This is a genomic window from Alcanivorax sp. P2S70, from assembly GCF_000475295.1.
GTDB classification, from domain to species: domain Bacteria; phylum Pseudomonadota; class Gammaproteobacteria; order Pseudomonadales; family Alcanivoracaceae; genus Alcanivorax; species Alcanivorax profundi.
Genome location: NZ_AXBZ01000025.1, coordinates 115344 through 171785 on the forward strand (window position 1 = coordinate 115344; position 56442 = coordinate 171785).

A 56442-nucleotide genomic window follows, 5' to 3' on the forward strand; every position below is an offset into this window, starting at 1 on the left:
TCAGTACATACCTAACGAACCCGTATATCTCTGATCGCCCTCTGCCGATTCCGTGCTTCGCACGGTTCGTTTCTCAAGCGGAACTCCTACAATAATCGTTTGAGCGGCACTCACGATTCTGGCACTAAAAAAGCCCCGCAAATGCAGGGCTTTTTAGTTTTGCATGATCCGTGGTGCGTGAAGCGTGTTGCGTCTCACGTATTGCCGCTGCGAAGCAGCGCTACACGCCCCACTTGAAGAAACCGCGTTTCTCTTTCAGATAGAAACGGGACAGCACCATCTTGTGCACCTCGCTGGCGCCGTCTACCAAACGGGCCTGACGGGCATAGCGGTAGATCCACTCCAGCAGGGTATCCTTGGAGTAACCGCGAGCACCGCACAGCTGAATGGCGGTATCCGCGGCCTTGTGCAGAGTATCGGCCACGTGGATCTTGGCCATGGAAATTTCTTTCTTGGCGAAGTCACCCTGATCCAGCATCCAGGCAGCCTGCATGGTCAGCAGACGGCCCACTTCGATTTCCTTGGCCACATCACCGAGCATCCACTGCACGCCTTCGTGCTCGGCCAGCGTGGTGCCGAAGCTCATGCGGTTTTCCACATAGCCTGCCGCTTCTTCCATGCAGCGCTTGGCCAGACCCAGCCAACGCATGCAGTGGGTAAGACGGGCCGTGCCCAGACGGATCTGGGTAACCTTGAGACCGTCGCCCACTTCCAGCAGGCGGTTTTCGTCCGGAATCACCAGCCCATCGAATTTCAGTTCACAGTGACCACCGTGCTCTTCCGGACCCATGATCGGGATACGACGTACCACTTCCCAACCGGGCTGGTCGGCATCGAACAGGAACGCCGTCAAACCCTTGCGCGGATCGTCGCTGGTCTTGGCGATCAGGATAAAGGTCTGCGCCCCTTCGGCACCGGTAATAAACCATTTGCGGCCATTGATAACCCAGTTGTCACCGTCTTTGGTGGCGGTGGTATAGGTCAGTGACGGGTCAGAACCGCAACCGCCATCGGGCTCGGTCATGGCAAATGCGGAACGCACCTTGCCGTCGATCAACGGCTGCAACCAACGCGCTTTTTGTTCGTCATTGAGAATCTTGTTGAGCAGAATCATGGTGCCGTCATCCGGCGGCGCGCAGTTGAACACCACCGGGCCAAACGGACTGCGTGCCGCTTCTTCATACAGCACGGCCATGCCGGCCACACCCACGTCCTGACCACCACGTTCCTTGGGCAACTGGAAACCCCACAGGCCCTGGGCCTTGGCTTTGTCGCGCAGTGCGTCGACCACGCTTTCCTTGAAGTTTTCGTGCTCGTCGTAGTTCGCCTTGTCGCTTTCCAGCGGCATGATTTCCGCTTCAACAAACGCCGCCACTTTCTGACGCAGGTTTTCGATTTCCGGGCTCAGGGAGAAATCCATGATCTGTCCTCGGTGAATTCAGTGAAACGCTGTTTACAGCGTATTGCAGAGGTGCCCGCCATCCACGGCGATGATGGCACCCGTCATGTAGGAAGACGCATCCGATGCCAGCAACAGCAGCGGGCCGACCAGTTCATCGATTTGTCCGAGACGGCGATAGGGGATGCGCTTGAGCATTTTTTCTGCCTGCGGGCTATCGAAGAAATCCTTGTTGATATCGGTTTCGACATAGCCGGGGCAAATGGCGTTACAACGAATGTTGTAGCGGGCAAAATCCAGTGCCAGGGATTTGGTCAGCTGCACCACCGCCGCCTTCGATGCGGTGTATGCCGCAACACGGCCACCCACACGCAACCCCAGAATCGAGGCAATGTTGACCAGACTGCCAGGACGCTGATCCTGCTTCCATTTCTGGATCGCAAACTTGGAGACCGCCCAGACCCCTTTCAGGTTGGTGTCCACTACCGCATCCCACTCTTCTTCGGTGAGACTGTCAGTGGGGCCTTCGTGGGAAATGCCCGCGTTATTCACCACCACATCCACTGGCGGCATGCTGTCGAAGGCGGCACCCACACTGGCGTGATCACTCACGTCCATGGCCACCACCGTGGCCTCACGGCCAAGCTTGCGCACCGCCTCTGCGGTCTGCTCGAGCTTTTCCACTCGACGGGCCGCCAGCACCACATCCGCCCCTTCCTCTGCCAGGGCAACGGCAAAGCGGGCACCAAAACCACTGGAGGCACCGGTAATCAAAATTCGTTTGCCGGCCACACTGAATCGCTGGGTCATAACGCTCTCAACTCTTTCCTGCTAGAGGGGGAAACGCTACCCAGCGGCACCGTGGATCACAAGGACGAAAACGCTCAGAAGGTCGATGACAACAGCAAGGAAAGGGCATGGCGGGTATCCGGCGTTGCCTCCGGCAGGGCCAGTGCCTGACTGGCTGACATCCACTTCACGTCAACCACTTCGTCACTCAGGGACACCGCCTGCTGACAGACCGTTACCGACGCCAGCGCACCCCAGACCTGATGGTGCGGATTGGCGAACCAGAACCATTGCCAACGGGAAAATTGGCGGCGCACACCCAGCTCTTCATGCAATTCCCGGCTGAGCCCGCGGGCCACGGATTCATCCGGACGCATCACCCCACCCGCAGCAAGATCCCAGCCGCCTGGGTAAAAGTGCTTGTCTGCCGACCGTTGCTGCACACAGATGCGCCCGGCCAGATCCTGCACCACCACATAAGAGGCACGATGCATCAACCGCTGACGCTGCATGCGCCCGCGCTGGCAACTGCCAATGGGATGATTGTGTCGGGAGACCAGCAGGACGGGTTCGTGATTGCTCATGGTCGTTGTTATTCACGAGGGTGGACGGGCCACACTAGCGTTATGGGCGAGTGATTGCCAGATGAGACTCTCTGCGCGTCAACCACCGTGGCAGCGGTCGTTCGACCGCGATACCCACACATTGGAAAAGATCGCGGTGGGGCCACCGCTCCCACAGGACAAAACGGCCCACAAAGGAAAACGGTTTTCCACAGCCGTCTCTGTGTAGTGCGTGGAGATACGAATCAGGGCTGGAAATGGCTCGGCGGATGACCGGTCCACTTACGGAAGGCTCGGGCGAAGTTGCTGGGGTCGGCATAGCCCAACCGCATGGCCACCTGTTGCACGGTGATGTTGGCCTGCAGGTAGCCCATGGCCTTGGTCATGCGGACTTCTTCCAGCAGCGAGCGATAACTGACACCCAGGGCGTTCAGGTACCGGCGCAGGGTCCGGGAGGTCACATGGAAGTTACTGGCCAGCTGTTCCAGGCTGGGCAGCATGCCTTCGGCCTGCATCAGACGGGCGCGCACCCGGCTGGCCCAATCCTGGTCTGCCTCCAGGCGCTGCAGCTCTTCTTCGCACTTCTGCGCGGCCATCTGCCGGGAGGCCGGATCCGACAGGGTGAAGGGCTCGTCCAGCAAGCGCGACGGCAGACGCAGCGCGGCGACGTCGGCATCGAACTCCACGGGCATGTCCAGAAGCTGGTGATACCGCTCCGCATGGGCCGGCGCCGGATACGGCAGCTCCAGTACCGCGCCCCGGAACCGGTCGCCCAGCAGGTAGCGAATCCCGCCAACCACGGCGGCCACCACCACTTCCAGATACGTCTCACGGATGTCGCCCAGCGGTACGCTTTCGATCAGGCAGAAACGCACCCCGGCATCCGTGGGCTCAATACGCGGGACACACAAACGGGTGCGGGTGCGGAAATAGCGCTCCAGCAAGCGCAGGGCATCGCCCAGATCCGCACTGCTGATCGCCGCATAGCCCAGCAGGCCGTGCGCCGTCAGTGTCAGCTGCTGGCCCAGAGTCAGGCCCAGCGCCGGGTTGCCGGTCATCTCGCGGGCGCCCACCATCACCCGGCGGAACTGCTCAAAGCGCAGTGCCGGCTCCGGGTTGTACACCTCGGCTTCGTTCAGGCCAACGCGATTGAGCAGGCGGCGGGTGTCCACACCCACGTCCGCAATCAGCTCCACCAGGTTCCGTACGTAGTTGACGGGAACCGGTGAACGGCCAGTGCCGGGGTCCAGTTGTATGAAGCGTTCGCGACTCATGCCCTCTACTATACGCTACTTCTACCCCTGTCCGAAAATGACCGAATACTGTCCAGCCCTGCACTTCGCCTGAATACGACTGTTCACCAAAATGCGCAGCATCAAGATTCCCTGCCGGTGCTCGCACCAAGGACCGAAGATGAACAGCAACCAAGCCAGCTACAGCCGCCAGTTTGGCGCCGACGACGCCCGCGCTATCCGTGATGCCGTGAAAAAGGATCTGGGGCCGGACACCTTCCGCGCCCGCCCCCGTCGCGCCCTGTGGTTCATCCCCATGACCAGCATCATCGTGGCCAGTCTGACCGCCATCCTGATGCTCGACCTGCCCTGGTGGGGCAATCTGCTGCTGAGTCTGTTGGCGGGGCACACCCTGGCCTGCCAGGCCCTGCTGGCCCATGAAGTGCTGCACGGCGCGCTGGGCATGAGCCGCAAGATGCAGGACCTGCTGGGCTGGATCGGCTTCGGGCCGGCGCTGGTGCCGCCGGAATTCTGGCGCCGCTGGCACAACGTGGCCCACCACGCGCACACCAATCTGGGCGACAAGGACCCGGATTCGTTCGGCACCCTGGTGCGCTACGAAAAGCACCCCGGCACCGCCAACTTCACCAAGCTCGCCCCCGGTGGACGTACCTGGTACAGCTACCTGTTCCTGTTCTATTCCTTCATGTTCCATGCCCAGCTGGTGCTGCGCATGCAGACCCGCAAGCGTGAGGAGTTCAAGGGATTCAACCGCACCAAGGCCATTCGCCAGTCGTACCTGTGCATGGCGGCGTGGATTGCCCTGGCCATCCTGTCCGGCCCGCTGGCGGTCTTTACCGTGCTGATTCCCATGGCGATCATCAACTTCATCGGGCAAAGCTACATTCTCACCAACCACATGCTGCGCCCACAGATGGACAACAACCACCCGGTGGATAACTCCATGAGCGTGCGCGCCTGGCGCTGGATCGACCCGTTGCACTTCCACTTCAGCCACCATGTGGAGCATCACCTGTTCCCGAAAATGGGCTCGGACCAGGCACCGAAAGTGCGCGCCTGGCTGCAACAGGAAATGCCGGACCGTTATGTCTGCCCCAGCCATGTGAAAGCGGTGGCGATGCTCTACAAAACCCCGCGCGTTTATAAAGATGCCAAAACCCTGATCGACCCGCTCAACCCGGAGCGCACCGTCGACGTGATGGAGCTGCAGGGACAGCTGGGGTAAAACGCACTTTCTGCAGGAGCTGGCTTGCAAGCAAGCTCCTGCAGTGAGAAACAGCGATCAGCCCATCACACGCCAGCGATCTCTTCCTCGGTGAGCTGACGGTACTCACCGGGGGCCAAGGCGGCGTCGAGAGCGATCTCGCCGATCTGTTCGCGATGCAGCCCGATCACCTTGTTGCCCCGGGCCGCCAGCATCCGCTTCACCTGGTGGTAACGCCCCTCGGTAATCGTCAACAACAGCTCCCGTTCGCTCACCCGCACTGCCGTGGCCGGCAAGGTAGGCTTGTCTTCGCCGCGCAACAGAACGCCGTCACGCAGTGACTGCAGGTCTTGCTCACTCAGGGGATCTGCACAGCGCACCCGGTAGCGTTTGGCGCAGGCATGATTGGGGGACGTCAATCGATGGGACCAGTCGCCGTCGCTGGTGAGCAGCACCAGCCCGGTGGTGTCCCTGTCCAGTCGCCCGGCGGGGTGCACATCACGGCGCAGCTCCCCCGGCAGCAGATCCAGCACCGTACGATGCTCCGGATCATCCGTGGAACACACCACCCCGGCAGGCTTGTGCAGCATCAGATAGCGCGCCCCCGGCAACGTCACCGGCTCGCCGCGCAACCATACCCCTTGCCCGCTGATCAGCGGGGTATTTGCTTTGGGCCGGGGCTCGCCCTCCACCTGCACCTCGCCACGGCCGATCAGCACCTTGACCTGCTTGCGACTGAGGCCAGTACTGTGGGCAAGAAAATAATCCAGGCGCATGGTGGGTCCGTTCACGACAAGTGGGCGATCAACTGACATCCGGTATCTGGAGTGCAGCCACGACGCTGGTATCATACCCGCCTTTGCCCCACTCCCGAACCGGACTGCACCCCATGAGCAAACTCAATCCCCGCCAACAGGAAGCCGTGCACTACGCCGATGGCCCCTTGCTGGTGCTGGCCGGGGCCGGTTCCGGAAAGACCAGCGTGATCACCCGCAAGATCGCCTGGCTGATCCAGGAGCGGGGCATGTCGGCGCGGCACATCGCGGCGGTGACCTTTACCAACAAAGCCGCCCGTGAAATGAAAGAACGGGTGCAGTCCCTGGTGAGTCGCGACCTGACCCGGGGCCTGATCGTCTCCACTTTCCACAATCTGGGTCTGCGCATTCTCAAGTCCGAGCTGAAAGCCTGCGGCCTGCGCAATGGCTTTTCCATTCTCGATGGCGCCGATAGCAAGGAGATCCTCAAGGAAATTCTTCGCCAGGGTGACTCCGAGCGGGACCTGGACGCGGTGGACGTGATCCACAAGCACATCTCCGACTGGAAGAACGCACTGGTATTGCCGGAGGAAGCGGTGAGCACCGCCGACTCCGACGAGACCCTGCGGGCCGCCATGGCCTACGGGGGTTACGACCGCATGCTGCGGGTGTGCAACGCGGTGGACTTTGATGACCTGATTTTGATGCCGGCACGCATGTTCAAGGAGCAGCCGCGCATTCTGGAAAAGTGGCGTAACCGTATCCAGTATCTGCTCGTGGATGAGTACCAGGACACCAATGGCGCCCAGTACGAGCTGGTAAAAATGCTGACCCTGCCAGAGGGCAAGTTCACCGTGGTGGGCGATGACGATCAGTCCATTTATGCCTGGCGCGGAGCCCGCCCGGAAAACCTGGCACAGCTGCAGGAAGACTGGCCCGCACTGAAAGTCGTCAAGCTGGAACAGAATTACCGCTCTACCGGCCGCATTCTGAAGGCCGCCAATACCGTCATCGACAATAACCCTCACGTATTCGAAAAAACCCTGTGGTCCGATTACGGCTACGGCGAACCGATTCGCTTTTCTGCCCTGCGCGATGAAGATGCCGAAACCGAATGGATCGCCAGCGACATCTTCCACCGCCGATTACAGCACGGCCTCAAGTGGAAAGACTTTGCCATTCTTTATCGCGGCAATTTCCAGTCACGCATTCTGGAAATGAAACTGCAGAGCCTGTCGATCCCGTACAAGGTATCCGGCGGCACCAGCTTCTTCTCGCGCAGCGAGATCAAGGACCTGATGTGCTACCTGCGGCTGCTGGTCAATCCGGATGACGACAATGCTTTCCTGCGCATCATCAATACGCCACGCCGCGAAATCGGCCCGACCACACTGGAAAAGCTGGCCACCTGGGCGCTCAAACGTGAGCAAGGCCTCTACCATGTCTGCGATGATTTTGCGCTCAGCGAGGTGATGGCACCCAAGTCCGCCGAGAAGCTGCAGAAATTCAAGGCATGGCTGGATGCCAAGCGCGAGTTCTGCTTTGGCCAGAACAGTTTGCAGGCCGTTAACGAACTGATTTCCGACATCGACTACGAAGGCTGGCTGATGCAGAACGCCTCCAGCCCGCGCATTGGTGAAAAGCGCATCGAAAACGTCTGGCAGCTGGTTCGCAGCATTGAACGTATGCTGGAAAAGCAGGAAGAGGAAGACGACGGCGCCAGCGACCTGGAGGCCGTGATCAAGAAACTGGTGCTGCTGGACATGCTCGAGCAACAGGAAGAAGAAGACGATTCCGACCGGGTGCAACTGATGACCCTGCACGCCTCCAAAGGGCTGGAATTTCCCCACGTTTACATGATGGGCGTAGAAGAAGAGCTGTTGCCGCATCGCACCAGTATCGAGGAAGACAACATCGTCGAAGAGCGACGCCTGATGTATGTGGGTATTACCCGTGCCCGCGAGACCCTGGCCATGACACAGGCCCTGACCCGCAAACAGTACGGCGAAAAAATCGATACCGCCGCCAGCCGTTTCCTGGAAGAAATTCCCCAGGAAGATATCGACTACCTTGGCATCGGCGTACAGAAAGACGAAGCCAAAGAAGATGCGGTAGCCGAAGCCAGCATCGCCAACCTGCGCGCCCTGCTGGATTGATCACGTTCTGTTTGGTGCGCCGCGGGGTCGTGGCTGAAGCGATTTTCAGGCAAACGACGCCACCAGAAAATCCACAAACTGCCGGACCTTGGGTGACAGGTGACGGTGGCGCGGGTACACCACCCAGACGGCAGTGTGGGTGCACGCATACTGGTCAAGCACACTGACCAGCGCGCCACTTTCCAGATCGGCTTCCACGTAATAATCCGGCAGCTGCACCAGCCCTAACCCCTTTCGCGCCGCATCCAGTAACGCCACCCCGGAGTTGCCCTGCCAGTTCCCCTGCACTTTCAGGTGACGGTGCTGGCCATCCACATCAAAGCTCCACTGGCTGGCGGACCCGCGCAAACAATTATGCCGGCCCAGCTCACCCAGGGTATGGGGGCGGGCATGGCGTTGAAAGTAGCCTGCCGACCCCACCACATACTCCCGACGGGCACACAGCTTGCGCGCAATCAGCGACGAATCAGGCAAGGCGCCCGTGCGAATCGCCACATCGAACCCCTCATCAACGATATCCACCCGGCGGTTGGTGAAATCCAGCTGCACAGACAACTGCGGGTGCCGGTCCAGAAAGTCATTCACCAACGGAGCGATAAAACGCTCGCCGAAGGTCGTCGCACAGGTGAGCTTGAGCACCCCGGTGGGGCTCTGCTGGAAATCACTGATTGCTGCCAGGGCCTCCTGAAAGCCATCGAACAACTGGCCACAGTGCTCAAAGTACACCTGGCCGGCATCCGTGAGCGTCAGGCGGCGCGTGGTCCGGTACAACAACTGGGTGCCCAGCTGGGTTTCCAGTCTCGCCACCAAGCGGCTGACATGGGAACTGGACACGCCCAGATGTCGCGCCGCATGCGCAAAAGAGCCGCGACGCACCACTTCCACAAACGCTTCAATTCGGTCCCAGTGCTGCATAAAGCCCCCGACCCGCTCCTGGACAGGGCGGGTGAATGAGAGATGGAAGGTCGGACATCAGGCAAATTGCTCTGCGTTATTATTGCTCAACAGCAACAATCTATTGCCATATTGTGCCTTATCCCTTCATTCGTGTCTGCGTATAGTGAATCCATCACTCGCCGGCCACGGCAGGGCGGACATCGGCACCGACCGATCGCCACCACCGCCGGCTCTCCCGACCCTCGGTTATTACTGGAGTTACCATGAAGTCACGCGCCGCCGTTGCCTGGGAAGCAGGCAAACCCCTGGTCATTGAAGAAGTCGACGTGGCCGGCCCCAAGGCCGGTGAAGTGCTGGTACAGATCGTTGCCACCGGCGTGTGCCACACCGATGCCTACACCCTGTCCGGCAAGGATCCGGAAGGGATCTTCCCCTCCATCCTCGGCCACGAAGGCGCCGGCATCGTGCAGGAAGTGGGCGAAGGGGTGACCAGCCTCAAGCCGGGCGACCACGTGATCCCGCTCTACACCGCCGAATGCCGCCAGTGTAAATTCTGCCTCAGCGGCAAGACCAACCTGTGCCAGGCGGTGCGTGCCACCCAGGGCCAGGGCTTGATGCCCGACAGCACCAGCCGCTTCTCCATGAATGGCAAGATGCTGCACCACTACATGGGCACCAGCACCTTCTCTGAATACACCGTCGTGCCGGAAATTTCCCTGGCCAAGGTGAGCAAGGAAGCGCCCATGGACAAGATCTGTCTGCTCGGCTGCGGTGTCACCACCGGCATTGGTGCCGTGTTGAATACCGCCAAGGTGGAGCCCGGGTCCACGGTCGCCGTATTCGGCCTGGGCGGTATCGGCCTGTCGGTGATTCAGGGTGCGGTGATGGCCAAGGCCGAGCGCATCATTGCCATCGACGTGAACGACAGCAAGGAAACCATGGCGCGCCAGTTTGGCGCCACCGACTTCATCAACCCCACCCAGTACAGCGACCCGATTCAGGATGTGATCGTGGAGCTGACTGATGGCGGTGTGGACTATTCCTTTGAGTGCATCGGTAACGTCAATGTGATGCGTTCCGCGCTGGAGTGCTGCCACAAGGGCTGGGGCGAATCCGTGATCATTGGCGTGGCCGGTGCCGGCGAAGAAATTGCCACCCGTCCGTTCCAGCTGGTCACCGGCCGGGTCTGGAAAGGCTCCGCTTTCGGTGGCGTTAAAGGCCGTACCGAACTGCCGGGCTATGTGGATCGCTACATGAAAGGCGAAATCAAACTGGATGAATTCGTGACCCACACCATGGGCCTGGAAGACATCAACAAAGCCTTTGATCTGATGCACGAAGGCAAGAGCATCCGCTCTGTCATCTTGTTCTAGAACACCTACACGCAACACGCTTCACGCTAACACGCCCATACGCGTGACAGCGTGAGGCGTGCCAGCGAGGGATTATTCATGTCCGATATCGAACTGGTTTCCGCCACCAAGTCCTTCGGTGGCTGGCTGAAACGCTACAAGCACCGCAGTACCGTACTGAACTGCGACATGATCTTTGCCATTTACCTGCCCCCTGCGGCAGAAGAGCACCCCGTACCACTGCTGTGGTGGCTCTCCGGCCTTACCTGCACGGACGAAAACTTCATGCAGAAAGCGGGCGCACAACGCACGGCGGCAGAACTTGGGTTGGCCATCGTCTGCCCGGATACCAGCCCCCGCGGCAGTGACTTGCCGGGCGAACACGACAGCTATGATTTTGGATCCGGTGCCGGCTTTTATGTGAACGCCACCCAGGCTCCGTGGAACCAGCATTACCGCATGTATGACTACGTCACCAGCGAATTGCCCGCCCTGGTGAGCGCGCACTTTCCGCTGAATGGCAAGCAGGCCATTAGCGGTCATTCCATGGGCGGACATGGTGCTCTGATCTGCGCGCTGAAAAACCCTGGCCGCTACACCTCCGTCTCGGCCTTTGCCCCCATCTGCAATCCGGGCCAATGCCCGTGGGGCGAAAAGGCACTGGGCGGCTACCTGGGAGACAACCGGGAACTGTGGCATGAATGGGACAGCTGTGAACTGATCAAGGCCCAGGGTAGCGACCTGCCGTTACTGGTCGATCAAGGGGACGCTGACAACTTCTACGTGGACGGACAACTGCGCCCCGAGGCCCTGGCCGCCGCCTGCGAAGAGGCCAGCGTGCCATGCACCCTGAGACTGCAGCCGGGCTACGACCATTCCTACTTCTTTATCGCCAGCTTTATTGATGAACATCTGCGCTATCACGCAGAGAAGTTACAGTAGCATTACCCGCGGGCACAACCGTGCCCGCAGCCCGAAGCTCCCGCTTGAGGGGCGAACCTCAAAGCGGGTAACGGGGGTTGTCGATAGCCAGTTTTTCTTCGGCCAGGGGAAGCCAGAGGCTCAGAATTTTCTGCAATGCATCAGGCAACACGCCTTGCGAAAACGCCTCTGCCAACGTGGCAGCATCGCTGTCTTTCAGACCCAGAATGTCCGCGCTTTGCTTGATCACCTCGCGTTCGTTTTTCTGATAGCGCGGCGATAGCGTCGCTTCCCGGGCCAGCAACGCCTCCAGATGGCGAATGATCTTGCCGTAGTAGTCATCGACCCGGGAATCCGCATCCGGCTGCTGACGGTAGGCGGCAATGGCAGCCACCAACTCACTGGCGGTGGGGCGATTAAGGGGCATGGTTCAGCTCCGTGAGATCCTGCAGGCAGACCAGCATGTCGTATTCCGTTTCCGCCACGCGGCGGCCAATGGCGGCGCGCTCCAGGCTGGGCACATGACCGCGCAGGTAACTGTACGCCTGGTACTGACAGATCACCCCCCACTTGAAGGTGCCGAGCAATTCCCAATAACGGGCATGGAGCGGGTCCACGGTGATGCCCGTGGCGGCCTGGTAGGCGAGGTATAAGGCCTCGCGGCTGTCGATACCGGCAACAGGCAGGTGACGACGACCAAAGCGCCAGGCGTTCACGCACAGCCAGCCCAGGTCTTCCATGGGGTCGCCCAGGTGCGTCAGCTCCCAGTCCAGCACGCCCTGCAAACCGTTGTCCGTGATCAGAAAATTTCCCAACCGGAAATCCCCGTGCACGAGCGCCGGGGACGCACATTCCGGGGCATTGGCTTTCAGCCAGCCATAGACCAGGGAAAAAACAGGCAAGGCTTCACCGTAATCCTGATGCATGGCGTACAGTTGCTCTACCTGGGTCAGGGCATCCTGCACCGGCAAGCCGTCCAAGACAGCGGGCGGGGTACGGTGAATGGCCGCCAGCGCCTGTGCCGCCTGCTGGCAAAAACCGTCCCGTGCCGGGCGGTAGCGATCGTCCTTCAACAACACCGGCGGTAGCGATTCACCGGGTAGCGCTTCCATCAGGTAGCCCTCCCCCAGTCCTTCCTGCCCCGACAGAATGGTCACTACCCTGGCCACCGGGCAGCCCGCTTCCCCCGCAGCCTGCTGGGCACGGGCCTCCCAGGTTTTGCCCGGCGCCATGCCAAGATCTTCGGCGCCGGCATCCAGCCGCAGAATCCAGTCCTGTGGCTGCCCGTCCAGTGTAGCCTGCACACGCCAGGTATCGGCCGACGCGCCCGCGGTCAGGCGACGACAACGGCTAATCTCGACCTGCCCTGCCAGCCGTGCCGGCAAGACCTGCCCGATACGCTCTGCGGTAATGGCCATCAGCAGTGGCGGCCTACTGGCACACCCTCGACGATCTGGTCCAGGTACTCCGACATGCCATAGCCGGTGAGCCCATCACAATGAAAGCGGCTCATGGCTTCGGTAATACGGGTATGACGCCACTCGCCGGCATCAGTCTGGCGACGGTTACGCAGGGGAATGAGCGCCAGCGACTTCCCTTCTATCTGATACTCCCTGCCACTGACCGTACGCAGGGACACAGACTGGGCCGTCGCCTGATCGCGGCCATCGAGGGTGGACGACAGTGTTGCGGTTTCCACCAGATCGTACGCCGCCTCACTGCCATCCCGGGTGTCGTACACCATGCCCCAGATATGCCGGCGACCGCTGGCCATCTGCACAATGGACACGTTGACGGCAAAGTCCTCACGGAACACCAGCGGCAACCAGCGATACCAGTACAGGTTTTGCCAGTAGCGCGGCCCCCAGGAATGATCGCGCAGCCCAAACCCGTTCAGGGCGAAGGCTTCGCCATCGATCGTGACCTCACCCTGCCCTTTCATGTGCTGCTCGTAATGGCCGCGGGCAAAGGATTCGTCCGGGTCTTCCTCAATCGGGTTACCGTTATCATCCACCGCTTCGCCACCGTACACCGGCGTCATACCCGTGAAGGTGAGCGATGCACTGACCTTTACCCGCGGGTTATTGGCAAACGCCTGCTTGGGGTCTTCCATTTGCTGGGGATCATCCAGCAGGCAGGCCTCCCCCTGGTAATGCAGCTTCAGGGTTTTGAACGGCTCGACCACCTCGAAGCGCATGCCCCCGGCCTCCAGCGCCTCATTGCTGTCGATGGACACACGCCGGAACATGAAGGCCACGCGCCCGTCAGGAAGATAAAAACAGAACGACATTTCCGCATGGCCTTCATTGGGCCGATTCCCGACACGAAACCAGCCACCGCAGGCCTGATCGTGATCAAACAGATTGATGTACATGCTTTCGTTGAAGTTGCTGGCAGCTTCAATGGGGTGCATGTATTCGTCTTCCGGTTCCAGCCGGATGTGCGCATTCTTGCCGAGATCCATTCCGTGTCTCCTGCGTGATTTTTTTCTTTCCCTCAGGGTGAAAGCTTCCCCTTCCATTTGCACTGACAAGGGCTGACAAACGCCCTTGGCGAATTGGTCATGTCACCACCGGACCGGCCCGCGTAGATTGAAGAAAAAAAGAGGGATCACACCCGATGGAAGAACTTCGCCAGCTACTGCTGCCCTGGTATCTACAAATCAAGTTTGTTCATTTACTTTTCGTGATGATCTGGAGTTTCAGTACGGCGGTGGCCTACACCTGGTACGTGAAATCGGCCTGGCTGGCCTGGCAACGCACCCCGGATGACCCCCACCGGCTGGAACGTCGCAACTGGACCATGGAACAGTTCGACCGGGGCGCATCGCTGGAACACATCGCCTTCCCGATCGTGCTGGCCACCGGCGCACTCATGGTATGGCTTACCGGTTGGGGAATGGACTCCCACTGGCTGATGGTCAAGCTGGCCATCGTCATCGGCATCTTCATCCCGGTGGAAGTGTTTGATTACTGGATTTCGCATTTCGGAGGCAGCAAGAAACAATGGCGCCTGAAAGGCGACATGAAGCGCTATGAAAAGCTGATGCAGTGGCACTGGCTGTTCTTTCGCATCAGCACCCCGCTGGTGATGATTTTTATTCCGATGATTATTTATCTGGCGGTGACCAAGCCGGGGTTTTAGCTGTGAGCTGTGGGCTTTCAACAGCATAATCCGGGAGTGAGAGGTTGGCTCGTTCGTGCGCCCTAACATTTAACAACGGCTATCGTGCCGCCACCGAGCGTAGCGAATAACCGGCGCTCCTACGGAGGGTATGGGAATGTTTCGTGTTGCGTGTTGCGACCGCAAAGCGGGCAAAAAAAAGCCAGGGGAAAACCCCTGGCTGGACTCGGGAGAGCGAGTTTAAAACCGGGAACGTTTAGCCGTCGATGAAACCGGCCAGACGTTGTTTGATGGTGGCATTACACTCGGTAATGATGTCATCAATAATTTCTGCACAGCTCGGGTAGCTGTCGATCAGGCCCTGAACAATACCGGAGGTCCAGATACCACCATCGATTTCGCCAGAGGTCAGCGCGGCCTTGCCTTTCACACCGGCCACCAGGTCAACGATGTATTCGAACTTCATGTCCTGACCTTTCTCACGCTCAATCTCGTTTACCTTGGTGGCAACGGCGTTCTTGAACACGCGAGCGGTATTGTTCAGCGGACGGAAGATCAGCGCGGTGTCCAGCTCGGACGCTTCGGCGATGGCCTTCTTCATGTTCTCGTGAACCGGCGCTTCTGCAGAGGCCAGGAAACGGGTTCCCATATTGATGCCATCCGCACCCAGGGCCAGACAGGCGGCCATCTGGGCACCGGTACCAATACCCCCGGAAGCCAGCATCGGGATCTTCAGCACCTTGGCTGCGGCAGGCAGCAATACCAGGTTGGGAATGTCATCTTCACCGGGGTGGCCGGCACACTCGAAGCCGTCCACTGACACCGCCGCCACACCGACTTTCTCGGCCTTCAGGGCGTGACGTACAGAGGTACACTTATGAACAACCTTGACGCCCGCATCGGCAAACAACGGCATGAAGGGTTCCGGGTTACGGCCAGCGGTTTCGACCACCGGAATGCCGTTTTCACAGATCACGCGCGCGTATTCTTCGTAGGGAACCGGCTTGATGGTGGGCAGGATGGTCAGGTTCACGCCGAAGGGCTTGTCGGTCATTTCCTTGCAGCGCTTGATTTCCTTGTCCAGATCTTCCGGAGTAGGCTGGGTCAGGCCGGTGATGATGCCCAGACCACCGGCGTTGGATACCGCGGCTGCCAATTCGGCGTAGCCCACGTTCTGCATGCCGCCCTGTACGATCGGATACTGGATGCCCAGCAATTCAGTAATACGCGTTTTCATGGGTGTGTTCCCCTGCTGAATTCACAACTGCCCCACAGGGCGTGATGGCAGCAAGGTAAACAAGATGCGTATCAATCAGCAATGACAGGATTGTTCAGGGGCCCGGACAGTTTTGATAGCGGCGTCTCGCCAATCACATTAACTCGCTGTTTTCTCTGACTTTAGGCCCCATTTCCCCTACACATCCTGTGACGCTTTCGTGCTCAACCTTGCAATCCCCGCAGCTGACGGCGGGCCACTGCCGGTGTGCTGCCGGTCCATTGGCGCCAGGCTCGGCTGAACGCGCTGTGCTCGGAAAACCCCAGCAGCAGGGCAATGTCCCCCAGCGTGAGGGACGGGTCGGCCAGGTAGTGGCGTCCCAATTGCTCGCGGGTCCGGTCAAGCAGTGCGCGCCAGGTCAGCTGACGTTCCGCCAATCGACGCTGCAGGGTGCGTACCGACATGTGCAGCGTGGCCGCCAGCCGCGGCAGCGTGACCTTGCCCTCGGGCATCAGCCTCACCATGGCCTGTTGCAGGGCACGATCGAAGCTGTCGGAGTCCGGTAGCGCCAGCAGCATGGCGCTGGCCTGGCGGTCCAGCAGGCTGCGCATGCTGGGGTCGCTATGCGGGAGTGGCAGGGTCAGCAGATGCACCGGGAACACCACCTGGGTCCAGGGTTGCGCAAAACGCACCGGGCAGCCAAAGAACGCCTCATGGGCGGCGCATGCCGCTGCCGACGGGGTCGCGAAGGGAAAATCCACCGCCAGCGGAGCGGGCGGATCGTCCAGCTGGCGACGCAGAAACGCCACCAGGCTGGCGATGGCCACGGTGTCTGCCAACTCACCGGTGGAGTCCTCCCCCGACCAGCGCAGCATCATGGTGTCGCCCTCGGCATGCACCTCGACCAGATTCTGGCCGTAGAACAGGGATTCATAGCGCTGGTACGCCAGCATGGCTTCGCCAAGGGTCCGACAGGTGAGCAACAGGTACCCCAGCACGCCAACATGGCGCGGCTGAATCCGCGCACCGATGGCCAGCCCCGGTGCAGGCCGGCCCGGCCGTAGCGCCACCGCCTGCGCCAGCATGTCTTGCCAGAGTGGAATCGGCACCACATCGGCACTGCTACGGCTATCGAGCAAGGTACGCAGTTCAGGGGCCGGCAGATTCTCCTGGTCCAGCCAATCCGTCAGCAGCTGGATCCAGGCTCCGGTCACCCGCATGGGGGTTGCCATGGGCGATTATCCGTTTGTCGTTTGGCATCGATTGTCAAAAATACGGCATGCATCGTCAATACCTGCCGTCAGCTGCCGCCCATAATGCCTGCATGACAACAACGCATAACGGTGGAGGCCCCATGGTGCTGCTGGAATGGTTCGAGGATGTACTGCGTGAGAGTGGATTGATGCCACTGTGGGAAGCCGTTTCCCCCTGGCTGGCCCTGGACGAGCGGCAGTTGATCTTTGTGGTTGCCACGCCCGTGTTTATCGGCCTGTTCCTGTGGGAGTACCGAAAGATCCGCCATAACCCGGCACTGGCCAATGGCCGCGAGTCCCTGCTCAACTTCCTGCTAGGCGCGGGCTACCAGACCACCGAACTGTTGTTCGCCGGCCTGATCGCGTTCCCGGTCTATGCCTTTGCCTTCCACCACCGGCTCATGGACATCGAATTGAGCTGGGCGACGGCCTTGCTGTTGTGGGTGCTGGTGGATTTCTTCTATTACTGGTTCCATCGCACCTCCCATCGGGTGCGCTGGTTCTGGGCCGCCCACGTCACCCATCATTCTTCCGAGCGCATGAACTTCTCCACCGCCATGCGCCAGAACGCCACCAATATCTTCAATGGTGGCTGGCTGTTCTACGTGCCGCTGGCCTTCGTGGGTTTCAATCCGGTATGGATCGGGGTCTGCTATGCCCTGTCGCTGGTGTACCAGTACTTCATCCACACCACCCTGGTGGACAAGCTTCACCCGGCCATTGAAGCTGTCTTCAATACCCCAAGCCACCACCGTGTTCATCACGGCCGCAACCCGGAATACATCGATCAGAACTACGCCGGTGTCTTCATTGTCTGGGACAAGATGTTCGGCACCTTCGTGGAGGAAAAACAGGATTTGCCGGTGGAATACGGCATCACCCGCCCGGTCTACAGCAACAGTCTGATCGTCAACTGGTGCCACGAATACGCCGACATGTTCAAAGCCATGGCAAAACGCGGCCCCCTCACCCAGCGCCTGAAACACCTGTGGAAACCACCGGAGTGGGAGAGGGAAAGCAGTGAACAGTTAACCGTGAAAAGTGAATAGCTGCGCGAGCAACCTTTTCGGTTTTCAACGCATGAGGCCGCGCCCAACGTCTGGACGCGGCCTCATGCGTTCTAAAACCCCGGGTCGCTTCCGCGACGCTGTTAACTGTTCACGGAAGAAAGCGCCTGTCGATACATCCCCCACGCCATCACACCAGCCATCAGGTTGCCAAAGGCCGCGCCCAGGGCGAGGCCGCCGAAGTCGCCGAGGTGGAAGCCCAGCCATAACAGCGGCAGGTAGCACAGGAACAGACGCAGGAAGGAAATCAACATGGCACGCATGGGCCAGCCGAGGGCATTACTGGCTGAGACCACCAGCATGCAGACACCCAGCAAACCATAGCTGGGAGGCAGCCAGCGAATCAGCACGGTGAGGTAGGCCTGCACCGGGGCCGAGTCTACCAACATCCCGGCCAGCGGCCCGGCCAGGACCGCCAGCAACAGCCCCAGCAGCACCTGCCAACCCACCACCATGGCCGCGCCCACTTTCATCAGCCGTTGCACGGTGTCCCAGTCATTGCTGCCGTAGCAACGCCCCAGCCAGGGCGGCAGTGCCATGGTCATGCCCAGCACCAGAACGATGGAGAAGCTCTCCAGACGACTGGCCATCCCCCAGGCAGCCACCGCCTGGTCCCCACTGCGCGCCACCAGCGCGGTGGCCAGCATGGCCGCCAAGGGGGGCATCAGCTGGCTGATCATCGCTGGCCCGGCAATATGAAAAAACGGCAGGGCCGAGTCGCGCATCTGCTGCAACATGCCCTCACGTTGCACCCAGCCCTTGCCCTTCAGAGACAGCACCAGCAGCACGCCCCCCAGCGCAAACGCCAACAGGGTCGCCAGTGCCGCCCCCGGCAGACCGAAACCCTGCCACTCCCCCACCCCGAAAATCAGCAGCGGGTCGAGCACCAGATTGAGCAGGCTGGTGACCACCATCATCAGACCCGGGAAGCGGGTATTGCCGTGGGCCCGGAACAGGCTGTAGCCAAAATACACCACACCGCCCACCCACATGGCAGGCAATTGCAGGGCCCAATAGGGGCGAATCAACGTCTGGATTTCCGGCGACGCCCCCAACAGGGTGAACACCGGGGTCTGTACCAGCCACAACAGCCCCACCAGCAACCCCTGGAGCACGCCACCGCCGACCAGCACCAGCGCCCCCAGCCGGTTGGCTTCGGTCTGCTTGCCGGCGCCGATGGAGCGTGAAATCAGCGCGGCAATGGCGATGCCCACCCCCACCTGCACCCCGATCACCAGAAACGCCAACGGGAAGGTAAAGGACTGGGCCGCCAGCGGCGCCGTGCCCAACCGCGCCACAAAAATGCTGTCGACCAGATGAAACCCGAGCAACGACATCACCCCCAGCGCCATGGGCCAGGTCTGCTGCCACAACTGGCGGGCAAGCGCGGTATTGGAAAGAGAAGCAGTTGAGTTCAAAGGCACGCTCGGCGGGTGGTAGAGGGTAGGGGGAGACTAGCAGGGGTTCAGTGAACAGTTAACAGTTGCGCGAGCAACCTTTCCGGTTTTTCAACACATGAGGCCGCGCCCAACGTCTGGACGCGGCCTCATGCGTTCAACAACCCCAGGTCGCTTCCGCGACGCTGTTCACTATTCACTGTTAACTGTTCACTACCTTCAACCGCTCTTCCCATTTGCCGGTTTCCACCAGCTCCAGGAATTCATCACCGAGGCGCTCGCTTTCGGCGATGGCGGTTTTCCAGTATTGCTCGCGGCCGGCGTCGTCGCCGAGGTAATGCTTGAAGTCGGTACGGTCTGGTAGCTTGCCGTGGGGCAGGCTGGCCAGGTACTCGGGGGACGGCGAGACCAGCAGCATTCGACGCAAGCGGTGCGGGTCGCCGTTACGCCAACGCAAAGGCTTGTCGAACCAGCCGGGGATGACCCGGTCTGTAAAGTGCGGGTACAGCACAATGCCGTTGCTCTGGTAAGGCAGATCCAGGTGATAGTCGAGCATGCCTCCATCGCGGTACACCCCTTCAGGCGCACCAGGAAACTCGGTGACGCCATCGAGCACCATGGGAATGGCAGCGCTGGCCAGCAAGGCAGCACGCAGGTTATCGGCGGACAGCGGGATACGGTGGGTGGTGAAGTCATTCAGCGGCCCCAGTGGCAACGGCGCGTCGCCACTGCACACCAGCCCCCGCTCCATGAACAGACCGGTGGCACGACGGCTGAACAGATTGGTTCCGATCAGGCCAGCCAGCCCCAGGCCCAGACCCAGCGGCCCCTGATGAGCCATCAAGCCGCGGCTACGGATCACCACAATCACCAGCCGGTAATCGGAATGACGGAGAATATGCTGATCCCGGTCCTGCAACAGTTCGGACAACATGGCCGCGCAGCGGCGGGATACGTCCGTGGCAGTAATGCCCTTGGGGAAACGTTGACGGGTATAAAGCTCCGCCAGGCGGTCCAGCGCCGCTGCCGGGTCCTGACTCATGCTGATGGCGGCGAAACGCCAGCTGCCAATAGACGCACCGATCAGGGTCCGCGGCACACGGGCACGTGTCAGGAAGTCGCCGAACACGGCCTTGTCCAGGCCATTGATGCCCAGCGCCTTGGGACCCCCTGCCGCCCCGGGCAACAGATCCACATCCTCGGGGCGCAAGCCGTGTTCGCGCAGATGGGCAATCGCCTCGCTGCCAGCACGCAGGGTCAGTGAAGGTGCAGAGGAATGAATGGCGGCCACCCCGATCTCCCGTTCAGGCGTTGTCTGTGACGCCCGCATGGTACCGACAATCCGCCAATTTGCGAAACCCGATTCCGTTATTCGTTTAAAAAACGTCCCAGGGCGCGGGTGAACGCCACCGGCTGACTCATCAGTGGCACATGCCCCGCCTTGTCCAGCACCACATGGCGGGCACGGATATGGCGGGCAAACTCAGCCTGCCCGGCTGCAGGGTATAGCGGTGACAACGCTCCCGTGAGCACCGTAGCCGGAACAGGGAAGTTACCGGAGGTGGTGCGATAGTCATGGGTATGGGACAGGTACGCGCGCAGGTAGGCACGCAGATCCGCCACATCGGCCACCGGCAGCAGCCGGGCCCACATCCCGGACCAGCGCCGGGTGGACTGGTAGGCAGAGCGGAGTTCGGGCCGCCCTGCGACCTGGGAAAAGATATCCAGCAACTGCCCCAATACCGCCTCTCTCAGCCCCGTGGCAAGACGGTTGAGAGGGCCTGCGTCAGGGGCACCGTCCAACAAGGCCAACAGCGCTTCCAGCTGGGAAAAAAAACGCACCTGCTGGTCACCAAACAGCCCATAGGCCCAATCACTGCCATTGGCAATGCAGGGCGACTGATCGATGTGCAGGTAACGGCGAACCGGAGTGAAATCGCCATAGCCATGCCAATGGAGGCTGGTGGTGGCACCCAGCGAATACCCCACCAGTGAGAAGTCACTCAGACCGAAATGGCTGACCAGGTCTTCCATATCCTGCATGTGATTATGAAACACATCAGGCTGGTTGAAACGCACCCGGGAAGAGCCACCCGCACCGCGAAAATCTGGCAGAAAGAATTGATAGCGCCGCGTAAACGGCAGTACAAAAGGCAGCCAGTCCCGGCCTTGCATGCCCAAACCATGCAGCATCAGCACAGGCTGACCACGGCCGATAATTCTTACCTGTAGTGATTCACCATCCCTGGCCGGGAAAAACGGCATCCCTTCCCCCCCCTTTGCGCTCTTATTGTGGTGTTGCTTTTTTGGTCGTGCCGTGGCGATCAGCCATACAGGCACAGGTACGCCGTATCTACCGCTACCTTTACCTGAAACTTGCTGTTGGCTTCCACTTCGAAGGTCTCACCGGCAGCAAAGGTCTGCCAATCGGTCGCGCCCGGCAGTTGCACCGTCAGGGCCCCGCTGACCACGGTCATCACTTCGTGCTGGCTGGTGCCGAATTCGTAATCGCCCGGGGCCATTACGCCCACGGTGGCCGGCTTGGTTTCGGTTTGAAAGGCAATGGATGCCACCTTGGCATCGAAGTATTCGTTGACCTTGAACATGGCAAACGCCTCCGTTGAATCAATGGAGGCGCGAGTATGCCAAAAGAGCGTGGCGGGCGCCGCTTATTTCCACTGTGTCGCGACTGCCGTGCCTTGCAGCAAGGTACGGGTTACCGGGGTCCTGGCGGCAATCTCCAGCAAGCGTTCTTGCTGGGCTACCTCCAGCTCACCACTGCAGTGAAGGGTGCGCTCAATATGCTCGCCCCCTTCTTCGTCCCGGTAAAAACGCAGGTCCACGTGGATCTCACCGAGCGACCAGCCCTTTCGCTCGGCATACATGCGTAAAGTGATCGAAGTGCAGGCCCCAAGGCCTGAGAGCAGCAATTCATAAGGGTTCGGCCCCTGGTCATCACCACCCAGCGCAGCACTCTCATCGGCACTCAGCTGATGATGGCGGGCATGGATCGCCTGCTGGTATTTGTGCGTGCTGTGAACGGCGACTGTTGCCATGCTGAGCTCCTGTCTGCGAGAAGATGAGCCACACCCGAGGGGCGGCCTTTGCTTTGCGATCTGTGAGTACCATACTCCTGAAACAGGCTGCCGCGAACACACTGCCCTGGAGGTCACCATGAGCAATACCGGTCACGACGGTGAAGTGGTGGAATGCCCCAACCTCACCACCACCCTGACACTCAATGCTGTTGCCTCACGCCGGAGCATTCTCGGTAATGGCCTGCCCATCATTCGCCACCTGCCCAGTCGCACTCAACGATTGATCGGCCCCTGGTGCTTTCTTGATCACATCGGCCCCACCTCCCTCAATCCGGATAACGCGGTGGATGTGGGCACCCACCCCCATACCGGCCTGCAAACTGTCACCTGGCTATTCGAAGGCGCATTGCTGCACAAGGACAGCCTGGGGTATGAGCAAATCATTGAGCCCGGCGAACTCAACCTGATGACCGCCGGCTACGGCATCTGCCACTCCGAAGAAAGCCCGCCGGGGTTTAGCGGCCCCATGCATGGCCTGCAATTCTGGATTGCCCTGCCTGCCGAGCACGAAGACACCGCTCCGGCCTTTTCCCATCACCGTGACCTGCCCCAATGGGAACAGGACTGCGCCCAGCTTACTCTGGTTGTCGGCGAGCTGAACGGCCACCGATCCCCGGCCCAGGTCTTTTCACCGCTGGTGGGGGCGGACATCGTCGCTCGCGAAGGCGGCGAGTTGTCGCTGGCCGTGCCTGAGCACTTTGAGCTGGGATTGTGCATCAACGCAGGGGGGGCGACTCTGGAGGGATCCACACTGGAAACCGGCGAGCTCTACTATCTGGGGCAGGGACGGGATCGACTACGGCTGTCGCTGGATCCCGGCAGCCGGCTCATGCTGCTCGGCGGTGAGCCCCTGAGCCAGCCGGTATTGCTGTGGTGGAATTTTGTGGGCCGCGACCAGACCCGGCTGGAAAACGCCCTCAAGGACTGGCAACAGTGGCCAAACACACGTTTTGGTGATGTACCCGCCTACCAGGGCGGGCCCCTAAAGGCCCCCGCCCTGGACCCGACGGTGAGACTGAAAGGATGATCAGCCCGCATCCACTTCCTGACAGTACAGGGCGACACCCGTACTGTCCGGGGCGGGATGGGCAATGATCGCATCGTAGCTTCTGCCCAGCTGAATCGAACAGCTGCGATCCACCGCACTGGCTGCGCCCACCTGCAATGTCACGGTCAGCGTGGAGGATGATTCAGGCGCGCCGGTCTGGTAGCTACTGACCGCGCCGTAGTCCAACCCGGAGGCCAGGGTCGAGGCACCCACCGAAACGTCGATGTTCTGGTCTGCCTTGTCGGCCAGGGCATGAACAAAACGAACCCGAACCTGACCGGCGTCAACAGAGGCGGGGATCTGCTCATATGCCTTGAGCTTCGGCACTTGATCGCCACTGCCGGCCAGTAACCCCATCAGCACCAGGGTATAGTTTTCCCCGGCGGCAAGGGCAATCCCGGTGTCATCGACCAGAGTGGCAGTGGCGTTATTGATATCGAAAAGCACGGTTTCCGTATCCGACTCCAGCTTGAATGCCATGCCGTCTTGCTCGGTAGTCGAGTACTCACGGGCTTCAAACAGGGGCCCGGAAAGATCATTGCGAATAATCACATCGACAGTGGTGTCTTGCTGCTCATTGCCACTGCCACTCTGGTCGCCCAGTTGATTGTGGAAATAGATCCCGGTGCGCTCACGGAGAAACGATTCCACATCGTCATCACTATCACCGCCACACCCTGACAGCACCACCGTTCCGGCCAGTGCAAGCCAACCCCATTTCTGCATACTTCCTCCCAAATACTCGCGTTCTGAAGCGGCCATCGAGCTAACGATGAACCGAATTCGTTATTGTCGCAGGTAGGAAACAGAAATACGAAGAAAGTTCCAGCTAACCTGATTCAGCTATAGGGCTGGCAGTAAATCGAAATCTGATCATCGTCACTGTCAAAACGCGTATAGGCGATGATGGCATCGTAGCTTCGGCCACTGCTGACATTACAGCTGACCTGGTCAATCAGGATACCCTGGGTCTGGTTGTTGACGTCCACTTGCAGGGTGCCACCCGCAGAGAGAGTGGTGTAACTGCTGGCGCTGCCATACTCCAGATCTGATGCAAGCTGCTGGGTGCCGCCGGGCAAGGTCACACTGAGGTCATCACCGGACAAGCGGGAAAGGGTATTGATAAAACGCACCCGAATCTGGCCACTGGCCACATCTACATCCTGGTAACGAAAACTTCTTAATTGGCGATTGTCGAGTGTCGTGTCCCCCATCATGACCACCGTATAGCGGTCACCGGCTACCAGCGTCTGGTTGATCGGCCCATTGATCAGTGTTGTCCCTGAACTACGGCCACGAACATCAAACTGGAGGTTTTCGTTGTCGTCATCCAGCTCGATCTGGTTGCTGCTGACATTACCCGATTCGGTATAGCCACGATCCTCGCTGAGGGGGGTATTCATGTCGTCCACATAAAAATCCACCACCACATCATCACTACTGCCGCCAGAGCTCTGGGTTAGCTGGTTGTGGAAATACAGGCGGGTGCTGTCGCCAAAGATATCCTCGTCTTCATCACAGCCGAAGGCAGACAAACCGGCGATGGAAGCCGCCAGCACCATGCGCAGAAAAATCACGGTCATTCACTCCCGGAGCGGTCTGACTGCTGTTCCAACAACGCAGCAGCAGGTTCGCCCTCATTGAATTCACGAATAAAGATACCCCAGAACGCCACAAACAACGCAGCCAGAAGGGGACCAAGAGCGAACCCGGTAATCCCGAACATGGCCAGCCCGCCCAGGGTGGAAAACAGCACCACGTAATCCGGCAACTTGGTATCCCGCCCCACCAGGATCGGACGCAAGATATTATCGACCAGACCGATCACGAAGATACCGTAAAGCAACAACACGGTAGCACTGATCACGTCACCCACGGCATACAGATACACCGCCACCGGCAACCAGATAAGGCCAGCACCTACCGCAGGGATCAATGACAGCACCGCCATCACTACCCCCCACAAAAACGCACCCGGAATTCCGAGCCACCAGAAGATCAACCCACCCAGGGCCCCCTGGGTAATGGCCACCACCAGATTGCCCTTGATGGTGGCACGGGTGACTTCGGCAAACTTGGCGAAAAGCAGCTTCTCGCGTTCATCACCCAATGGCAGGGCACGAATCAGCATGGCCACCATGGCGTCGCCATCACGCAACAGGAAAAACGCCAGATACAACATCAGGGCCAGGTTGAGGAAAAACTGGAAAGTATTCTGCCCCACGGCCAGTGCCCGTTTGGCAAGAAACTGTCCGGCGCCGGTAAAGGCCTGGACCGCCTGTTGTTTGATGCGCTCCAGATCAATATCAAAGCGCTCGGCCAACGCTTGTATCCCGGGAAACGCCTGCTTGATCTTGTCGACGTAGTCGGCCAGGTTGACCTCGCCACTCTGGACTTTCTGGAACAACCCGACCCCTTCTGTGACAAAAGACGTTGCCACGAACAACACCGGAATAATCACCAGCACCACGCACAGGGTGAGCGTTAACAAGGCCACCAGGTTGCGCCGATTGGGCCAGCGCGCCAGCACACGCTTCTGGAACGGATAGAAGATCACGCTGATGGCACAGGCCCAGAAAATGGGCGCAAAGAAGGGCTGCATCATCAGGGCAAATACCAGACTTACCCCAATCAATGAAAACAGAAATGCGCGGCGTTCCAGCTTGTCAGACGTCCCTGCCATGATTGAATCCTTGTTATGCAGCGGTCACCAGCAGACTGGTCCCCAGATAGGCCATATAGGCCACATACACCACCAGCAAACCGACCCCGTTGCTGCGGGTGATTTGCCCCTTGCGGCCCCACAGGCCAAAGCCCATCACAAACAACGCCAGCGTCAGCGCCATCATCAGGCCCCAGTCCCGCTGCAGCACACCGGGCTCCACCGCCATCGGGCTAATGGCACCGGCAATACCGACCACGCCGAGGGTATTGAACAGGTTCGAGCCTAGCACGTTGCCGAAGGCGATATCGTGTTCGTTCTTTTTCACCGCCGCGATACTGGACGCCAGCTCCGGCAGCGAGGTGCCAATGGCCACGATGGTCAGGCCGATGATCAGATCACTGACCCCAAGGCTCTGGGCAATGAACACCGCTCCCCACACCAGCAGCCGCGAGCTGGCCACCAGCAGGATCAGCCCTACCACCAGCCAGAACAGCGCTTTTTTCAAAGGTAACGGATGGTCGGCCAGATCTGTTTCCACCTCGCCACCGAGCACATCCCCCTTGCCGCTCATGGCCGCGTAGATCGACCACCCCATCAGCACCGCCAGCAGCGCAATCAGAATCCAGGCATCGGTGCGGGTGATATTGCCGTCGATGAGCTGGTAACCGGCAATCAGGGTAATCACGGCCAGAATCGGCAGCTCTTTCTTGAGGATCGCGGAGTTCACCGCAATGGGGCTGATTACCGCCACCACCCCCAGAATCAGGGCGATATTGGAAATATTGGAACCGTAGGCGTTACCCAGTGCCAGGGAAGGATTGCCTTCGAGGGCGGCCAGCGCCGATACCACCATCTCCGGCGCCGAGGTACCGAAACCGACAATCAGCATGCCGATCAGCAACGGCGGCATACCCGCATGGGCCGCCGTGCCCGCAGCCCCTTCCACAAATTTGTCGGCACTCCACACCAGCAGAATCAGCCCGCCAATCACGGCGGCAATGGCCAGCAACATCGGTACTCCTTGGGGTCATGTAGTCGTCAGGCTGGCACATTGTGGCAGAGAGCCGGGACAGAGGCACCCTTGAGACGCAAGTTTCGACAGGCCGAGCCGGCACGCTTGCCGGCCAGCGATACGGCCCTGTTAACCCGGCATCGCTGGCAGGCAAGCTGCCCCCGAAATCAGCATCCCTGCCCCGGGGCCGTCACGACTCACACATGCTGATCCTTACCCGGCTTGATGCCATAGGCGAGGGTATACAGCACCGGGATCACGATCAGGGTCAGCACGGTGGCAAAGCCCAGACCAAACATGATTACCACGGCCATGGACTCGAAGAAGGCGTCGAACAGCAACGGCACCATGCCAAGGATGGTGGTAATTGCCGCCATGCAGACCGGCCGCACCCGGGAAATGGACGCCAGCACCACTGCCTCGAACGGCTCGCGACTCTCCATTTCGAGCTTGATCTGCTCCACCAGCACAATGCCGTTCTTGACCAGCATCCCGGACAGACTGAGGAAGCCCAACAGCGCCATGAAACCGAACGGCGCATTAAGCAGCAACAAGCCCAGGGTCACCCCGATAATCGCCAGCGGCACCGTGGCCCAGATCACCAGCGGCTGGCGCAGCGAGTCAAACAGCAACATGGTGATGATGAACATGAACAGATAGCCCATGGGCAGGCTGCCAAACACCGCCGCCTGGGCATCACTGGAGGCTTCATATTCGCCCCCCCAGGTGAGGGAATACCCCGGTGGCAGCTCCAGCGCTGCAATCGCCGGGCGAATCCGTCGCAATACCTGGTCTGCGGTTTCCTCACCCAGCACATCGGGCTCCGCCTGTACCGTCAGGGTACGCTTGCGATCGCGACGCATGATCAACGCGTTTTCCCATTCGGTCTCGAAGTCACCCACCACCTGACTAATCGGAATATAGGTGGAATAGACCGGCGACCAGACCTGCACATCGTTGAGGTTATTGGCGCTTAACCGTTCATCATCCGGCGGCCGCGCCACAATCGGCAGCAACTTGCTGCCATCACGGTACAGGCCCACCGTGCGGCCGCTGAAGTTCAGCGCCAGGGTATTATCCAGATCCTCACGGCTGATCCCCGCCCGCCGGGCCTGGGCTTCCAGAAACTGCGGACGAATCACCTTTTCCTGCTGACGCCAGTCGTGGCGAATACTTTCCAGCGCGCCATCGTCGGCCATGATGGCCTGCGCTTTCAGGCCCAGCTCGCGCAACACCGTGGGGTCCGGGCCACTGAAACGCGCCTCGATAGAGGCCGCCGGGCTGGGCCCGATCATCAGCCGCTTCACCTTGGCAAACGCCTGCAGATGTTCACTGCGGATCAAGTCACGGGTCGCGGCCAGGGCCGGATCAATGCTGTCGCGGTCTTTCACTTCCACAATCAACTGGGCGTAACTGGGGTAACTTTTTTCCGGCGCGTAAGGCAGCATGAAACGGGCCGCCCCCTGACCAATGGTGGTGGTCACCTGGGTGACACTGTCCATCTCCAGTAACGAACGCTCCAGACGCTCGGATGCCTCACGGGTAGCGCGAATATCACTGCCCTGGGGCAGCCAGTAATCCACCAGGAACATGGGCGTGTTGGACGGCGGAAAGAACGCCTGCTTGACGAAACCGAAGCCCAGCACCGCCAGCACCAGCAACACCCCCATGCCGGACAGCGTCAGCACCCGGTGATGGATGGCCCGGTCCAGCAAGCGCCGGTACAAGACAAACACCCGGCCCTTGTAGGGATCCTCGGCTTCTCCATCTGCACCGCCCACATCCTTGTCACTGAAGAACTGTTCGGCGAAAAACGGCACCAGGGTAATCGCGGTAATCCAGCTTAACAGCAGGGAAATCAGCAACACCCAGAACAGGCTGTTGGTGTACTCGCCGGTGGCATCATCAGACAACCCAATCGGAGCAAAGGCCATAATGGCAATCACTGTGGCGCCCAGCAGCGGCCAGACGGTCTGCTTGACCACCTCGCTGGCGGCCTGCAATTTGGACAGCCCGCGCTTCATGCCCACCAGAATTCCTTCGGTCACCACGATGGCATTATCCACCAGCATCCCCAGCGCAATAATCAGCGCCCCCAGGGAGATTCGCTGCAGATCAATGGCCAGCACTTTCATCACGATGAACGTGCCCAGGATGGTCAGCAGCAGCACACCTCCCATCAGCACCCCGGAACGCAAGCCCATGAACACCAGCAAGACCGCGATCACGATGGCCACGGCTTCGCCGAGATTCAGCATGAAGGCGCTGACCGACTTGTCCACTTCGTTGGGCTGGTTATAGACGGTGGCCAGCTCCATGCCGGCTGGGCGCTGGTATTCCAGTTCCGCCAAACGCTGGTCCACTCTTGCCCCCACGTCCACCACATTGACCCCTGAAGCGAACGAAATGCCCAGCGTCAGCGACGGCCCTCCATTAAAGCGATACAGGTGTCCCGGCACTTCCGCATAGCCGCGCTCGATGGTGGCCACATCCCGCAGGTACACCAGCTCGTCGGCCCCCGGGTCGGAGATAAGCAAATTCCCCATGGCCTGAACCGTGGGGAATTCACCAGTGGGGTAGATGCGGATGTATTCGTCACCCACCCGCACCTTGCCCGCCGGATTCACCGTATTCTGGGTCTGCAGCAGGCCGAAAATACGGTCAGGGCTGATGCCCAGTGAAGCCAGTCGGGTCCGGGAGATTTCCACCAGCACCTGCTCTTCACGCTGACCGCCAACCACCACCTTGCCGACCCCTTCCACCAGCACCAACTCGCGGGTCAGGTAGTCCGCGTAATCCTGCATGTCTTGATAGCGGTACCCTTCGCCGGTAATGGCCAGCAGAATGCCGTACACATCGCCAAAATCATCTATTACCTGAATGGTGCCTGCGCCCGGGGGTAGCTGGCCCTGCAGGTCGGTCATCTTGTGACGCAACTCATCCCAGATCTGCTTGAGCTGACTGGCCCGATAGCGCGGTTTCATTTCCACCTGCACCTGGGACAGGCCATTGCTGGAAATGGAGGTGACGTTCTTCACGTAGGGCAAGCTCTGGATGGCACGCTCCACCGGCAGCGTCACCTCCTCTTCGACCTGGCGAGGCGAAGCCCCCGCATACTGGGTGATCACCATGGCAATCTTGAGCGTGAACTCCGGGTCTTCCAGCTGCCCCAGGCGGGTGAAACTGATGGCCCCGCCGACCAACAGAATCAGGGTGAACAGCCAGCTGACCACCTTGTGGCGGATGCTGTACTCGGCGATGTTCATCACTTACAGGCCCCGCTCTTTCACCAGTTCACGGACCGCCTGTCCATCCTTGAGATGGTGCACCCCGGCGCTGACAATACGGTCACCGGCGGCCAGACCGTCAGTGATTTCGACACCGTCACCCACGACCTGTCCCAGCGTCACGCCAACGGCAGAAACCGTTCCGGCGTCCGCATCAAACAACCAGACAAAGGCGCCGTCTTCACCGTCCTTGTTGAACACCGCCTCCACCGGCACCTGGGGCCAGGTGGTGGACTCACGCATGATCTGGCTGAGGTCGATCGCCACATCCACACTCATGCCTGGCAGCACCATGATGCCGTCCGGGTTGGGCATGGTCAGGGTGATGATGTAAGTCTGGGTGCGATCGTCGGCGCTGGCCTCATGTTCCTTGTAGCTGGCCTTGAACACCTTGTCCGGTGCGCCCTCAAAGCGCAGGTCCGGCTGGTAATCATCTCCATCCTTTTTAAGGTTGGTAAAGAACCGCTCCGACACCGCAAATTCGATATCGATGTTCTTGTTGCCTTGCAGGTACAGGATCGGCTCCTTGGCCTGCACAAACTGGTAATTTTCCACGTGGGTGCGGGCAACCGTGCCGGCATAGGGCGCTCTCAGCCGGGTATAGTTCACGTTGTCCCGGGCCAGACTCAGTGCCGCTTCCGCCTGACGTCGCTTGGCCTGGATTTCATCGAACTGGGCCTCGGAAATCACCCCACGCTCATGCAGGCTGATGCTGCGCTGGTACTGACTGTTGGCCAGATCATACTGGGCCTGACGGTCGGCCAGCTGGTTACGGAAGTCCGCCGGATCCAGCGCCGCCAGCAACTGCCCTTTCTTGACCTCTTCACCGGCGCGGACCGGAAACTTCACCAGCTGCCCGGACACCCGAAACGCCAGCTCAGAGCCTTCGGTGGCCACAACCTTGCCCGGGTAATGGCGCAATTGCCCTTCTGCGGTACTGTCCACCGTAAAGAGTTTCACCGGCTGGGGCTGTGTAGCCACTGTTTCCGGCTCATCCGCACATCCCCACAGCGCCAGGGTCAGACCCAGCAATGCCCAGACACGTTGCATGTTGCTCTCCCGAATCCTTGTTTGGTACTTGTGAGTACCATTATCACACAGCTTGTTGGTCATCCGTGAACAAACTTCAACTCAGGCTAACCATTGTGGCCCGTGATGAATGTGATGTCTTTGTTGACTCGAGTGACTCGGGACGCGCAGACACCTGGGCAGGCTGGGTGGCGTACCAGAAAAAAGAAGGCCGGCAGATGCCGGCCAAGGGGGGAAGAGGGTTGGCCCTGTACCACCACATCCAGTAGCGGCCTTGGGCCGGACGGTGAGCGCATCACGCGTCATTGGGTTGCCTCGATAGGCAATGACTACATGATAGCCACCGGCTATTCAGAAAACCATTTGATTACCACTATCCCGGCAATCAGATCTGACTATCAGCCCAAATGGGCAGATAGCATCCACGCAGCCTTCTCGTGGATCTCGATACGGTCACTGGCGACTGCACCCGAGCCCTCATCTTCATGCTCTGCTGCCAGCTTCAACACCCTGTTGGCCCGTTCTGCCACAGTGCGATGATCCGCCGCCAGCTCCTTGATCATGTCACTGGCTGCCGGGTCTCCATCGGCATCGTTCACGGTGGACAGCTTCGCAAATTCGCCATAGCTGCCCGGCGCCTTCCAGCCCAGGGCGCGAATGCGTTCAGCGATGGTGTCCACGGCTTCGGCCAGCTCCACGTACTGCTCTTCGAACAGCAAATGCAGGCTATGGAACATGGGGCCGGTCACATTCCAGTGATACTTGTGGGTCTTCAGGTACAAGGTGTAGCTCTCGGCCAACAGCTTGCTCAACTCTTCTGCCACTTGCTTGTTGTGCTCGATCATCCTGTCCTCCATCTGCTTGATCAGAATCTGGTTGGGCCAGGCTGGCCCGTACCCAAGCCTTGATGTCAGCAACCCCTCTTTTCAACCTGGCATGAAAAGGGTTTTACGATGACTTTACGAAAGGCTGTCCGAAATGGCGCTTTACAGGGGGTTTTGCCTCTCGGCATCATGCAGACTCTTTTCCTGAAACGTTTCACCGATCACCGCCAGAGGGCCTCAATGGCTGCCACCCCGACCCCGGAACCGCCCTACTCGATCCTTGAAGAATGGTTGAATGGACTGACCCACGGCATTGGGGTGGCGCTGAGCATCGCCGGTACCGTGGTCTTGATCGTCGCCGCCAGCATGATGGGCGATCCCTGGAAAATCGTCGGGTTCAGCATTTTTGGCGCCAGCCTGATTTTGCTCTACAGCGCCAGCACCCTGTACCACAGCCTGCGCAGCCCAAAACTGCGCGCGGCCTTCAAGATGCTCGACCACTGCGCCATTTACGGGCTGATTGCCGGCACCTACACCCCCTTCCTGCTGGTGAACCTGCGCGGCCAGACGGGCTGGATTCTGTTTGCAGTGATCTGGGCGCTGGCGCTCACCGGCATTGGACTCAAGGCCCTGTACGGCCACCGCTTCAAGATGCTGCGCGTCGGCATTTACCTGGCCATGGGCTGGCTGATCCTGTTTGCCTCCAACGATCTGACCACCAAGCTCAACGACACTGGCTTCTGGCTGGTTCTGGCGGGCGGTATCACTTATACGGTAGGCGTGGTCTTCTACCTGGCGGACCGCATCATCCCCTTCAACCATGCTATCTGGCACCTGTTTGTCGTCGGCGGCAGCGTCTGCCATTTCTTTGCCATGTACTACGGCGTACTGCCATTCGAGCCTGCCGCGACATGAACCGCTTCGTCCCCAGTGCCTTGTCTCCGACACACCAAATAATATATATTATTTGATAATGTATTATGTTTAGTACCGAAAGGACTGTCATGCAACCCGATCCCGCCCTGCTGCGCACCAACGCCTGCGCCGCCAGCCAGATGCTCAAGGCCCTGTCTCACCCCGACAGATTGATGCTGCTCTGCCAACTGGCCGATGGCGAGGAACGCAGTGTCAGTGAACTGGAAACGCTGACGGCGCTTTACCAGCCCTCGCTATCCCAACAACTGGGAGTATTACGACGGGAAGGATTGATTGCCCCCCGCCGTGAAGGCAAGCAGATGTTTTACCGGGTCGCCGATACCCGCGCACTGGCCATTTTGCACACCCTGTACCAACAGTTCTGTGCGGAAACGGAGACAACGCCATGACCATTGACTGGCAGGCCTTTACCCCCTGGAGCGCCCTGGGTGGTGGCGCCCTGATCGGGCTCTCCGCTGCCTGGCTATTACATGCCAATGGCCGCATCGCAGGCATCAGCGGTATTGTCGGCGGACTGCTGCAACGGCCCGCCGGTGACCACGGCTGGCGGCTGGCCTTCATTGCTGGCCTGTTGACCGCCCCGCTGGTCTGGAAGCTGTTTGCACCACTGCCCGCGCTGGTGATCGACGCAGACTGGCCCGTGTTGGTCATCGCCGGGCTGGTGGTCGGTATCAGCACCCGCTACGGCGCCGGCTGCACCAGCGGTCACGGGGTGTGTGGCCTGTCGCGGCTGTCACCACGATCGATGGCCGCCACCGTCGCCTTCATGGCCAGCGGCTTCGTGACCGTCTATGTGATTCGTCACCTGTGGGGAGGCCTGTAATGCGGGGCCATCATTTTGCAGCGTTTATCGCCGGGCTTGCCTTCGGGGTCGGCCTGCTTCTCGCCGGCATGGCCAACCCCGCCAAGGTGCTGGCCTTCCTGGATCTTGCCGGTCACTGGGACCCGTCTCTGGCACTGGTCATGGGCGCCGCCATACCGGTATCAGCCATGGGCGTGTACCTGGCCCGTCAGCGCAGCGCCCCATTCTTCGTGCGGGCATTTCAGCTACCCACCCGCCGCACACTGGACAAACGACTGGTTCTTGGCGCCCTGGGATTTGGTATTGGCTGGGGGCTGGCCGGGTTCTGCCCGGGGCCGGCGCTGGTCGCGTCAGGCACCGGCAGCGCCAAAGCCATGATCTTTGTCGCCGCAATGCTGAGCGGGATGTTGATCTTTGAGGGACTGGAGCGTCGCAAGGCGAGCCCGTAGCGGGGGCAAGGACACTATGTCCAATATGGCAGGCTGAGGGCTTGACCTAGAATCAGCGGGAACGGTGAACATTGATCGGGCAAGGTGCCCGGCTCTGTTCTGCGTCTCCACTGCCTTGAGAGAGCACACACCATGAACTGGGTCCCGATCATTCTGCTCGTGTTCAAGCTGGTCGTATTCGGCGTCGGCATGTTCTTCGCCATCAAGTGGCATTACGACCAGGACAAGAAACTGAAGAAGCAGGCACGCTCCCCTGCCGTTGCGAGAGAGGAGCGCGACGCAAGACGCTGATGCCTACAGCAGCTTCTCGATGTCCTTGCGGATCGCTTCCGGCTTGTCGGTGGGGGCATAGCGCTTGATCACCTTGCCCTCCTTGTTCACCAGGAACTTGGTGAAATTCCACTTGATGCCCTTGCTGCCCAGCACCCCTGGCGCTTCCTGTTTCAGGTAGGTGTACAACGGGTGGGCGTTGTCACCATTCACATCGATCTTGTCGAACATGGTGAAACTGACGCCGTAGTTTTTCTGACAGAAAGCCCCGATTTCATCCGCCGCGCCCGGCTCCTGCTTGCCAAACTGGTTACAGGGAAACCCGAGGATCTCCAGCCCCTTGTCCTTGAGGTCGTCATAAAGGCCTTCCAGCCCTTCAAACTGCGGCGTGAAACCGCATTTGCTGGCGGTATTCACAATCAGCATGACCTTGCCCTGGAAATCAGCCAGGTTTTTCTCATCGCCACTCAAGGTGGTAGCAGAATAATCGTAGATCCCCATCGTTTCTCCGTTTCCCTGTTTTGCCGGATACCGGCGGTTACTCTGAAAGCGCGTTAATGACCGCCCGGGCCACCGCCTCACTGGACTGTGGATTCTGGCCGGTTACCAGCTTGCCATCCGTGATCGCGTGCGCAACAAACTTGTCAGCCAGATCCAGTGTTGCCCCCAACTCTTCCAGTCGGGTGGCCAACAGGAACGGCATCACTTCATCCAGCCCGACCTCACGCTCTTCCTCGTTGGTGAAGCAGGCAACGGTACGGTTCTGTACCAGCGGGGAGCCATCTTCATTACGCAACCCCACCAGCGCCGCCGGGCCATGACACACCGCGCCCAGCAGGCCGCCATCCGCCCAGGTACGCTCCATCACCGCGGCCACCAACGGATTATCCGGCATATCGAACATGGCGCCATGGCCACCCGGGACAAAGACACCGCTAAAACCGTCTTCCCAGACATCTTCCAGCGCACGGGTATCCTGCAGCTGATCGATCGCCTCGCTCCATTGCGTCTTCTGGTCATCATCGGGAACCGAGTTCGGGTCCACCGGGATCTTGCCTCCGCGAGGGCTGGCCACCACCAGCGGCACCTGTTGTTCCCGGAACAGCAGATAAGGGACGGCGAACTCCTCCAGCCACAGCCCTGTTTGCTGCCCCTGCCCCATCTGGGATGCGCTGGTGACCAGCATCAGTAACGGTTTATCCAGACTCATGAAGATCTCCCTTGCCGTATATTCTGTTCATCACAGCACCGCCCGTGGCAACATGCCGTGAGTGATTACCGTGGGACTTTGCCACGCGTTTCTCAAGGGATAACCGAGACTTTTACAATATGGATTGGCACGTACTGTTGAACAAGGCCCGCCTGGGCGGACGAAGCGCCAAGGACGAAAGCGGCCGTACCGCCTTCCTGCGTGACCATGACAAGATCATATTTTCCGGGGCCTTCCGCCGGCTGGCCCGCAAGACCCAGGTGCACCCGCTGGCCACCAACGACCATGTCCACAACCGCCTGACCCATTCCCTGGAAGTGTCGTGCGTTGGCCGCACCCTGGGTATCCGCGCCGGTGAGCGGCTGCATAGCAAGCATTTGCTCCCCGACACCATCAGTGCCACCGACTTCGGCGACATCGTCCAGTCTGCGTGTCTGGCCCACGACATTGGCAACCCGCCGTTTGGGCATACTGGCGAGCGCGCCATTCGCGCCTGGTTCCAGGAACGGGGTCAGCACTTTCTGGACCTGCTACCGACACGCCAGCAAAGCGACCTGACGTTTTTCGAGGGTAATGCCCAGGGGTTTCGCATCCTCACCAAAAGCGAATATCACCAGTATGACGACGGCATGCGTCTCACCTACGCCACGCTCGCCACTTTCCTCAAGTACCCCTGGCTGTCTGCCGATGCCTCGGAGAGTAACAAACCCGGCAAATACAGCGCCTTCGTCTCAGAAGCATCCGCTTTCCAGGAAGTGGCAACGGCAACCGGCCTGCGTGAACTTTCCCCTGGACGCTACTGCCGCCATCCGCTGGCTTACCTGATGGAGGCGGCAGATGATTTCTGCTACGCCATCATTGATCTGGAAGATGGTCTGGAAATGGACCTGCTGCACTGGGATGAAGTCTACGCCTTGCTGCAGCCTGCTCTCCCCGATACCCGTGAGGTCAGCGAACTGATTCATTCCGACCTGCGCGATGGCCGCAAGGCGGCGCTATTGCGCGGCAAGATCATCGAGCGATTTATTGAAGCAGGGGTCGAAGCGTTTGTCGCCAACCATGAACGTCTGTTACTCGGCCGCATGGAGGGGGATCTGATCAGCCATTGCGAACCGGCGGTGCGAGATGTAGTGGAGAACGCCAAACAACTGGCCCGCTCAAAAGTGTTCGAGCATCCCCGCAAGATCGAACTGGAAATTGGAGCCTTCGAAGTCATGGGCGCCCTGCTCGACGGGCTGATCGAAGCCGCCGTATCCCACGCTCGTAACAGTGCCAGAAACTATCGCCATGAACGCATCATCGATTTGATTGGCCGTCACAGCTTCCCCGATAATCTGGAACAATTACCGGAGCAGGAAAGGATCTATCAATGCATCATGCGCGCACTGGATTTTCTGGCGGGCATGACAGACAACTACGCCACTTATCTGGCTAAACAGTTTTCGGGAATGGCGGAGACGCGTTACTAACCCGAAAACGCCCCCTCTACACAAAACGAGACGCTCTACGGCTACTTCCAGGACACAAAAAAGGGGGCAAATGCCCCCTTCCTCGTTCAGTTTCAATGCGGATTATTCCACCACGGGCAAACGCACCCCGATAGCGATTGAATGCTCGTAATCACTATTGGTGCCGTACTCGTCGCTCTCCTGCTCAATAGAAGAACTCGTCAGAATAATCAGCTCTCCATTCATGGAAACCAGGAAATCCTCACTGTCTTCTTCTTCCGGGAACGTCACGGCGAGCACGTTGCCATCCAACGACCAACTACCCTGGTTAGTGAATGTCTCGGGGCCATCAACAAAGTCATCTACACGGTGCTCACAGACAAACGTATCAGGCTGGGTTTCTTCGCAATCATCTTTGTCCAGACCGATTTCCCGACCCGCTTCCTGCCATTGCTCAGACAGGCTGCCATCCTCGTTGAACGTAATCACGCTGGTACCGCCAAAGCCCTCAAGATAGCCAGAACTATGGGGGCTCAAGGCGTCATGATGGGTACCGATAATATTGCCCACAAACATTACCTTGTAAGTGGAGCCCGCAATCTTGTCTTCCAGGGAACCGCCGGTGCCAGCTGCATCCTCCAGCGCGCTAATACGCTCATTATTGTCATTGATCGCAGAAACAAGCGCCGCAAAGTTGCCGTTCACCTCGCTCGCCAACGCCGGGGTGTTGGCGTTGAATTGCGTTACATCCCCTTCAGTCACTTCCGAAGCCATCGCATTGGCGCTCAGCACGGCGGCGGTGAGGCCAGTCAGAATCATCTTTTTCATGTCTCTTACCCTCTAAGGTTATGTCCTTTAACCAATGGCCTCACTGCCAGTTGGCTTGATCCCAGTTAAATTCGTTCCAGAACGCGCCGGTTGGGCCCGAACCGTCTTCCACAAAACTCACCACCACCTCACAGTCCGCAACAATCTCACCGGTGGTATAGGTTGTGCCGTCCACATTCAGGGAGCCGCCACAGCCACTGATGGTATTGACCTCATAGCCTTCACTCGGGGTGACCGTCAGCTCCCTGACATCGCCGTGCCCCACACCCTCCAGGTTCTCGCCGGAAATCATCCCGTTGTCACCCTGTACCGTGGCGGTAACGGTGTAAGTCTTCTCTTCGAAGGTCGCTTCCACTGAACAGGCAGCAGTAATGGTGGATGTGGTAAAGGTGTTGCCCTCAAGCGTCCCCCCACAACCGGTCACACCGGTCAGCTGATAGCCTTCATCTGCGGTCACCGTGAATACCTGGCTATCGCCGTGGTTAACCATGGGGTTGGCTGGCGAGAAGCTGCCATTGGCTGCGATCGTGGTTACCTGGTATTGCAGCGGATCGAAAGTCACTGCCACGGAACAATTGCCTGTGATGCCCGCAGTGGTGTAAGTGCTGCCTTCCAGGCTGCCGCCACAGGTGCCACCAACGGCGCCAATCTGGTGCCCTTCGTCAGGCGTCAGCGTAAAGCTGGCCGAACTACCATGCTCAACCGTTGCACTGGATTGCGAGGCGGTGCCATTGCCCGTGACTTGGGCAGTCACGGTATAGCTCATCAGACTCAGTACCGCTTCTACCTGACAGGCTTCAGTCACCGGGCCAACGGTGTAGCCACCATTCTGGCCGGTAGCAGCAACCTCACAGGTATCCCCAGCCACCGAGTCCACCTGGTAGCCCATCATCGCAGTCAGTGTCAGCGAACCATTCTGGCCATGGCCTACCGTCAGCGAATCAGGATCAAAACTCCCTTCACCCACGACATTGGTCGTTACCGCATATTGTTTCAGGGCAAAGCTCGGGGTGAGAGTACAGGCTGCCGTGATCGCCCCCGTTGTGTAGGTGGTCCCTTCAAGCGAACCCCCACACCCCTCTACGCCCAGCAGGTCATAGCCTTCATCGATACTGATCTCGAACTCGGTGCTGTCACCGTGATCCACCAGCGCCGAACCGGGCAGCACCGCGCCACCCGTCACCGAAGCTGTGCTCACTTCGTATTCATTAATGACAAACGATACAGACAGACTACAGGTGGCCTCGATGGCATCGGTGGTAAAGATCCCGCCCTCCAGGTCCCCGTCACAACCTGTCACCGTATCAATGCTGTAACCGGTGTCCGGTGTAATGGTGAAGTCGACCGTGGCACCGCCCAACACCGACACCGACGCCGGCGACACGCTACCGTTGCTACCGGCTGCAGCGGACAGCGTGTAGCTAGCGACACCAAGCTCTTCATTCTCGGACGCGTAGTCGTTGATCGCATCCACCAGATCACTGCTGCTGGTATCTGGCAGGGTCCCGGCATTGTCACCGATGGTGATATTGCTCCCGTCCTTCTTGCCATCCACGACGCCATCGGAGGCATCCTCAATGAGCGCGATCACGGTTTCAAACGGGTCGGTAGAGCCGCTCAGGGTGTTCGCCTGGGTAGAGAGCCCTCCCAGCACCGCAGCGTACTGCTTGGCGGCGGCATCATCGCCGCTGGTTGCAGGAACGGTAGTCAGCGGATCGAAAGACACCCCCAACACGTCGTCAAGCACATCACGACCTGCGTTGACGCCATCATCCAGGGTTGCTTCCGCGTTGGCCGCCAGGTGCTCACGGGCGGCCCGCACCAGCAATTCGCTCACCGGCGTTACCGCTGCAGTCTCCGCCCCTGCGGGGAGGAACGAGTTCAAACTACCCGCATTGACGGTGGCGCCTGTGGCTTCATCCTCATAGGTGCCTCCTGACGCCTCGATCAACAGTGGGCGAGCCACCGAGTCCGGAATCGTCACGGACCAGCTGCCATCCGCCGCGGTGGTGATCGGACCGGCGACCGCGTCCCCGGTCTTGTTGCCTGTGGCATCCATGCTGTAGAGGTAAAGTGTTGCGCCAGCGACAGGCCCCTTGGTCACGGCACCGTCCACGCTGGACTTTGCAGACGGCGTCGACGAGGCATCGCCACTGCTGCCTCCACCGCCGCCGCATCCGGCGATGGCAATAGCCATCGCCAGGCTGGCGATTCTGAATGTTCCCTTCATGTGTGATATCTCCAATCACCCCGATTGACGTTGCCCAATCATTAGAAGGGAGTCATATACCGTGCGCATCACCCATATGGGGTATGCACTGCAGTACCGGCCTTAAACCGCTAACAGAATCAGGGGGAAGGAGGCAGCGACAGCTGTTCGTCGAGCACATTGAGGAAAAGTTCGAACTGGTAGGGAAAGCGCCAATCATCCTTGCGTAATTGCGCCGGGGAATACCACCCCATGGCGCTTACCTCCAGCCGTGATGACTCCGGCACAGGGAGAGGAGCGTTGACAGTCTGCGCATCTGCGGGATAACAACGATAAAGATGAAAACCGTTCTTCATCACCTGTACACGCGGCCCGACCACCACCTCAATCCCTGTCTCTTCACGGGTTTCCCGATAAGCGGTGCACTGTGCCAGTTCACCGGCCTCCAGCGTCCCGCCCGGCACACCCAGCTTGCCGCCCCAGCGATGTGTAATCAGCAACACCTTGTCGTCCTGAACAATCAGACAACCTGCATTGGCACGGCGATCATCCTCTTCACCCGGCACGCGCGGGCAATCCGCCAGGGCCCCAAACGCGGGCAGCAGAAGCAGGGCAACGATGATCAAACGATTGAGGGTCATGAGGATAGCCTGACGCTTTCAAATGACGCTGTCATGGCATTTTGCTGGCTGTTTGGGGGGCTATCCAGCGCTCTGGAAGAGTGAACAGTTAACAGTGAATAGTGAACAGCGAAAACGACACCCGGTTTTCAGGCGCCGGCACTCGCTTAACCAGTGGTGCGCGGCCTCAGGCCGTTGAGTAAGCCCAATGCGCTAACGCGCAACTATTCACTGTTAACTGATCAGCGGCAGCCGGTGTTCCCGGGTCGCGGCAATCACCTCGTCAGGCACAATGATTTCGGTGGCCAGTGGCAGGTGATCCGAGAGTCGGCAGTCTTCCAGTACCCGTGTGTGCTGGCTCTCCAGACCCGGAGACAAGAGGATATGGTCGATGTGGCGGTCCGGTGCCCAACTGGGATAGGTGTTGAGGTTGTCCGCTTCCACGGTAACCAGTCCCAGCTCTGCCAATGGTGATGCATACAGGTGCTCAAGGCGGCAGTTAAAGTCGCCCATCATCACCACATACTTATAGTCGCGCAGCATCCGTTTCAGGTAAGCCAGCTGGGTATTACGCACCTTCTCTCCCAGCGCCAGATGCGCCACCACCACCACCAACGGCTGGATGGGGTGACCATACTTGATCACGATGGCACCCCGCCCGGGCAAGCCAGGCAAACGGTGATCGGTGACTTCGAAGGGCTGCAAACGGCTCAGAAAGCCGTTGCTGAACTGGCCGAGGCGGCCAAGATTACGATTGAGCTGCTGATGCCAGAACGCAAAATCGCCCATGGAGGCCAGATGCACCAGCTGGTTCATGTTACGCGAACGCAAGCTGCCACCATCCACTTCCTGCAGGCCCACCACGTCAAAGTGGCTAAGCACCCCGGCAATCTGTTCGATGGTCTCGATACTGCGCGGGTGCGCAACAAGATGCTTCCAGCTGCCAGTGATGTAGTCACCGAACTTCTGGCTACCGATGCCGGCCTGAATGTTGAAGCTGAGCAACTTCAGGCGATTATCGGGTAATCGCACTTCACGGGTCTGGCGCGTCTTGCGAGCGCCCTCCCGAACGAAGGAAAAGCCCGCAGGGCGGGCTTTCCAGTCACGGTACGCGGTGCGAGCCTTATCCAGCAGCATGGATCAACCGCCGTTCTTTTCCTTGTTGGCCAGATATTCGATGACCTGGAACAGCTCATTATTGTCTTTCAGGTTCTGGCGCAGGATCAGGTACTTGCCGTTCACCACAAAGTTCGGCACACCAGGAATCTTGTAGGTGCGGGTCAGGGCGTCCGCCTGACGGATCTTGGTGGACACCCCGAACGAGCTGTACAGCTTGTTGAACTGCTCTGGCTCTACACCGTACTTACGGAAAAAGTTGGCCAGTGCTGGCTCGCTGAACAAGGGCTCGCGGTGCTTGTGAATCGCATCAAACAGCGGCGCGTGGATCTGGTCTACCAGCCCCATGGCCTCTTCCACATAATAGGCACGAGCCAGCGGCTCGGCGTTACGCAGGAAAAGAACCGGAGTGCGAACATAGTCGATATAGTCCGGCTTTTCCTCCAACCAGGCATCTACTGCCGGCTCCAGGGAGTAACAGTGGGGGCAGCCGTAGGAGAAAAACTCCCGCACTTCTACCTTGCTGGGGTCATCCACGCTCCCGGGCACATCCAGGATCTTGTAGTGGGTATCCACGGCGAAACGGGCATGATCATCAGCGGCAGAGGCCGCAGTAACCAGTCCCAACGTCAGCAGCAAAGCCGTCACAAAGCGAAGCATTCATCCTCTCCTTTTTGTTAATGTCCGGTAGTGTGACCACCGGCAGGCATTTTTTATCCTGAAACGCACCGTAATAACGCCTTTTCTACCGATCAGGTAAGGCGTTGTTCGGATACGCCCCGGTATCTTTTCACGTTAGCCACAAAAAAGGCAGCCCGAAGGCTGCCTTTTCTACAAACCGTAACCGGATAGCCTTACTTGGACAGCCCGGAAATAAAGCTGGCCACGGCCTTGATCTGGGTATCGCTCATTTCTGCCGCGATAGTCTGCATCATACCCGGCTCTTCGCCGCTAGCATCGTTGGTGCGCTTGATCAGGTTATCACCCAGATCATTACGGCCCGCGGCACGGAACGCCTTGAGCTGGTCTTCCACGTACTGGGCATTCTGACCTGCCAGGTGCGGGTACTGGGCCGCATCAATGCCCTGGCCTGCCGGGCCATGACAGCCGGAACAGGCGGGAAGATTATTGCCTGCGTCACCGCCACGGTAGAGCCGCTCGCCCAGCTCGACCAGGTCCGGATTGGCCTGACCGGCTTCCGCTTCCTGGGCTGCGTAATAGGCCGCGATGTCCTGCATGTCCTGCTCACTCATGCCTGCTACCTGACCCGCCATGATGGCATTGTCACGTGCACCGGACTTGAAATCCTGCAGCTGCTTGACCAGGTAGGCTTCGCCCTGCCCAGCCAGTTTCGGGTACATGGCGATCGTGGCGTTACCGCCCTGACCGTGGCAAGCCGCACACGGGGCCGCTTTGGCTTCACCGGCTTCAGCATCACCGGCCGCCATGGCCGGGGTGGCTACCACAGCAGCAGCCAGCAGCACGAACAGTTTTGCAAACTTCATGGCCTATCCTTAAACAACAGCGTCTTATTTGGCTTTTGACATGTACTCGATCAGAGCACGGTATTCTTCATCGCTACAGTCGTTGCACATGCCTTTGGGCGGCATGGCGTTAAACCCTTCTCTGGCGTGCTTCACCATGGTGTCCATGCCTTTTTCCAGGCGGGGCTTCCAGGCAGCTTCATCGTGGGATTTTGGCGCACCGGCGGCGCCGTTGGAATGACAGAAAGTGCAGCTACTGGCGTAACGTTCCTCAACCGTTGCTGCATGTGCAGCCCCCACGGTCAGAACCATTGCTAAACCTGCTACCCAACCCTTCATATCGTGTCCTCTGCTAAGCTGGCATCACCGCTGGCGAAGTGGGTTTGCCTTTCCGGGCAAACCCTTGTAGAACGTCCGCGGTCTCACCCTGACCGAGACCGGCGCCGGGATTATATACCAGTCTTGCAGGTCCCGTCATATTCCATGTGAATGGTAAGGATAAACAATAGAGGCCCAGAATGGCACAGCACCCCGTGGAAACCCTGCTGCATCAGGCCCGCTTTCTGCAAAGCGCCCAGCGCCTGGATCAGTGCCCGGCGGATGAAGGCCGGGAAGTGGCCTTTGCCGGCCGCTCCAATGCCGGCAAATCCAGCGCCATCAACCGTCTGACCAGCCAGCGCACCCTGGCCAGAACTTCCAAGACCCCGGGCCGTACCCAGCTAATCAACTTCTTTGAGCTGGATGACACCCGCCGGCTGGTTGACCTGCCCGGATACGGCTACGCCAAAGTCGCCAAGACCAAGCGCAACGAGTGGCAACAACACCTGGATCATTACCTGGCTGAACGCCAGGCGCTGATTGGCCTGGTCTTGATGATGGACATCCGCCATCCGCTCAAGGACTTCGATCTGCTGATGCTGGAATGGTCTGCCCAGGCCAACATGCCTCTGCACATTCTCATGACCAAGGCCGACAAGCTGAAATTCGGTGCCGCCAAGAGCACCCTGCTCAAGGTCAAGAGCCAGCTCAAGAACCACCCCGCCCCGTTGAGCCTGCAATTGTTCTCGGCCACCAATGGTACAGGCTGCGAAGACGCCTGGAACAAGCTGGGTGAATGGCTGGAGGTGGAGGGGTTCGGAGCCGATCAGCCTGTGACGCCCGAGGCCTGACGCCAATCCCACAGGAGCGGTCGTTCGACCGCGAAACACCCTCCGCAGCGAATCGCGGTGGAACCACCGGTCCCACAGTGAAATCGGGATTTTGGGGTCTGGGTCTGCGGCGCCTGACTTTTCTCCAGGCAAAAAAAATCCCTGGCAGCAATCTAGGGGGAAGGGAACGACTGTGCTGCCAGGGAGGCTTGCCGCCCCGGTCTTTTTGGGGGAAAAGACCGGGGACATTAGCGACGAACCGGTGAGGGTACTGGGGGATCGGGGGTTCCGGCCCGTCGCTGTAGATAAGATGCCCGCTTTCCCGGAAAGTTCCATCCCCCCGAAAGTATTTTTTGCAGACTTTTTTCCATCCTGTCGATCTGCGTCACAAAACTGGCGAGAAATGGCACCTCGGCCCCCTCTCGGTGCATAAAGGCGCCGGGCAAATACGGCCCGAGGGGGCTAGTTCATTGAATAAAAAGCAATTCTTTCAGGCAGGGAAAAGTGGCACAGCAGTTGCTTAATGATTAACCAAACACGCTTCTCTTGTCTGGCAGCCTAAACGCCAGGCAAAAAAATCCCTGGCAGCAATCTTGGGGGAAGGGAACGACTGCGCTGCCAGGGAGGCTTGCCGCCCTAATCTCTGGGGAGAGATCAGGGAGTCCAAATAAGCTACGAACCGGCTGAGGGTACTGGGGGATCGGGGGGTGCCAATCCGTAGCTATTTCTTATGACCGCCCCGGTTTTTCGAAAGTTCCAACCCGTCCGAGCTTTTACAAATTTTACGATCGAACTCAGCAGCCCGCCGTAGTAGCGTCACTGGCAGCGGGCAGCTCGCAGCTCCCCTACTGCTTCCAGGGCTCACCGCGCGTTCCTTTCATCCGCTTGAGATCCCGATGCATCGCCGCCTTCGCCAACATATGGGCCGATACCGGCGCGGTAATAAACAGGAACAAGGTGATCAATACCTCATGGAGCTGCAGCCCGCGCTCCTGCCATGAGAAAAACAGCAACGACGCCACAATGGCACCGCCCACGCCCAGAGTCGTGGCTTTGGTCGGACCATGCAGCCGGGTGTAGAAGTCCGGCAGCCGTGCCAGGCCAATAGAGCCCACCAGAGCAAACACGCCGCCGATCATCACGAAGGCAGAAACCAGCCACTCAATCAATGTGTCCATCTTGTCTTCTCCTGCAAGCCGCGGCGCGACTCACTCAATAATGTCGCCGCGGGTCACGTACTTGGCCACCGCCACGGTGCTGACAAAACCGATCAGTGCGATCAGCATGGCGGCCTCGAAATAGAGCTTGCTGTCCTGCTGGATACCGTACAGCACAATAAGAGCAATGCTGTTGATATACATGGTATCCAGCGCCAGCACCCGGTCCGGCAACGATGGACCGAAAATCAATCGGCCCAGATTCAGTAGCCAGGCCAGCACAAACAGGCCCATGGCCAGGGAAATGGCTGTCTCTAGCATTCGAAAATCTCCTTCAGCGGGCGCTCGTAGCGCTGCTTGATCTCCGCCACCAGCGCATCGGGGTCATCCACATCCAGGGCATGAATCAACAGGGTCTGACGATCCTGGCTCACATCGGCCGACACGGTGCCCGGCGTCAGGGAAATGGTGCTGGCCAGCAAGGCAATGGCAAAGTCATCGTCCAGATCGACGGGAAACTCCACAAAGCCAGGACGCAACGACTTGAGTGGCCCCAACACCTTGATGGCCACCGACACGTTGGCCACGATGATGTCGTACAGCACCACCACCACAAAACCAAACATACGTGGCAGGTTGCGAATCCGCGGTACATTCGGCCAGAAGGGGCGAGTCGTCAGCGGCAACAGCACCGCCAGCACCGCCCCCAACAGGGCATGCCCTGCCGTAAAGCCGCTGAGCAGCATCCACGCCAGCCACAAGATCAGACTCAGGCTGGGAAACGGCAGAACACGATCCAGCAAACGACTCATTGCGCACCTCCGCCCAGTACTGCCTGCACATACCCATGAGGCTGACGCAACTGGTCGGCAACCGCCTCTGCCCATTGCAGCCCGGCTTCACCCCACAGGGCCATGGCCGGGCTCAGGGCCAGCAACCACAGCACCGCAAACAGGCGCCGGCGTGATGGCCGCAGGCCTGCGCTTTCCCCCGTGGTCCGCCAGAACAAGGTGGACCCGGCACGACTCAGGGCAATCACCCCACATAGCCCGGCCACCAGCAGCAGCACCCAGTAGATCGGTTCCGGTACGGTACGCAGCAAACCCACCTTGCCAATGAAGCCAGACAGGGGTGGCAGACCAATCACCGCGATGGCACCAACAAAAAACAACAGCGACAGCCGGCCACCACCCAGAATAGCCGGGCCCGCCACCAGGCGATCGCCCACCTCACCGCGACCCCGGGCCACCAGCCCGGCCAGCAGGAACAGGGCCCCGCAGATCAGCGTGGAGTGCACCAGGTAATACAGGGCCGGCGCCAGCGCCGCCCCATACCCGGCAGAAAACGCCGCAATCAGGGTGCCCACCGACATCACCACCAGGTACGCCACCGCCGTCCCCAGACGCTTGGCCCCCAACGCTCCCAGGCAAGCCAACCCCAGGGTAATCAAGCCCAGCCACCACAACGCCTGCTGACCAATGGGCGGTATCGGCGCCACGATCAACGCCATCACCCGGACCATGGCGTAGATGCCTACCTTGGTCATGATGGCAAACAGTGCAGCCACCGCAGGGGTGGCATTGGCGTATGTCGCCGGCAACCAGAAATACAAGGGGAACAGCGCAGCCTTGAGACCGAACACCACCCACAGCAATAACAACGCCACCGAGAACAGGGTGGTGTCTCCCACCGGCAGAGACTGGGCTTTTACCGCCACATCCGCCATATTCAGGGTGCCCGTGGTGCCATAAATCAGCCCCAGCGCAATCAGGAACAGGCCAGAGCCCACCAGATTCAGCACCACATAATGCAGGCCTGCCTTCACCCGCGCCGGGCCACGGCCATGCAGCGCCAGCCCATAGGACGCAATCAGCAACACCTCGAAGAACACAAACAGGTTGAAGAGATCGCCGGTGAGAAAGGCACCATTGATGCCCATCAACTGGAACTGAAACAGCCCGTGAAAGTTGGCCCCTTTGCGGTCATCACCGCAGCTCGCATACAGCAAGGCAGGAAAGGCCAGCACCGCAGTGAGCAACACCATCAAGGCACTGAACCGGTCCAGCACCAACACGATGCCGAACGGCGCTTCCCAGTTGCCCAGTTTGTAAACGGTATAAGCGCCGTCCCAGGCCTGATTGACCAGCACCACACCCACGGCCAGCAGGGCCGCACAGGAGAGCAGCCCGGTAAAGCGGCGCAGCCGATGGCGTTCGCGCACCTCCAGCAGCAACAGCAACCCCGCCAGACACGGAATCAGAACCGGGGCGATAATCCAGTGACTCATGCCTCGCCCCCCTCGTCCTTGCGACCGGGCACGTCATCGCGGCCATCCACGTGGTCGGTGTAGTGCTCGCCCTGGCTACGCAAGGCCAGCACCACCAAAAACGCGGTCATGGCAAACCCGATCACGATGGCGGTCAGCACCAGCGCCTGGGGCAGGGGGTCGGTGGGGTTCTCGCTCATGCCCACCACCGCCACTTCATCCATCTTCAAGCCACCCATGGAGAACAGGAACACGTTTACGCCATAGCTGAGCAGTGTCAGGCCCATGACCACCGGGAAGGTCCGTGCCCGCAGACACAAATACACCCCGGAGGTCACCAGCACACCAATAATGATTGCAACCAGCAGTTCCATCAGGCGTCCTCCCTCTTGTCATCCAGCAGCGACAGCTTGCCCAGATTGGCCAGCATCAACAGCGTCGCGCCCACTACCGTGAGGAACACCCCGGTATCGAACAGCATGGCGGTGGCCAGCTCGAACTTGCCCACCACCGGCCAGTAAATGTAAGCAAAATCACTGGTCAGGAACGGATAGCCAAAGGCCCAGCTACCGATCCCGGTCAGCCCTGCCAGCAGCACACCCAACGCCACCACAGGGTGGTAATCCCCCGGCATACGGCTATGCACCCAGGCCACGCCCGAAGCCACATACTGCAGCACCAGCGCCACCGACGTGATCAGGCCTGCCACAAAGCCCCCGCCCGGCAGGTTGTGCCCCCGCAGGAAGATATACACCGCAATCAGCAAGGCCAGCGGTAGCAGCGGCCGTGAGATCGTCACCAGAATCAGTGGGTGGGCATCTTTCGCCCAGGGGCGGCCCAGCGAATCGTACTTGGCCGAACGCAGCTCCAGATCCTTGAGCAGGGCATAAATACCCATGGCCGCAATCCCCAGCACGGTGATTTCCCCGAAGGTATCGAAACCGCGGAAGTCCACCAGGATCACGTTCACCACATTGGTACCGCCGCCTCCGGGCTTGCTGTTGTCCATGAAAAACTGACTGATGGTGCTGGTTTCGCCGGTCATCACCAGGAACGCCATGACCGCCACGCCCACCCCGCAAATCAGGGCCAGCAGCATGTCGCGCAGTACCCGGATGGAAGACGACTCCGCCTTGGTGCGTACCGGCAGGAAGTACATGGCAAGCATCAGCAACAGCATGGTCACCACTTCCACCGACAGCTGGGTCAATGCCAGATCCGGCGCCGAAAAACGCACAAACAGCAGTGACACCATCAGCCCCACCACGCTCAATGACATGATCGAGGTCATACGATGGCGGTGCAGTATGGTGGTCAGCAACGCCCCCGCCACCAGCATGGCCGTGCAGAGGATCGCCACCCCGTCCATGGGCAGCATCGCCACATCCAGGCTCAGGGCCGGCAGCTTGCCAAGCTGGGTCAGCAGCACCACTGCCACCAGAGCAATCAGCCAGGCCACATAACTCTGTAGCGATCCGTTCTGGAAACGCTGGGTAATGGCGGCAGACCAGCGCCCCAGGCGCTGCACCTGACCTTCAAAGACCAGCTTGGCATCGATATCAGGCACACGGGAGCGCAGCGCAAACAGACGGCGCCGCTGGGTGTAAACCAGCACCCCACCCACGGTAGCAACAACGCTCATCAGCAACGGCAGGTTAAAACCGTGCCAGATCGACAGGTGATATTCCGGCAGATTACCGCCCAGCGTCGCCGTGGCCGCCACGGCCAGCAGCCCGGCCACGGTGATCGCCGGGAACACCCCCACCGCCACACACAACGCCACCAGAATTTCCACCGGCACCTTCATGTAGCGCGGCGGCTCATGGGGCGGGTATTTGGGCAGGTTGACCGGCTCGCCGTTAAAGAACACATCGTGAATAAAGCGCGCCGAGTAGGCCACCGAGAACACCCCGCCCAGGGTTGCCCCCACCGGCAGAATCCAGCTCAGGGCCCCCAGCTGGTGGGAATCCAGCGTTTCGGCAAAGAACATCTCCTTCGACAGGAAGCCATTCAGCAACGGCACCCCGGCCATGGCCGCCGAGGCCACCATGGCCAACACCGCCGTGTAGGGCATGTACTTCCACAGGCCATTGATGCGGCGCATGTCGCGGGTGCCGGTTTCGTGATCAATGATCCCCGCTGCCATGAACAGGCTGGCCTTGAAGGTCGCGTGGTTGATGATGTGGAACACCGCCGCCACCGCCGCCATCTCGCTGTTCAGACCAAACAGCAGGGTAATCAGGCCCAGATGGCTAATGGTGGAGTACGCCAGCAACCCCTTGAGATCGTGCTGGAACAGGGCCGCAAAAGCGCCCCACAGCAAGGTCAGCATGCCCGCCAGGGACACCAGCTCAAACCACAGGTCGGTGCCGGCCAGCGCCGGGTACAACCGCGCCATCAGGAACACCCCGGCTTTGACCATGGTGGCCGAGTGTAAGTAGGCGCTCACTGGCGTGGGTGCCGCCATGGCGTGGGGCAGCCAGAAATGGAACGGGAACTGGGCGCTCTTGGTGAACACCCCCAGCAACACCAGGCACAGAATCAACGGGTACCATTCACTAGCGCGAATCAGGTCACCGCTTTCCAGCACCGTTTGCAGGGAGAACGACCCCACCACGCCACCGATCAACAGCACCCCGGCCAGCAACGCCAGGCCGCCCATGCCGGTCACCGTCATGGCCATGCGCGCGCCCTTGCGGGCCCCGGTCTGGTGCCCCCAGAAACCGATCAGCAGAAACGAGCTAAGGCTGGTCAGCTCCCAGAACACCACCAGCAACAGCAGGTTGTCGCTGGTGACCACACCCAGCATGGCACCCATAAAGAGCAGCAGGTAGGCGTAAAAGCGTCCGGCTTTCTCCTTGGCGGAGAGGTAATAGCGGGCATACAGGATCACCAGCAGCCCGATGCCTAATACCAGCAGGGCAAACAGTAATGCCAGGCCATCCAGACGGAAGTCCAGCGACAGATCCAGGCTGGGGATCCAGTTCAGGGTGCTGTGCAGGGTTTCGCCGGCAAACACCTGTCGGGCAGGCGCATAGAGCAGCGCCAGGGCCGTGGCAGGCAACAACGCCGCACCGCAGGCCAACGGGGTTCGGTTCCCCGTGAAACGCTCCACCAATGGCGGCAGAAATGCGCCCAGAAAAGGCAGCATCACCACAAAGGCAAGGTTCATAGATCAATCCGTTGTCATCATCGTAAGGGCGGCAACCCGCCCGCTAGCTTGAACAGGGTAGCTCAGAAAGACAATGACAACGGCGGATCAGGAAAATACGGACGGCGGCCCCGGCGAGGACACTGGGACAGGATGATGCAGCAGGGCTGGACCAGAAACGCGGTCATGGCATCCGTATTGATCGAAAGGAGCGCTGAGTATGCCACGGGTGGGCGGTGGGTGCGATACGACGCACAGCGACAAGCTTCAAGCTGCAAGCGACAACGCGGAGAAACGCCATACCCTGCTGCCAGGCCGTGCCCGCGAACCTGACCGTAGCGCCAAAACCCTTCGTTCGGCAAACTGAATCGCGGGCACAGCCTCCCCGGTTAACTGATGCCCAACCCGCGTTGCAGCTTGAAGCTTGAAGCTTGCCGCCCCCCGCCCTGCCGAAACCCGCCAATTCCGCTACACTCTCCCCCTCAGTCATCAGCAGAAGTCGAACCCCATGTCCGCAGCCGAAAAGCCCATCATCCTGGTCGATGGTTCCTCCTACCTTTACCGCGCCTTTCATGCCCTGCCGCCGCTCACCACCTCCAGTGGCCAGCCCACCGGGGCTGTGCGTGGCGTGGCCGCCATGCTGCGCAAACTGATGAAGGACTACGACCCGGAGTACATGGCGGTAATTTTCGACGCCAAGGGCAAGACCTTCCGCGACGACATGTTCGAAGCCTACAAATCCAATCGCCCGCCCATGCCCGATGACCTGCGCGCCCAGGTCCAGCCCCTGCACGACCTGATCCGTGCCATGGGCCTGCCGCTGATTATTGAAGAAGGCGTCGAAGCCGACGACGTAATCGGCACCTACGCCCGAATCTTCGGCGAGCAGGGCAAACCGGTGCTGATCTCCACCGGCGACAAGGACATGGCCCAGCTGGTCACCGACAAGGTCACCCTGATCAACACCATGAACGACGCCCTTTACGACATCGAAGGCGTGAAGAAAAAGTTCGGCGTGGGGCCCGAGCTGATCATCGACTTCCTCGCCCTCATGGGCGACAAGGTGGACAACATTCCCGGTGTACCCGGGGTGGGGGAAAAGACCGCCCTCGGCCTGCTGCAGGGCCTGGGCTCCCTCGACACCGTCTACGACAACCTGGACAAGGTCGCCGGGCTGAGCTTCCGGGGCGCCAAGACCCTGGGCAAAAAGCTGGAAGAACACAAGGAGATGGCCTTCCTCTCCTACCAGCTGGCCACCATCAAGCTGGACTGCGAGGTCAGCGACGACCTCAACGACCTGAAACTGCAAACCCCGGACGCCGAGAAACTGGCCGAGTACTACCGCAGCCTGGAATTCAAGGGCTGGCTCAGTGAACTGCTGGCCGGCAAAGACCCCGCCGCCGAAGACGCCGGTGGTCAGGTCGAGATGGAGGCCGACGATGATACTCCACCCGCCCCCAGTTTCGGGCGCGACGCCTACGACATCGTCTACACCCCGGCTCAGCTGGACAAGTGGATCGACAAGCTGAAAAGCGCCGGGGAATTTTCCTTCGACACCGAAACCACCAGCCTCAACTACATGAACGCCGAACTGGTGGGCTTCTGCGTGGCCGTGGATGACAAGGCCGCCTACATCCCCTTCGGCCACAACTACCCCGGCGCCCCGGACCAGCTCGACAAGCAAGTCGTCATGGACGCCTTCAAACCCCTGCTGGAAGACGCACAGCTAAAGAAAATCGGCCAGAACCTGAAGTACGACATGAGCGTGCTGGCCGAAGATGTGGGCATCACCCTGCGCGGCGTGGCCTACGACACCATGCTGGAATCCTACGTACTGGATTCCGTGGCCACCCGCCACGACATGGACTCCCTGTCCCTGAAATACCTGGGCCGCAAGACCATCAGCTTCGAAGAGATTGCCGGCAAAGGCGCCAAGCAGCTCACCTTCAACCAGGTAGGCCTTCATGAAGCCAGCCGCTACGCCGCCGAAGACGCCGACGTGACCCTGCGCCTGCACCAGACCCTGTGGCCCAAACTGGAAAAGGAAGGCCGCCTGCCGGACGTGTTCCAGAACATCGAACTGCCGCTGGTCACCGTGCTCAGCCGCATCGAGCGCAACGGCACCTACGTGGACGCCACCCTGCTCAAGCACCAGAGCCAGTACCTGGCCAAGCGCATGGCGGAACTGCAGGAGCAGGCCTTCGAACTGGCCGGGCAGGAATTCAACCTGGCCAGCCCCAAACAACTGGGCGAAATTCTCTACGAAAAGCTGGAAATCCCGGTCATCAAAAAGACGCCGAAAGGCGCGCCCTCCACCGCCGAACCAGTGCTGCAGGAACTGGCCCTGGAATACCCCCTGCCCCAGGTGATCATGGATTACCGTGGCGTGGCCAAACTGAAGAACACCTACACCGACAAACTGCCGGAGCTGATCAACCAACGCACCGGCCGCGTGCACACCTCCTACCACCAGGCGGTGGCCGCCACCGGACGCCTGTCTTCCAGTGATCCGAACCTGCAGAACATTCCGGTGCGCAGTGAAGAAGGCCGCAAGATTCGCCAGGCGTTTCTCGCTCCGAAAGGAAAGAAAATTGTCGCCTGCGATTACTCCCAGATCGAACTGCGCATCATGGCGCACCTGAGTGGCGACAAGGGCCTCACCGACGCCTTCGAAAAAGGCCTGGATATTCACCGCGCCACTGCGGCGGAAGTGTGGGGCAAGACCCTGGACGAGGTGAGCGACAACGACCGCCGTAACGCCAAGGCCATCAACTTCGGCCTGATCTACGGCATGAGCGCCTTCGGCCTGGCCAAGCAACTAGGCCTGCCGCGCAAGGAAGCCCAGGACTACATCGACCTCTACTTCGAACGCTACCCGGGCGTAAAACGCTACATGGAAGAAACCCGCGCCCAGGCCTCAGAGCAAGGCTACGTGGAAACCCTGTTCGGCCGCCGCCTCTACCTGCCGGAAATCCGCAGCAGCAACGGCCAACGCCGCCAGGCCGCCGAACGCACCGCCATCAACGCCCCCATGCAAGGCACCGCCGCGGACATCATCAAGATGGCCATGATCAAGGTCCACGACTGGCTCGACACCACCGACTTCGACGCCAAGATGATCATGCAGGTGCACGATGAACTGGTGTTTGAAGTGGCAGAGGATCAGGTGGAGGATCTAGTTAAGGAAGTGAAGGCTCGTATGGAGTCAGCGGCAGAGTTGAAGGTGCCGTTGATTGTGGATGCGGGGATTGGGGAGAATTGGGATGAGGCGCATTGAGCGCCTCAGACAGCATCCAAATTGAAGAATATAAGCATCTTTGTTGGATATCATCATAAGTCAATTTCTAAACACCCATCCCAATTTTCTGAAGAATCCTTGGGATCTCATCATATTCTTCATACCAAATCACATTAACTCCTAGCTCGCGCATCACTTCCTCATTCAGGCTATGATGACGATCCAGAAAACGCTTCGAGATACTTACTGGAGCTCGAACAACATTTCTCCCAGATTCTTTCTTGAATTTTTCCAACCCAATTCTCTGCATAAATGCATAGTGTCTAGGCCGATCTAATGATTTGGCTGCGATTTCGAGAAGCCTCCGCAAGTTGGGGTCTGACAACGAAAGACCAACCATCAGGCAAGTTGTCTCTTTGAGACTTGCAAGCTGAACAAGGTTGGACCAGTGGTAAGCCTCTCCATAAATCTGATGGTACCCTTCTTCAGAAAAAACCAACGTCGAACGCTCGAGATTGGAATACCTTGATCGATCCTCAGGAAGCAGTTAAATAGGGGGCACGCATCAAACCATATATCATAACCTGTTGATTATAAATATAAATTAGCCAATCCTTCCACCACAGTGCTACCCAGCTCATCCGCCGATAATGCAACCCGAAACGTCACATCGCAGCACAATCTCAATACTGAGAATTGCGCACAAGCCATCAATTGAGTAGCTTATCAATAGGTCAAAAAATGCACAGGAGATTGACGATGGAACGCTTTCTCAAAAATGTACGACCTCTCAAGTCGACGACCGGGGAAAAACCGGGCAAAGGCTCTTACCAATGCAATAACTGCCAGCAGGTTGTTCACCTAGACGACCAGACCGACAGACTCCCGCCCTGCCCGCGCTGCGGCGAAACAGAGTTTTGGCCTTAAAAAAAGATAAGGAGATCTAACAATGGGAATCAAGCCAGGCCCAAAGCCGAAAGCCAAGTCAACAGGCAAGGAAGATCGACGACAACGGGTAACCCCTGAGAACAAACCCAAGCACAAGGGCCTCAAAACCCATAAGCATAAATCCGGGGACTAAGTGCTCTCAATTATAGGTCAGAAATCGATAAAACCAGGCAGGAATAAAGCCAGGAAAAAATGGAGTTATGCGCGATAGCGATGAAGCTATCGCGCTCCAGAAATCAGTGGCAGTGGTAGGGTTTTTTCCCCGCATGGCATCCATTCGCATCAGTACCACCAGAGTGAGCCAAAGCAGTGCCAGAAACCATCATAACAAGCGCAAGTGCAGCCATTACCTTCTTCATAGTTATCACCTTCCCTAGGTTTTGTGGTTCAACCATACTGCATCTCACAGCCATCCAGGGCAATAACTGAACAGAATGTCAGCCTTTAGCCATTGCAATCGAGGGCCAGTATCCACCCTACCGAATATCATACTTCTCCGACCACAACCGCAGATCCTCCAGGATATCCATCGCACTGCGCCCCAGCTCGGTGAGCTCATAGGTCACGGCGATAGGACGGTCGTTGATGACGGTGCGGAGCACCATGCCGCGGGCCTCCAGTTCCTTGAGGCGCTGGTCGATCATCTTCTTGGTGGCGCCGCCGAGCATGCGGTTCAGATCATTGAAGCGTACCGGGCCATCCTTCAGGTGGTAGATCAACGAACCGGTCCACTTGCCGCCGATAATGCGCATCCCCCGCTCGATGGCGCAGGGCTCCATGCAGGCATCGATGACTTTTTTTCGGCCATAACCGTCTGTTTCGATGCGACTTTTCATTTTTTCACCGCCGTTTTC

Annotated in this window: 57 protein-coding genes; 16 read left to right on the top strand and 41 right to left on the bottom strand. The window is 59.5% G+C overall.

Annotation, left to right across the window (positions count from 1 at the left end):
- Positions 1-220: 220 nt before the first annotated feature.
- From Q672_RS26385 to Q672_RS26400, 4 genes are all read right to left on the bottom strand, one after another.
- A complete protein-coding gene (locus tag Q672_RS26385) occupies positions 221-1420 on the bottom strand; it encodes an acyl-CoA dehydrogenase family protein (RefSeq protein WP_022985484.1) in 1200 nt (399 codons plus the stop codon).
- A 33-nt stretch (positions 1421-1453) separates the two neighbouring features.
- On the bottom strand, positions 1454-2209 hold the full coding sequence (locus tag Q672_RS26390; protein ID WP_022985485.1) for an SDR family NAD(P)-dependent oxidoreductase: 756 nt from the start codon (positions 2207-2209) through the stop codon (positions 1454-1456).
- A 74-nt stretch (positions 2210-2283) separates the two neighbouring features.
- Complete coding sequence (locus Q672_RS26395; RefSeq protein ID WP_022985486.1) at positions 2284-2772, bottom strand: NUDIX hydrolase; 489 nt, start codon at positions 2770-2772, stop codon at positions 2284-2286.
- A gap of 224 nt (positions 2773-2996) precedes the next feature.
- Positions 2997-4025, bottom strand: a complete 1029-nt coding sequence (locus Q672_RS26400; RefSeq protein ID WP_022985487.1) for an AraC family transcriptional regulator — start codon at positions 4023-4025, stop codon at positions 2997-2999.
- Between the two features lie 139 nt (positions 4026-4164).
- Here Q672_RS26400 and Q672_RS26405 point away from each other — a divergent pair, with 139 nt between their 5' ends.
- Complete coding sequence (locus Q672_RS26405) at positions 4165-5229, top strand: fatty acid desaturase family protein (RefSeq protein ID WP_022985488.1); 1065 nt, start codon at positions 4165-4167, stop codon at positions 5227-5229.
- Between the two features lie 65 nt (positions 5230-5294).
- Here Q672_RS26405 and Q672_RS26410 read toward each other — a convergent pair whose 3' ends face one another.
- On the bottom strand, positions 5295-5984 hold the full coding sequence (locus Q672_RS26410; protein WP_022985489.1) for a pseudouridine synthase: 690 nt from the start codon (positions 5982-5984) through the stop codon (positions 5295-5297).
- A gap of 113 nt (positions 5985-6097) precedes the next feature.
- Here Q672_RS26410 and rep point away from each other — a divergent pair, with 113 nt between their 5' ends.
- Positions 6098-8119 (top strand): DNA helicase Rep, encoded by a 2022-nt coding sequence (gene rep, locus Q672_RS26415; RefSeq protein ID WP_022985490.1) that lies wholly within the window; start codon positions 6098-6100, stop codon positions 8117-8119.
- 45 nt (positions 8120-8164) lie between these two features.
- On the opposite strand, the gene Q672_RS26420 is transcribed toward rep, so the two are convergent.
- Positions 8165-9034: a LysR family transcriptional regulator gene (locus Q672_RS26420; protein WP_022985491.1), complete on the bottom strand. Its 870-nt coding sequence runs from the start codon at positions 9032-9034 to the stop codon at positions 8165-8167.
- Positions 9035-9279: 245 nt separating this feature from the next.
- On the opposite strand from Q672_RS26420, the gene Q672_RS26425 reads away from it, so the two are divergent.
- Positions 9280-10389, top strand: coding sequence for an S-(hydroxymethyl)glutathione dehydrogenase/class III alcohol dehydrogenase (locus tag Q672_RS26425; protein WP_022985492.1), 1110 nt, complete (start codon positions 9280-9282; stop codon positions 10387-10389).
- 78 nt (positions 10390-10467) lie between these two features.
- On the top strand, positions 10468-11310 hold the full coding sequence (gene fghA, locus Q672_RS26430) for an S-formylglutathione hydrolase (protein ID WP_022985493.1): 843 nt from the start codon (positions 10468-10470) through the stop codon (positions 11308-11310).
- Between the two features lie 58 nt (positions 11311-11368).
- Here the strand turns inward: fghA and Q672_RS26435 are convergent, their stop codons facing one another.
- Genes Q672_RS26435 through Q672_RS26445 form a run of 3 tightly spaced genes read right to left on the bottom strand, consistent with a single transcriptional unit; the run spans position 11369 to position 13753 of the window.
- The gene (locus Q672_RS26435) at positions 11369-11716 is read right to left on the bottom strand and encodes a hypothetical protein (protein WP_022985494.1); all 348 of its coding nucleotides are present in this window, start codon (positions 11714-11716) and stop codon (positions 11369-11371) included.
- The gene (locus Q672_RS26440; RefSeq protein WP_022985495.1) at positions 11706-12707 is read right to left on the bottom strand and encodes a phosphotransferase family protein; all 1002 of its coding nucleotides are present in this window, start codon (positions 12705-12707) and stop codon (positions 11706-11708) included. Before Q672_RS26440 ends, Q672_RS26435 begins: the two co-directional genes overlap by 11 nt.
- Positions 12707-13753 (bottom strand): DUF7064 domain-containing protein, encoded by a 1047-nt coding sequence (locus tag Q672_RS26445; protein ID WP_022985496.1) that lies wholly within the window; start codon positions 13751-13753, stop codon positions 12707-12709. The genes Q672_RS26440 and Q672_RS26445 overlap by 1 nt, the downstream gene beginning before the upstream one ends.
- A 155-nt stretch (positions 13754-13908) precedes the next feature.
- Between Q672_RS26445 and Q672_RS26450 the strand changes: the two genes are divergently transcribed.
- Positions 13909-14433 carry a hypothetical protein gene (locus Q672_RS26450; protein ID WP_022985497.1) on the top strand — a complete coding sequence of 175 codons (525 nt, stop codon included), beginning with the start codon at positions 13909-13911 and terminating at the stop codon, positions 14431-14433.
- A gap of 235 nt (positions 14434-14668) precedes the next feature.
- Here the strand turns inward: Q672_RS26450 and Q672_RS26455 are convergent, their stop codons facing one another.
- The gene (locus Q672_RS26455; RefSeq protein WP_022985498.1) at positions 14669-15649 is read right to left on the bottom strand and encodes an NAD(P)H-dependent flavin oxidoreductase; all 981 of its coding nucleotides are present in this window, start codon (positions 15647-15649) and stop codon (positions 14669-14671) included.
- A gap of 203 nt (positions 15650-15852) precedes the next feature.
- Positions 15853-16860: an AraC family transcriptional regulator gene (locus Q672_RS26460; protein WP_022985499.1), complete on the bottom strand. Its 1008-nt coding sequence runs from the start codon at positions 16858-16860 to the stop codon at positions 15853-15855.
- Positions 16861-16952: 92 nt separating this feature from the next.
- Between Q672_RS26460 and Q672_RS26465 the strand changes: the two genes are divergently transcribed.
- Positions 16953-17930, top strand: a complete 978-nt coding sequence (locus Q672_RS26465; RefSeq protein WP_031226494.1) for a sterol desaturase family protein — start codon at positions 16953-16955, stop codon at positions 17928-17930.
- Positions 17931-18031: 101 nt separating this feature from the next.
- Here Q672_RS26465 and Q672_RS26470 read toward each other — a convergent pair whose 3' ends face one another.
- The 5 genes from Q672_RS26470 to Q672_RS26490 all read right to left on the bottom strand — a co-directional run bounded on the left by Q672_RS26470 (position 18032) and on the right by Q672_RS26490 (position 22401).
- Positions 18032-19366 carry an MATE family efflux transporter gene (locus tag Q672_RS26470; RefSeq protein WP_031226495.1) on the bottom strand — a complete coding sequence of 445 codons (1335 nt, stop codon included), beginning with the start codon at positions 19364-19366 and terminating at the stop codon, positions 18032-18034.
- A 181-nt stretch (positions 19367-19547) separates the two neighbouring features.
- A complete protein-coding gene (locus tag Q672_RS26475) occupies positions 19548-20636 on the bottom strand; it encodes a hypothetical protein (protein WP_022985502.1) in 1089 nt (362 codons plus the stop codon).
- Positions 20637-20713: 77 nt separating this feature from the next.
- Positions 20714-21610, bottom strand: coding sequence for an alpha/beta fold hydrolase (locus Q672_RS26480; protein WP_022985503.1), 897 nt, complete (start codon positions 21608-21610; stop codon positions 20714-20716).
- A gap of 59 nt (positions 21611-21669) precedes the next feature.
- Positions 21670-21951 (bottom strand): pyrimidine/purine nucleoside phosphorylase, encoded by a 282-nt coding sequence (ppnP, locus tag Q672_RS26485; protein WP_022985504.1) that lies wholly within the window; start codon positions 21949-21951, stop codon positions 21670-21672.
- 63 nt (positions 21952-22014) lie between these two features.
- Positions 22015-22401, bottom strand: coding sequence for an OsmC family protein (locus Q672_RS26490; RefSeq protein ID WP_022985505.1), 387 nt, complete (start codon positions 22399-22401; stop codon positions 22015-22017).
- A gap of 118 nt (positions 22402-22519) precedes the next feature.
- Here Q672_RS26490 and Q672_RS26495 point away from each other — a divergent pair, with 118 nt between their 5' ends.
- A complete protein-coding gene (locus Q672_RS26495) occupies positions 22520-23470 on the top strand; it encodes a pirin family protein (RefSeq protein WP_022985506.1) in 951 nt (316 codons plus the stop codon).
- Here Q672_RS26495 and Q672_RS26500 read toward each other — a convergent pair whose 3' ends face one another.
- The 7 genes from Q672_RS26500 to Q672_RS26530 all read right to left on the bottom strand — a co-directional run bounded on the left by Q672_RS26500 (position 23471) and on the right by Q672_RS26530 (position 32329).
- On the bottom strand, positions 23471-24217 hold the full coding sequence (locus Q672_RS26500) for a DUF4397 domain-containing protein (RefSeq protein WP_022985507.1): 747 nt from the start codon (positions 24215-24217) through the stop codon (positions 23471-23473).
- Between the two features lie 113 nt (positions 24218-24330).
- On the bottom strand, positions 24331-25074 hold the full coding sequence (locus tag Q672_RS26505; RefSeq protein WP_022985508.1) for a DUF4397 domain-containing protein: 744 nt from the start codon (positions 25072-25074) through the stop codon (positions 24331-24333).
- Positions 25071-26174, bottom strand: coding sequence for an AI-2E family transporter (locus Q672_RS26510; RefSeq protein WP_022985509.1), 1104 nt, complete (start codon positions 26172-26174; stop codon positions 25071-25073). Before Q672_RS26510 ends, Q672_RS26505 begins: the two co-directional genes overlap by 4 nt.
- Before the next feature lie 13 nt (positions 26175-26187).
- Positions 26188-27168 carry a calcium/sodium antiporter gene (locus Q672_RS26515; protein WP_022985510.1) on the bottom strand — a complete coding sequence of 327 codons (981 nt, stop codon included), beginning with the start codon at positions 27166-27168 and terminating at the stop codon, positions 26188-26190.
- A gap of 197 nt (positions 27169-27365) precedes the next feature.
- Positions 27366-30434, bottom strand: coding sequence for an efflux RND transporter permease subunit (locus Q672_RS26520; protein ID WP_022985511.1), 3069 nt, complete (start codon positions 30432-30434; stop codon positions 27366-27368).
- A 3-nt stretch (positions 30435-30437) separates the two neighbouring features.
- A complete protein-coding gene (locus tag Q672_RS26525) occupies positions 30438-31505 on the bottom strand; it encodes an efflux RND transporter periplasmic adaptor subunit (RefSeq protein WP_022985512.1) in 1068 nt (355 codons plus the stop codon).
- A 377-nt stretch (positions 31506-31882) separates the two neighbouring features.
- Entirely contained in the window at positions 31883-32329 is a 447-nt protein-coding gene (locus Q672_RS26530; RefSeq protein ID WP_022985513.1) for a Dps family protein, read from the bottom strand.
- A 219-nt stretch (positions 32330-32548) separates the two neighbouring features.
- Here Q672_RS26530 and trhA point away from each other — a divergent pair, with 219 nt between their 5' ends.
- The 5 genes from trhA to Q672_RS34275 all read left to right on the top strand — a co-directional run bounded on the left by trhA (position 32549) and on the right by Q672_RS34275 (position 34786).
- The gene (gene trhA, locus Q672_RS26535) at positions 32549-33223 is read left to right on the top strand and encodes a PAQR family membrane homeostasis protein TrhA (RefSeq protein ID WP_031226497.1); all 675 of its coding nucleotides are present in this window, start codon (positions 32549-32551) and stop codon (positions 33221-33223) included.
- 89 nt (positions 33224-33312) lie between these two features.
- A complete protein-coding gene (locus Q672_RS26540; protein ID WP_022985515.1) occupies positions 33313-33633 on the top strand; it encodes an ArsR/SmtB family transcription factor in 321 nt (106 codons plus the stop codon).
- On the top strand, positions 33630-34067 hold the full coding sequence (locus Q672_RS26545; protein WP_022985516.1) for a YeeE/YedE family protein: 438 nt from the start codon (positions 33630-33632) through the stop codon (positions 34065-34067). The genes Q672_RS26540 and Q672_RS26545 overlap by 4 nt, the downstream gene beginning before the upstream one ends.
- Positions 34067-34495, top strand: a complete 429-nt coding sequence (locus tag Q672_RS26550) for a DUF6691 family protein (RefSeq protein WP_022985517.1) — start codon at positions 34067-34069, stop codon at positions 34493-34495. The genes Q672_RS26545 and Q672_RS26550 overlap by 1 nt, the downstream gene beginning before the upstream one ends.
- A gap of 132 nt (positions 34496-34627) precedes the next feature.
- On the top strand, positions 34628-34786 hold the full coding sequence (locus Q672_RS34275) for a hypothetical protein (protein ID WP_022985518.1): 159 nt from the start codon (positions 34628-34630) through the stop codon (positions 34784-34786).
- Between the two features lie 3 nt (positions 34787-34789).
- Here the strand turns inward: Q672_RS34275 and Q672_RS26555 are convergent, their stop codons facing one another.
- Entirely contained in the window at positions 34790-35266 is a 477-nt protein-coding gene (locus Q672_RS26555) for a glutathione peroxidase (RefSeq protein WP_022985519.1), read from the bottom strand.
- Between the two features lie 37 nt (positions 35267-35303).
- On the bottom strand, positions 35304-35975 hold the full coding sequence (locus Q672_RS26560; protein ID WP_022985520.1) for a type 1 glutamine amidotransferase domain-containing protein: 672 nt from the start codon (positions 35973-35975) through the stop codon (positions 35304-35306).
- Between the two features lie 119 nt (positions 35976-36094).
- Here Q672_RS26560 and Q672_RS26565 point away from each other — a divergent pair, with 119 nt between their 5' ends.
- Positions 36095-37444: a deoxyguanosinetriphosphate triphosphohydrolase gene (locus Q672_RS26565; RefSeq protein ID WP_022985521.1), complete on the top strand. Its 1350-nt coding sequence runs from the start codon at positions 36095-36097 to the stop codon at positions 37442-37444.
- A 102-nt stretch (positions 37445-37546) separates the two neighbouring features.
- On the opposite strand, the gene Q672_RS26570 is transcribed toward Q672_RS26565, so the two are convergent.
- From Q672_RS26570 to Q672_RS26595, 7 genes are all read right to left on the bottom strand, one after another.
- Complete coding sequence (locus Q672_RS26570) at positions 37547-38251, bottom strand: hypothetical protein (RefSeq protein WP_022985522.1); 705 nt, start codon at positions 38249-38251, stop codon at positions 37547-37549.
- 40 nt (positions 38252-38291) lie between these two features.
- A complete protein-coding gene (locus Q672_RS26575; protein ID WP_022985523.1) occupies positions 38292-40481 on the bottom strand; it encodes an InlB B-repeat-containing protein in 2190 nt (729 codons plus the stop codon).
- A 119-nt stretch (positions 40482-40600) separates the two neighbouring features.
- Entirely contained in the window at positions 40601-41101 is a 501-nt protein-coding gene (locus tag Q672_RS33805; protein ID WP_022985524.1) for an NUDIX hydrolase, read from the bottom strand.
- A 213-nt stretch (positions 41102-41314) separates the two neighbouring features.
- Positions 41315-42217: an endonuclease/exonuclease/phosphatase family protein gene (locus tag Q672_RS26580; RefSeq protein ID WP_022985525.1), complete on the bottom strand. Its 903-nt coding sequence runs from the start codon at positions 42215-42217 to the stop codon at positions 41315-41317.
- Positions 42218-42220: 3 nt separating this feature from the next.
- Positions 42221-42856, bottom strand: coding sequence for a thiol:disulfide interchange protein DsbA/DsbL (locus Q672_RS26585; RefSeq protein WP_022985526.1), 636 nt, complete (start codon positions 42854-42856; stop codon positions 42221-42223).
- 194 nt (positions 42857-43050) lie between these two features.
- Entirely contained in the window at positions 43051-43701 is a 651-nt protein-coding gene (locus Q672_RS26590; RefSeq protein WP_022985527.1) for a c-type cytochrome, read from the bottom strand.
- A 24-nt stretch (positions 43702-43725) separates the two neighbouring features.
- Entirely contained in the window at positions 43726-43992 is a 267-nt protein-coding gene (locus Q672_RS26595) for a c-type cytochrome (RefSeq protein ID WP_022985528.1), read from the bottom strand.
- A gap of 206 nt (positions 43993-44198) precedes the next feature.
- Here Q672_RS26595 and yihA point away from each other — a divergent pair, with 206 nt between their 5' ends.
- Positions 44199-44849 carry a ribosome biogenesis GTP-binding protein YihA/YsxC gene (gene yihA, locus Q672_RS26600; RefSeq protein ID WP_022985529.1) on the top strand — a complete coding sequence of 217 codons (651 nt, stop codon included), beginning with the start codon at positions 44199-44201 and terminating at the stop codon, positions 44847-44849.
- 824 nt (positions 44850-45673) lie between these two features.
- Here yihA and Q672_RS26605 read toward each other — a convergent pair.
- The 6 genes from Q672_RS26605 to Q672_RS26630 are packed head-to-tail and all read right to left on the bottom strand — an operon-like array spanning position 45674 to position 51423.
- Positions 45674-46006: a Na+/H+ antiporter subunit G gene (locus Q672_RS26605; RefSeq protein ID WP_022985530.1), complete on the bottom strand. Its 333-nt coding sequence runs from the start codon at positions 46004-46006 to the stop codon at positions 45674-45676.
- 30 nt (positions 46007-46036) lie between these two features.
- On the bottom strand, positions 46037-46306 hold the full coding sequence (locus Q672_RS26610) for a K+/H+ antiporter subunit F (protein WP_022985531.1): 270 nt from the start codon (positions 46304-46306) through the stop codon (positions 46037-46039).
- Complete coding sequence (locus Q672_RS26615; RefSeq protein WP_022985532.1) at positions 46300-46797, bottom strand: Na+/H+ antiporter subunit E; 498 nt, start codon at positions 46795-46797, stop codon at positions 46300-46302. Before Q672_RS26615 ends, Q672_RS26610 begins: the two co-directional genes overlap by 7 nt.
- Positions 46794-48272, bottom strand: coding sequence for a monovalent cation/H+ antiporter subunit D (locus tag Q672_RS26620; protein WP_022985533.1), 1479 nt, complete (start codon positions 48270-48272; stop codon positions 46794-46796). The genes Q672_RS26615 and Q672_RS26620 overlap by 4 nt, the downstream gene beginning before the upstream one ends.
- Positions 48269-48625, bottom strand: a complete 357-nt coding sequence (locus tag Q672_RS26625; protein ID WP_022985534.1) for a Na+/H+ antiporter subunit C — start codon at positions 48623-48625, stop codon at positions 48269-48271. The genes Q672_RS26620 and Q672_RS26625 overlap by 4 nt, the downstream gene beginning before the upstream one ends.
- Complete coding sequence (locus Q672_RS26630) at positions 48625-51423, bottom strand: monovalent cation/H+ antiporter subunit A (RefSeq protein WP_022985535.1); 2799 nt, start codon at positions 51421-51423, stop codon at positions 48625-48627. Before Q672_RS26630 ends, Q672_RS26625 begins: the two co-directional genes overlap by 1 nt.
- A gap of 487 nt (positions 51424-51910) precedes the next feature.
- On the opposite strand from Q672_RS26630, the gene polA reads away from it, so the two are divergent.
- Positions 51911-54679, top strand: coding sequence for a DNA polymerase I (gene polA / locus Q672_RS26635; RefSeq protein WP_022985537.1), 2769 nt, complete (start codon positions 51911-51913; stop codon positions 54677-54679).
- 67 nt (positions 54680-54746) lie between these two features.
- On the opposite strand, the gene Q672_RS34450 is transcribed toward polA, so the two are convergent.
- On the bottom strand, positions 54747-55139 hold the full coding sequence (locus tag Q672_RS34450) for an SIR2 family protein (protein ID WP_199699438.1): 393 nt from the start codon (positions 55137-55139) through the stop codon (positions 54747-54749).
- 260 nt (positions 55140-55399) lie between these two features.
- On the opposite strand from Q672_RS34450, the gene Q672_RS34455 reads away from it, so the two are divergent.
- Positions 55400-55567 carry a zinc ribbon-containing protein gene (locus Q672_RS34455; protein WP_081703646.1) on the top strand — a complete coding sequence of 56 codons (168 nt, stop codon included), beginning with the start codon at positions 55400-55402 and terminating at the stop codon, positions 55565-55567.
- A gap of 257 nt (positions 55568-55824) precedes the next feature.
- Here the strand turns inward: Q672_RS34455 and Q672_RS34420 are convergent, their stop codons facing one another.
- Together Q672_RS34420 and Q672_RS26645 are read right to left on the bottom strand one after the other, a co-directional pair.
- Positions 55825-56001 (bottom strand): YHYH domain-containing protein, encoded by a 177-nt coding sequence (locus tag Q672_RS34420; RefSeq protein WP_326929258.1) that lies wholly within the window; start codon positions 55999-56001, stop codon positions 55825-55827.
- Between the two features lie 63 nt (positions 56002-56064).
- The gene (locus Q672_RS26645; RefSeq protein ID WP_022985539.1) at positions 56065-56424 is read right to left on the bottom strand and encodes a winged helix-turn-helix transcriptional regulator; all 360 of its coding nucleotides are present in this window, start codon (positions 56422-56424) and stop codon (positions 56065-56067) included.
- Positions 56425-56442 lie beyond the last annotated feature (18 nt).

Coding starts and splice junctions, on each gene's coding strand:
- Q672_RS26385 (WP_022985484.1), bottom strand. CDS start 1,420: ATGGATTTCTCCCTGAGCCCGGAAATCGAAAACCTGCGTCAGAAAGTG.
- Q672_RS26390 (WP_022985485.1), bottom strand. CDS start 2,209: ATGACCCAGCGATTCAGTGTGGCCGGCAAACGAATTTTGATTACCGGT.
- Q672_RS26395 (WP_022985486.1), bottom strand. CDS start 2,772: ATGAGCAATCACGAACCCGTCCTGCTGGTCTCCCGACACAATCATCCC.
- Q672_RS26400 (WP_022985487.1), bottom strand. CDS start 4,025: ATGAGTCGCGAACGCTTCATACAACTGGACCCCGGCACTGGCCGTTCA.
- Q672_RS26405 (WP_022985488.1), top strand. CDS start 4,165: ATGAACAGCAACCAAGCCAGCTACAGCCGCCAGTTTGGCGCCGACGAC.
- Q672_RS26410 (WP_022985489.1), bottom strand. CDS start 5,984: ATGCGCCTGGATTATTTTCTTGCCCACAGTACTGGCCTCAGTCGCAAG.
- rep (WP_022985490.1), top strand. CDS start 6,098: ATGAGCAAACTCAATCCCCGCCAACAGGAAGCCGTGCACTACGCCGAT.
- Q672_RS26420 (WP_022985491.1), bottom strand. CDS start 9,034: ATGCAGCACTGGGACCGAATTGAAGCGTTTGTGGAAGTGGTGCGTCGC.
- Q672_RS26425 (WP_022985492.1), top strand. CDS start 9,280: ATGAAGTCACGCGCCGCCGTTGCCTGGGAAGCAGGCAAACCCCTGGTC.
- fghA (WP_022985493.1), top strand. CDS start 10,468: ATGTCCGATATCGAACTGGTTTCCGCCACCAAGTCCTTCGGTGGCTGG.
- Q672_RS26435 (WP_022985494.1), bottom strand. CDS start 11,716: ATGCCCCTTAATCGCCCCACCGCCAGTGAGTTGGTGGCTGCCATTGCC.
- Q672_RS26440 (WP_022985495.1), bottom strand. CDS start 12,707: ATGGCCATTACCGCAGAGCGTATCGGGCAGGTCTTGCCGGCACGGCTG.
- Q672_RS26445 (WP_022985496.1), bottom strand. CDS start 13,753: ATGGATCTCGGCAAGAATGCGCACATCCGGCTGGAACCGGAAGACGAA.
- Q672_RS26450 (WP_022985497.1), top strand. CDS start 13,909: ATGGAAGAACTTCGCCAGCTACTGCTGCCCTGGTATCTACAAATCAAG.
- Q672_RS26455 (WP_022985498.1), bottom strand. CDS start 15,649: ATGAAAACGCGTATTACTGAATTGCTGGGCATCCAGTATCCGATCGTA.
- Q672_RS26460 (WP_022985499.1), bottom strand. CDS start 16,860: ATGGCAACCCCCATGCGGGTGACCGGAGCCTGGATCCAGCTGCTGACG.
- Q672_RS26465 (WP_031226494.1), top strand. CDS start 16,953: ATGACAACAACGCATAACGGTGGAGGCCCCATGGTGCTGCTGGAATGG.
- Q672_RS26480 (WP_022985503.1), bottom strand. CDS start 21,610: ATGCCGTTTTTCCCGGCCAGGGATGGTGAATCACTACAGGTAAGAATT.
- ppnP (WP_022985504.1), bottom strand. CDS start 21,951: ATGTTCAAGGTCAACGAATACTTCGATGCCAAGGTGGCATCCATTGCC.
- Q672_RS26490 (WP_022985505.1), bottom strand. CDS start 22,401: ATGGCAACAGTCGCCGTTCACAGCACGCACAAATACCAGCAGGCGATC.
- Q672_RS26495 (WP_022985506.1), top strand. CDS start 22,520: ATGAGCAATACCGGTCACGACGGTGAAGTGGTGGAATGCCCCAACCTC.
- Q672_RS26500 (WP_022985507.1), bottom strand. CDS start 24,217: ATGCAGAAATGGGGTTGGCTTGCACTGGCCGGAACGGTGGTGCTGTCA.
- Q672_RS26505 (WP_022985508.1), bottom strand. CDS start 25,074: ATGACCGTGATTTTTCTGCGCATGGTGCTGGCGGCTTCCATCGCCGGT.
- Q672_RS26510 (WP_022985509.1), bottom strand. CDS start 26,174: ATGGCAGGGACGTCTGACAAGCTGGAACGCCGCGCATTTCTGTTTTCA.
- Q672_RS26515 (WP_022985510.1), bottom strand. CDS start 27,168: ATGTTGCTGGCCATTGCCGCCGTGATTGGCGGGCTGATTCTGCTGGTG.
- Q672_RS26520 (WP_022985511.1), bottom strand. CDS start 30,434: ATGAACATCGCCGAGTACAGCATCCGCCACAAGGTGGTCAGCTGGCTG.
- Q672_RS26525 (WP_022985512.1), bottom strand. CDS start 31,505: ATGCAACGTGTCTGGGCATTGCTGGGTCTGACCCTGGCGCTGTGGGGA.
- Q672_RS26530 (WP_022985513.1), bottom strand. CDS start 32,329: ATGATCGAGCACAACAAGCAAGTGGCAGAAGAGTTGAGCAAGCTGTTG.
- trhA (WP_031226497.1), top strand. CDS start 32,549: ATGGCTGCCACCCCGACCCCGGAACCGCCCTACTCGATCCTTGAAGAA.
- Q672_RS26540 (WP_022985515.1), top strand. CDS start 33,313: ATGCAACCCGATCCCGCCCTGCTGCGCACCAACGCCTGCGCCGCCAGC.
- Q672_RS26545 (WP_022985516.1), top strand. CDS start 33,630: ATGACCATTGACTGGCAGGCCTTTACCCCCTGGAGCGCCCTGGGTGGT.
- Q672_RS26550 (WP_022985517.1), top strand. CDS start 34,067: ATGCGGGGCCATCATTTTGCAGCGTTTATCGCCGGGCTTGCCTTCGGG.
- Q672_RS34275 (WP_022985518.1), top strand. CDS start 34,628: ATGAACTGGGTCCCGATCATTCTGCTCGTGTTCAAGCTGGTCGTATTC.
- Q672_RS26555 (WP_022985519.1), bottom strand. CDS start 35,266: ATGGGGATCTACGATTATTCTGCTACCACCTTGAGTGGCGATGAGAAA.
- Q672_RS26560 (WP_022985520.1), bottom strand. CDS start 35,975: ATGAGTCTGGATAAACCGTTACTGATGCTGGTCACCAGCGCATCCCAG.
- Q672_RS26565 (WP_022985521.1), top strand. CDS start 36,095: ATGGATTGGCACGTACTGTTGAACAAGGCCCGCCTGGGCGGACGAAGC.
- Q672_RS26570 (WP_022985522.1), bottom strand. CDS start 38,251: ATGAAAAAGATGATTCTGACTGGCCTCACCGCCGCCGTGCTGAGCGCC.
- Q672_RS26575 (WP_022985523.1), bottom strand. CDS start 40,481: ATGAAGGGAACATTCAGAATCGCCAGCCTGGCGATGGCTATTGCCATC.
- Q672_RS33805 (WP_022985524.1), bottom strand. CDS start 41,101: ATGACCCTCAATCGTTTGATCATCGTTGCCCTGCTTCTGCTGCCCGCG.
- Q672_RS26580 (WP_022985525.1), bottom strand. CDS start 42,217: ATGCTGCTGGATAAGGCTCGCACCGCGTACCGTGACTGGAAAGCCCGC.
- Q672_RS26585 (WP_022985526.1), bottom strand. CDS start 42,856: ATGCTTCGCTTTGTGACGGCTTTGCTGCTGACGTTGGGACTGGTTACT.
- Q672_RS26590 (WP_022985527.1), bottom strand. CDS start 43,701: ATGAAGTTTGCAAAACTGTTCGTGCTGCTGGCTGCTGCTGTGGTAGCC.
- Q672_RS26595 (WP_022985528.1), bottom strand. CDS start 43,992: ATGGTTCTGACCGTGGGGGCTGCACATGCAGCAACGGTTGAGGAACGT.
- yihA (WP_022985529.1), top strand. CDS start 44,199: ATGGCACAGCACCCCGTGGAAACCCTGCTGCATCAGGCCCGCTTTCTG.
- Q672_RS26605 (WP_022985530.1), bottom strand. CDS start 46,006: ATGGACACATTGATTGAGTGGCTGGTTTCTGCCTTCGTGATGATCGGC.
- Q672_RS26610 (WP_022985531.1), bottom strand. CDS start 46,306: ATGCTAGAGACAGCCATTTCCCTGGCCATGGGCCTGTTTGTGCTGGCC.
- Q672_RS26615 (WP_022985532.1), bottom strand. CDS start 46,797: ATGAGTCGTTTGCTGGATCGTGTTCTGCCGTTTCCCAGCCTGAGTCTG.
- Q672_RS26620 (WP_022985533.1), bottom strand. CDS start 48,272: ATGAGTCACTGGATTATCGCCCCGGTTCTGATTCCGTGTCTGGCGGGG.
- Q672_RS26625 (WP_022985534.1), bottom strand. CDS start 48,625: ATGGAACTGCTGGTTGCAATCATTATTGGTGTGCTGGTGACCTCCGGG.
- Q672_RS26630 (WP_022985535.1), bottom strand. CDS start 51,423: ATGAACCTTGCCTTTGTGGTGATGCTGCCTTTTCTGGGCGCATTTCTG.
- polA (WP_022985537.1), top strand. CDS start 51,911: ATGTCCGCAGCCGAAAAGCCCATCATCCTGGTCGATGGTTCCTCCTAC.
- Q672_RS34455 (WP_081703646.1), top strand. CDS start 55,400: ATGGAACGCTTTCTCAAAAATGTACGACCTCTCAAGTCGACGACCGGG.
- Q672_RS34420 (WP_326929258.1), bottom strand. CDS start 56,001: ATGGCTGTGAGATGCAGTATGGTTGAACCACAAAACCTAGGGAAGGTG.
- Q672_RS26645 (WP_022985539.1), bottom strand. CDS start 56,424: ATGAAAAGTCGCATCGAAACAGACGGTTATGGCCGAAAAAAAGTCATC.